Here is a 57671-nt window from a genome sequence, read left to right on the forward strand (position 1 = left end):
TTAAATTATTTTAATAATAAAGCAATCTAAATTGATTATTAGCATATTTAATATGTTTATATATTATATTAGTATTGAAAACTATAATTTTCAAATTAGTATTTTAAAACCATAACACCACTCTGCGATTTTAATAAAACTAAAATTTTTTAACTCTTTACTTGCTAATTTTGTTTTTATATCAAGTTTGTTTAGCTTAGCAATACTTGCATTTAATTTATTCATATCATCAACACTTAGCTTTGCTACACGACCAAGCACCTTTAAAGAAGTTTGCTTGTCTTTTAATTCCGTTAAATCCATCAAAAGCTAATTTTATACCTATTTCCAAATCTAAGCCCATTTTAAGCTCTTATTAATACATGATTGTATAATACAAATGCGTGATATAAGTAGCTCTTATTGAGCGACAAGGGCTTTAAATGTATATTGTAGGCTAATATACAAGGCTTTAATGCTTCGCTAGCAAGGTGACTTAGTCTAGTCCGCCTGTCAATCAATATCATAAAATGACTCAATATAATATTTGCTATTGATATCGTTTGAAGTCAAATATATATAATGTTTAAGCACTTTGTAAATACTCATTTTAACTAAATATCAAATATGCTTTAAGTTAAGGCAAATGCAAGTGCCGTTGTTTTAAGTGTAGTGTTTTTTTTATATTTTGAATTTGATTTGTATAAAAGGTTTTAGTTTGTAAAACAAGAAAATTATTATTCTTGTTTTTTACTCTGGTATTTTGCTAATTCACTTTTTTGCATTTTTAATATATGTTCATCTGTTACTAGAACATAAAAAATACCTTCAAATACGCATACTTCTCTTATATATGCTTTTACTAAAACTTCTCTTTTTTTACTATTATCAAATTTAGCAGTTGCTTCAAAAGATATAATATCCCCTATTTTGGCCGGCGCAAAAAAACTAGTTCTTGAGCCTATAACACAGGTATTTTTTTTGTTAATTGCTACTTGTGCAACATAAGCTCCTGCAGAATATATAAAACCATTATGCGCTAAACCTTCAGAATCTGAAATTAATTCAGATGTTATTTTTAATTGCAGATTTGCTTTGTTTTCATCTGTTTCGGTAATGTTGCCACAAATTTCTGTATTTATTGTAGGGCAAGCTTCAACATTGATTTTAATCTCTGTAGAATTTTCTTCTATATCATTTTTTTCTTCAGCCATTTTATACCTTTAATTTTATATATATTCTTTTTGGTGCAGGATAACCTTCTTTTGTAAAATCATTATCTTCTAAAAAATCTTCCAAGCTATATCCATCAATCCAATCTGTTTTCCTTTGCTCTTCTATTGTTGTTTTAGAAGTTGCTAGTATTTCAAATTCTTTAAAATTAGCTTTTTTACACCAATTTTGCAATGCTTTAATACTTGGTATAAAATATACATTAGACATTTTTGCATAACTTGTATCTGGAACTAAAGCAAAAGGTTGTTCACTATCAAAATAAATAGTATCTAAGAATACAATCCCATTAGTGTTTAGACTTTGTTTTAATTGTTTTAGCATTTGCACTGGGTCGCTTCTGTGATAAATCACCCCTAAGCAAAAAATTACATCAAATTTATGATTGTAGCTTGGCAAATCAGCTACCCCTAATCTCTCAAATACAATATTCGTTTTAAATAAGGAATTTAAAAAAGTAAATTGCTCATAGCATCTTTGAGAAGGGTCAAATCCGACAATCTTAGTCGGTCTAAATTCTTGCATTCTAAACATATAATAACCATTGTTGCACCCAACATCAGCCACTATTTTATTCTCAATACAACCAATATGCTTTTTTAAAATATTATATTTTATATTGCTTTTCCACTCACTATCTATAAAAATATTATTTATTTTAAAAGGCCCTTTTCTCCAAGGTTTAAGGCTTTTTGCTTTAATTAATAAATCTTCTTCATTTAATGTATCATCATAAATTTCAACAATATCATCAAAAATAACTTTCATTATCCCTCATGCCCTAAAATTTTTGCTGTTAAATCTATAAAAACATCATTTAGCATTTCATTTAGCAAAGCATCATTATTAAATATAAATTCTTCAACTTGTGTATAGTCTATATTTTGCTTTTCTAATAATAATTTTAATGCTAAAAATTCTTTACTATGCGTTACTATAGTATTTTGAACTGCACCTCTTGGTGCGTTTTGTAATACATCTATTAGTTTTTCTTCTGGTGTGGTCTCAAATAATTTATCAAAATCATCCATTTTAATTCTCCAATAACTTATTTAAATAAAAATATATTTTAACTAAATAAATTATCATACAATTGATTTTTATGTTTTGTTTTTTTGTATTGATTTTGCTTTTTTATTTTCTCTAGAGTATTAAATTTGCTAATTAATTCAAATCTGTCTAATTGAGAAAAACAGCATAAATTTACAAAATTTTCTAATTCTTTTGAATATGTAGAATCAAGATAAACTGGCTCACATTTATTTAGTAATTTTAAATTCTGCTCTATACTAGACGCGAAAATACCATCTGAAAAATCTTCTTTTTTTAAGGCTAAAGCAAAGCGATTAGCAGCTTTTTCTAAAGCTCTTAAGTATTTTACACGCTTTGCTTTATCGTTCATAATTATTTATTAGCTCTTTCTATATACTCGCCTCTTTGAGTATCTACTCTAATAACTTCCCCTTCTAATACATGGAAAGGTATTTGAACAACTGCACCGCTTTCTAAAGTAGCTGGCTTTTTATTAGAGCCTTGTGTGTCACCCTTGAAATTCGGTTGAGTTTCAACTATTTTTAACTCAACAACTTGCGGAACTTCAACGCCTATTGCTTTTCCGTTATGGAATAATACACTTACATTCATACCATCAATCATCCATTTTCTACTTTCGCCAACATCTTCTTCTGTTATAGCTACTTGCTCATAAGTCTCATTATCCATAAATTGGCAAAATTCTCCATCATCATATAAATATTGCATTTCTTTTTCTACTAAATTAGGAGATTCACATTTATCACCTGCGTGGAAAGTTTTTTCTAAAACCTTACCATTTATGAAAGATTTTATTTTTATTCTTACGAAAGCAGGACCTTTACCTGGCTTTACATGTTGATATTCCACTATTTTATAAGGAACACCTTCTATTTCTATTTTTAAACCCTTTTTTAAATCACCCATTGAATAAGATGCCATTTTGTTAATCCTTTAAAATTAAATTAAATCCAAATTTCTTCAAAATCAGAATTGATATTATAGTTTTTTAAACTATCTATAAGGTAATGCAATAAAGAAATATTGTTAGTATCTATGACTATCTGAGAATATTTTTTATTATTAATTAAAAAATATTTCAAATTTAAATTAGATATAGTTTGTTTTACGCAAAATAAAGAATAATTATCGTTTTTATCTATATTTAATTTAAAAAATTTCTTTTTACTTAAATTACCTGTATCTTGTAATTCAAAATGAACATAAAGTTCATTTGATATTGGGTAAGAATCTCCCAATTCATCTTTAGCTAATTTAGCATACCACTCATTATTTGATATTTTATTTTTAATAATTTCAATATTTTCATCAATAATTTTAGAAATCTGCAAATCTTTATAATTTGCAGATTTTATTAATAGCATTAAAACCAATACTAAAATAAAAAAAATTATTCCAAATATAAAATATAACGAGTGTTGTTTCATTACTATTGTAATTGATCTTTAATTATATCACCTATTGTAATTTTATCATCAGAATTAAATTTTTCTAAATCTTCACGAGTTTTAATTAAATTTAATTTTTTTATACTTAAGCGAATTTTACCATTTCTAGTGAAAATTAAAGCTCCTTCAATTTCATCTCCAATATTAGGCTTAACTTCTCCTAAATCTTCATTTTTAATTAAAGCTTCAACTTTATCATTTACTTTAACGAACACTCCAAAGTCTTTAATATCGCTTACAATACCTTTAATAACATCACCTAATCTATGTTCTTTAGCAAATAATGAACTAGGACTTTCTTCTAAATGTTTAACACTTAAAGAAATTTTTTGGTTTTCACTATCAATTTTTCTAATTTTAACTTTTACTTTATCCCCTACTTTATAAACTTTTTTGCAAGTTTCATTTTCAGTCCAAGATATATCATCATTTAATAATAAACCTTCAATATTGTCAATTTTAACAAAAGCTCCAAAATTTGTAATAGTGCTAATCTCGCCTTCAACAATATCTCCTGCTTTAAATTTCTCATTAAAGCCATCAAAAGGTTTTGGAAGTAAATTTTTAAGAGATACTCTTAAACGGCGTTTTTCATAATCTATTTCAATTACTTCAACATCAATTTCTTGACCTTCTTTTAAATAATCTCTTGGATTTTTAACATTTTTATCCCAAGAAATTTCACTTATATGTAAAAATCCTTCAATATCATTTCCTAAATCTACAAAAGCTCCATAATTTTCAATATTAGAAACTACTACTTTTAAAATATCTCCAATTTCTAAGCTATCTTTAATTTCATCCCAAGGGTCACTTAAAGCTGCTTTAATTGATAAAGAAATATGTTTCTTCTCTTCATCATATCCTACAATTTTTACTAAAACTTTATCCCCTTCTTTGTATAAAGTACTAGGATTTACAGGACCTTTATAAGATATTTCGCTATAATGAACTAAGCCATCAACTCCACCAATATCAACAAACATTCCATAGCTTGTAAGTTTTCTAACAACACCTTCTTTAAGTTCTGAATCGTTGATTATATTATTAATTAATTCTTTTTTCTTTTTGCGGTCTTCTTCGTTTGCTTTTCTTTTTGACACAACTATACTTTGTGTTTCTTCATCAATTTTTAATATTTTAACTTTAATTTTTTTATTCATTAAAGTATTAATTTCTTTATGAGAGCATTGTGATTTTGGTAAGAAAAATTCTACTTCATTATTATCTACTGCAACAAAACCACCACGATTTTTTCCTATGATTTTTACTTCAAAAGTATCGTTATTGTCTTCATTATAGTTTTTAATAAATTCAACTACTTTTTCTTTACGAAGTGCTTTTTTGTATGATAATAAACGGCGTCCATTATAACTACCTACAACTGTTACTTTAATAACATCATCAACATTAAATAATAGCTTATCATCTTTTGTGATTTCACTAATGTTTAAAACACCTTCTGATTTATCTTGTATATCAACAAATACTTCGTCGCCTTCAATTTTAATAATTTTTCCATCAATTACTGAAATATTTTCAGGATTTTTTTCGCTTTCAAACTCATCTAACATTGCCGCGAAATCAATGTTTTCTAAATCTTCTAAATTGTTATGAGCTCCATTTAACTTAGCCATTTTGGTCCTTTTGTAATAAAATTAATCAAATTAAGAAATGATTGTGCCCTATTCTATCACTATTTCACTTATGACTATTTAATATTAAGTAAAATTTTCTATTTTTTTAACAACTTTATCAATAATCCATTCAGGTGTGCTAGCTCCTGCACTAATTCCGCATAGATTTTTATCCTTAAACCAATTAAAATCTAATTCATTTTCATTTTCAATTAAATAACTATCTTTGCAATGCTCTTTTGCTATTAAAAATAATTGCTTTGTATTTGAGCTATTTTTACCGCCAACAATTATCATAACATCACTTTTCATTGCAAGAATTTTAATAGCTTCTTGGTTTTTAAATGTTGCATCGCAAATTGTATTAAAAACTCTTACTTCTTTTACTTTTAACATTAAAAAATTAGCTATTTGCATAAATTTTTCTACTTTTTTTGTAGTTTGACTTACTAAAGCTACTTTATTTTTAAACTTAATATCTATCAGTTCTTTTTCATCTAAAACTACATAATTATTAGTAGTAGCATAACTTCTTACGCTTTTTACTTCTGGATGATTGCTATCACCAAAAATAACAATTTCATACCCTTCGTTGCTCATTTTTTCCACAATTTCTTGTGGCTTTTTAACGAAAGGGCAAGTTGCGTCTATAATTTCTCTACCACTTTCTTTTAATATGTCTAAGTCTTGTTTTGTTATTCCATGCGTTCTTATAATAGCCTTTTTCTCATCATTTAATTCTGTTATATCATTAATAGTCTTTACATTAAAATCGTTCTTTAATCTTGATATTTCATCATTATTGTGAATTAATGGCCCAATGGTGGCTGCATCTTTAGTCTTTTCTGCTTGTTTGATAGCTCTTTTAACTCCAAAACAAAATCCGTAACTTTTAGCTAATTCTATTTTCATATTTTATTGTCTTTCAAATAAAGATAAAATTTCATAAAAATTTGTAAAAGAAGCATCTACACATTCAACATTGTCAATTTCTATTTCATAATCTTTAGCTAGCAAAGAAAAACTCATAGCTATTCTGTGGTCTGCAAAACTTTTTAGCATTACATTATTATTTTTTATACTTTTTCCAACAACCATAAATCCATCTTCAAATTCTTCATATTCAACACCTAAAATTGAATAATTTTCAAGGACAGCCTTTATTCTATCGCTTTCTTTTACTCTTAATTCTTTTGCATTTTTGACAATAGAATTTCCTTCAGCATATAAAAATGCTATTGATAATGCTGGTATTTCATCAATTAGCCAAGAAATATTTTCACTAACTTCAACAGCTTTTAGCTTAGAACTTTTTATAGTAATGGTTCCTATATTTTCATAATCATTTTTCTCTATTTGATATGTAATATTTGCCCCCATTTTTTCAAGAATTTTAAATGCTTCAATTCTAGTTTTATTTAAAAGCATATTTTTTAAAACTAGAGTGGAATTATCACTGATAGCACATAAAACAGCAAAGAAAAATGCAGAAGAAGGGTCATTTGGAACTTCTATTTCATACGATTGTAATTTATCTTGTAATGGTTTTACTTCTATTTTAGAACCATCTGTTTTTATTGGTGCTTTTATCATTTTTAATAAATTTTCTGAATGGTCTCTGCTTAATTCGCTTTCGTATATTTCGCAACCATTACTCAATAATCCAGCTAATATTAATGCGGTTTTTACTTGTGCTGATTTTAGAGTATTTTCAAAAGTAAAATAATCTATTTTTTCTCCCCTAATTGCTAAAGGAGCATAATTTGCCCCTTCTCTACCATCAATTTTAGCCCCTAGTTTATTAAGTATATCGCTTACTCTTTTCATAGGTCTTTTGTTTAAATATTCATCTCCGCTTAAAACAAACAAACCATCTTGACTAGCTAAAAAACCAATTAAAAGTCTCATTAGTGTCCCAGAATTTCCACAATCTAAAACTACATTAGGAGATTTGATAGCATTAGGCGGTGTTATAACTAATTCATTTTTATCTTCATATATTTTTATTGTCGCACCTAAATTTCTTACAACTTCTAAAGTATGTAGGCAATCTTGTGCGTAAAGATAGTTTTTAACCTTACACTCCCCATTAGTTAATAAAGAAAATAAAGCAGCTCTATGAGAGATAGATTTATCTGCAGCTATATTTTCCAAAACTAAATCAAATTGTTTATTTAATGCTTTTATTCTCATCTTAATTTTAATCCTATTTTATCTAATTCACTAATAATTTCATTCATTTCATTATTTATATCATCATTTTTTAATACTTTTTCATCATCAACAAATGAAAAACTTATACTTAAACTTTCATAATCTTTTAAGCTTTCATCTTGATATAAATCTACGATTTTAAAATCTTTTAAATTCTTAATGTTTAATTTATTTATAGTTGATTTTATAACTGAATAATCATAATTTTTAGGCACTAAAATACTTAAATCTCTAGTTGTTCCTTGGAATTTTGAATAAGCTTTTGCTTGTATAAAATCATACTCTAAAGCATTAAAATCAATTTCGCATAAATAAGTAACCGGTAATTCTAATTCATTTTCTAAATGTAAATCTAATCTTCCAACTACCCCTATTTTTTGATTGTTTTTATAAATATCAGCTCTTTCAAATTCGCTAAATAAATGATAATCACTAGATTTTAATTGGAAATCCTTTAATATTGTTTTTAATTCATTTAAGAATGTGAAAAAATCAACATTTTTAGGTTTTGCATGATTTTTTAAATTTGCATTTTCACTTAAGCCAGAGCTAATTAAAGCAAATTTTTTATTTTCTTGTCCGTTTTCATCAAAGACACTACCAATTTCAAATAATTTTACTGATTTTCTTGAATTATTAAAATTAAAACTAGCTTGTTTTAAAAGTGTGCTAATAATAGAACTTCTTAGCGTATTCATTTCATTTGTGATTGGGTTTATAATTTCATTTTTGATATATTTTAAATTTAATTTTTCTAAAAATTCTTTGCTATCAAAAATATAGCCAATACTTTCAAAATATCCACACATTAAAGCCCTATTTCTTAATTCAAGAGATTTTTTATATTTTAAATAAGTGTTGTTTGTTCTGTTCAATTCATAAAAATCAAGTGGTTTAGGCTTAATATTATCAATGCCAATCATTCTTACTATTTCTTCACAAATATCAGCAGAATTATTAATATCGTGTCTATAAAATGGAACTTTTAAATATAGATTATCTTCAGCAATACTTAATTCAAACCCTAGTCTTTTTAAAATTTTCACAACATCATTTTTTTCGCAAGACTGACCTATCATATTTTCAAGCTCGCTAATATTACAATTAATTGATATTTTTTCTTTGCTTGGGGTATTTTGACAAGAACTACCATAAATTTTAATGTTTTTATTAAGTTGTAACAAATTAAATAAATAATCAATTCCTATATTAAGCTCTGGTTCGCTGCCCCTAAAACTTCTATAAATATCTGTATTTTTATAATTTTTATGAGTATTTGCGATTATTTTAGGATTTACATAATTTGCAATTATGATTATTTTTTTACTATCTTTATCTATTTTAAATTCTTCATTTTGTGTAATTCCAGCAATTGCTAATTCTTTATCTTTATACTTAATAACAAATTCTTTGTTTTCTTTGGTTTTTACATCTAAACTTATTTGCTCGCATTCATTACATAATTTGCTTAAATCAACTGCATTAAATAATACCCCGCTTGCATGTGTTGTATAAGATAATAAGTTTTCTATAGCATTATCTTTTAATTCTTCAATACTAGCTAATCTTAATTTAACCTTTAAAGTATTTTCAATATTATTTAATAATTCTATTGCTTTTATATTTAAATTACCATCAATTCCATCACTAAAATGAACATTCAAAATTCTTCTAATGCCTTCTGCATTATCAACATCTTTAAAAGGTTTCTTTTCTTTTAAATTAATATCTAATGCTGCACTTAAATCTCTTGCTATACCATTAATACTTAAGCAATCCCCACGATTAGGAGTTAGCTCAATTTCAATTAATTCATCATTAAATAAAGGATATTCGCATAATTCTTTACCTAAAGTAAGTTCGCCTATACTATTATCTAAAACCATAATGCCATCATTTATTTTGGCAAATCCAAGTTCAGTTGATGAGCATATCATTCCATTGCTCTCAACCCCACGCAATTTAGCTTTTTTAATAGTAATATCACCAATTTGTGCACCTTCTAAACTAACTGCTACAAATTGCCCTGCTTCAACATTTTTAGCTCCACATACGATTTGCAAAACTTCATTACCAACATCTACTTGGCAAATACTTAATTTTTCAGCATCAGGGTGCTTTTCTTTACTCATTACTTTTGCAACTACAACTTTTTTAGGAGCTATAATTGTAGTTACTCCATCAACTTCTAAACCTATGCTATTTAAAGTTTTTACTAATTCATCTGTGCTAATATTTTTTAAGTCTATAAATTCATTTAACCAATTCTTACTAATTATCATTTAAATTGCTCCAATAATCTTAAATCTCCTTCAAATAATGACCTTAAATCAGGTATTTTATGAAGTAGCATTGCAAATCGCTCAACTCCTAAACCAAAAGCATATCCGCTAACATTTTTATAGCCAACATTTTTAAATACATTTGGATGAACCATACCACAACCCATAACTTCAATAAAGCCAGTTTGCTTACAAATTCTACAACCACAACCGCCGCAGAATACACAAGATATATCAACTTCTGCACTAGGCTCTGTAAATGGGAAAAAGCTTGGACGAAATCTAACTTTTACATCTCCGAACATATATCTTAAAAATTCTTCTAAAACATATTTTAAATTAGCAAAAGATATTTTATCCCCATCTTCAACCACAAGCATTTCTATTTGATGAAACATAGGAGTGTGTGTAATATCAAAATCTCTTCTAAATACGGCACCAGGTGCAATCATTCTAATAGGTGGATTTTGTTGTTTCATAGTTCTTATTTGCACCGGACTTGTTTGAGTTCTAAGTAGTAATTTATCTATAAAATAAAAAGTATCTTGCATATCTCTAGCAGGATGTGATTTAGGTAAATTTAAAGCTTCAAAATTATGAAAGTCATCTTCAATCAACGGACCTTCTTCAAGACTAAAATTTTGTCTTAAAAAATAATCAATTATCTTATCCATTGTGCTCATTACAGGATGAAGAGCACCAGAATTTGAACGCTCATCAAAATAAGCAAAATTGAAAGCATCTTTTTTAGCTTTTGCTTTTATAAATTCATCTTTTAAATATTTTTGCTTTTGAGTAAATTTATCGTTAAATTCATCTCTTAATTTATTTAAAATTTCTGCTCTTTGTTTTTTTTCATCACCTTCTAAGTCTTTTAACTTAGCAAATTCACTTGTTAAATAACCTTTTTTACCAAGAATTTGCACCTTTATTTGCTCTAATTCTTCAAGCGAAGAACAATTATCTAAACTAATTAAAATATCTTCCAAGAGTTAGCCTTTTTATTGATTTTTTACAATTTTAGTGTAAATTACATAAATAAACGATTAAGACTATTAAAAAAAGGAAAGAAAATGAGCGATTTAAATGTTTTTGAAAGAATTGTAATAGGCGAACTCCCATCTAGTAAAGTTTTAGAAAATGATGAATTTTTAGCATTTCACGATATAGACCCAAAAGCTCCTGTTCATATATTAATAATTCCTAAAAAAAGATTTGTAAGTTTTCAAGATGTTGATGGTGCTACAATGGCGAAAATGACAGATTTTATTCACGAAGTTGCAAAATTATTAGGACTTGATAAAAGCGGATATAAATTACTTACTAATGTAGGTGCTGATGCAGGACAAGAAGTGTTTCATTTACATTTTCATATGCTAGGTGGATTAAAACTATTTATCCCAAAAGTTGAAGAAAATAAAGAAGCATTATTTTAATTTAAATTCCTAGCATTTAGCTAGGAATGTTTTAATATTCTAAATCAGGTTTGATTGTTTTAGAAGTTGAAGCAGGTAAGCTAGGATATGCAATATCAGGCATTTTACCTGTTAGTGATTTTAAGAATGTAATTATTAATTGTGATTCTTCATCATTTATTTCTATTCCTAATTGGATTTTTCCCATTAATTTAACAGCTTCATCTAATTCCCAAATAGCACCATTATGATAATAAGGTGCGGTTAATTCAATGTTTCTTAATGTAGGAGCTTTAATTAAACCATCGCTATCTCCTTTAAAATCACCTATATTTGCATATTTATATTTATTAGCTACTTCAAATGCTTGTAGTGTCCCACCAAGATTAATACCTGTATGACAAGCAGTGCAACCTTTATCTATAAATAGTTTTAATCCTTGTTTTTCTTCTTTACTTAAAGCTTTCTCATTACCATTTAAAAATTCATCAAATCTTGATGGAGTTATTAAGGTCCTTTCAAAAATACCAATACTTGTAGCAATTAAATCAAAATCAATTTTTTTATCTCCATAAGCTTTTTTAAAATCATTAACATATTCAGGAATTGAAGTAATTTTGCTCACAACTTCACTTGGTATAGCTGCCATTTCTACTGATGATTGAATAGGCCCTTTTGCTTGGTCTTGTAAATGACCTGAACGACCATCCCAAAATTGCGAAGAATTAAATACAGAATTATAAACCGTTGGAGAGTTTAGATGATGTGGATTAGGAGACCATTTATGCCCTGTACTTGCTGGAACTCCATCAGTTCCACCTAAACCTAAATTATGACAGGTATTGCAAGATATAATTCCACTTTTTGAAATTCTTGGGTCAAAATATAGTTTTTTACCAAGCTCAACTCTTTCTTTAGTGGTAGGATATTCTACATAATCAGGTGCATATTGTTTAATTAATTCTTCTAATTTGGCTTTATTGCTAGGTATAGCAACCAAACCTGCTTCTTTTGCTTCATCAATTAAACTAGCAGCATTTAAACCTACTAATAAACTTAAAGATAACATAATTTTTTTCATTATTTTCTCCTTTTAATTAAAGTAAAAAGATTATAAAGTTTTTTAGATAATAAAAAATATTATTTATATAAAATTTTATAATTTTATAATTTATTTTTTGATAAAAAATATTATTTAATTCATCACTATACTTTGTGTAAAAATTAAAATAAATATCGTAATAATAGTGTTTTGAATAGCTAGAAAATAGAATTAGATTGTAAATAAAGTAAATATAGAAATAGAATAATTTTAGGTCTTAATGAAAAGACCTAAAATATTAAATTAAGATTTTTTTAGTGCTCTAATTTTTGCACTTAAGCTAAATAGTCTTATAAATCCTGCTGCATCAAATTGATTATAAACTTCATCTTCACTAAAAGTTGCAAAATCTTTATCAAAAAGACTATTAGGAGAGCTTTTACTCATTGCATTGCAATTGCCTTTATATAATTCTATAATTATTTCTCCATTTAAATCTTTGCTAAATTCATTAATCGCAGCACTAATAGCAGCTCTTGTAGGGCAAAACCACTTACCATCATACACTAAATAGCTCATTTCAAGTCCTAACATAGCTCTTAATTTTAAGCTATCTCTATCAAGAACGATTTGTTCTAACGCTCTTAAAGCAGTATTTATAATTGTTCCGCCAGGTGTTTCATAACATCCCCTTGATTTCATTCCTACAAGCCTATTTTCTACAATATCAATCCTACCAACTCCGTGTTTTGCCCCTATTTCATTAAGCTTATTTAAAGCTTCATAAGGACTTAGACTAATATCATTTACCTTTGTAACCACACCTTTTTCAATGCTTAATTTTACTAATTCAGCTTCATTAGGAGCGATTTTTGGATTTACACTTAGACAAAAACAATCTTCATTATTAAAAGTTGTAGTATCTTCTAAAACTCCACCTTCAGTTGAAATATGCCAAGCGTTTGCATCTTTGCTATAGATTTTTTCTTTACTCGCAGTTGTTTTAATATTTTTTAACGCTAAAAAATCAAGCAAATCTTCTCTTGATTTCATATTCCAAATTCTCCAAGGAGCTATAACTTCTAACTTAGGTGCTAGTGCGTTTATAGTATATTCAAATCTTACTTGATCATTTCCTTTTCCTGTAGCTCCATGTGCGATAGCATCAGCATTAATGCTTATTGCATAATCAACTAAAGCCTTAGCAATTACCGGTCTTGCCATTGAAGTGCCTAGTAAATATGTGCCTTCATATAATGCCCCGCTTAAAATTGTAGGATATATATAGTTTTTAACAAAATCTTCTTTTAAATCAACTACCACACAATCTTTTGCTCCTGAATTAAACGCCTTTTGTTTAACATCTACTAATTCATTTTTATCTTGACCCACATCAGCTACTAAAGCATACACTTCACAATCATAATTTTCTTTAAGCCAAGGAATAATTGCTGAAGTATCAAGACCCCCACTATAAGCTAAAACAATTTTTTTCATACTTTCTCCTTAATTATCTAAATCGTATTTTTGTAATAATTTTACATAAGTTCCGTTGTCTTTTAGAATTTTTAATGCATTATTAAAATCATCTTTTAATTTTGTATTACCTTTAGCAAATGCAAAACTCACTCCATCACCTAAAATTGGTGTTTTAGCAAATACGCTAAGTTCAGGATAGGTATTAATATAGCCTTTAGCCACAGCAGCGTCTAATACAAAACCATCTATTTTTTTATTAACGGTTGCTAAAACAAAAACTATTAATTCAGAATTTAAATATGGTTTTACGCCTTTAATTTTACTAACTTCATCAGCTTGTAAAGTGCCCAATTGAGCTCCTAATTTAGCCCCTTTTGATAAATCTTCTAAAGAATTTATATTAGTATTTTCTTTTAATTTAACATAATAATTTACCCCGTTATAATATGAATTAGAAAAATCAACACTTTTTGCTCTTTGTGGGGTTTCATTCATTCCAGAAGCTATAACATCAATTTTTCCCGCTTTTAAAGCATTGATTAAACCATCAAATTCAATAGCAACAAATTCAACTTTAATATCTAGTATTTTTGCTATTTCTTCCACTAAATCCATATCAAATCCAACAATTTTACCATCTTTCATATATTCAAATGGTGCATAACCTGGAGATGTTCCTACTTTTAAAATATCTTGAGCAAAAATTTGTGCAACTAGTGCAAAACCTAAAAATAACTTTTTCATAATTAATCCTTTTAATAAAAATAAATAACTAAATTGCTTAAAGCAAAAAACTAAAATAACCTAAATAACAATGATAAAACTAACAATAATAAAAATTAACAATGATAAAATCTGGGAAATTAAAAAATAGTAGTAAGCATCAACGAAGTCTTAAAAATAATTTAGCAACACTCTTTTGCATTTTTTCTCCTTTAAAATAATTTAAATAATAATATCAATATTTTTTGTTAATGATGATAAAAAATTATTTTTTTTGTTAATTTCGTTACGATTTGTAACAAAATTAACAAAATTTATATTAAAAAATATCACATTTCATATTTTTCTAATAATTTTTCATAAATTCCTTGACTTTTTACAATTTCTAAAGCCTTATTAAAATCATCTCTTAATTTAATATTGCCTTTAGCAAATGCAAAGCTAGTGCCACCTTTTTCTTTTATATCTTTAAATATTTCAATTTCTTTATAGGTATTTAAATATCCTCTAGCTACTAATTTATCAACTATAACAGCATCTATTTTGCCATTTACTAATGCTAGGATTAGATTTGAAATTTCAGAATTTAAAAATGGTTTTGCCGAAGGAATTTCATTAAGCATTGCAGCTTGAATTGAACCTAATTGCACTCCTACTACTAAATTATTTAAATCTTTAATATCAGTTCTTGATTTTAATCTTAAAAAACAATTTGAACCAGTGTAATAAATATCACTAAACTCAACATTTTTTGCCCTTGCAGGAGTATTGCTAAGTCCTGAAGCTATCACATCAATTTTGCCTAATTTAACAGCGCCCATTAAAGCATCAAAATCCATAGGAACAAATTCTACTTTAATATCCAACACTTTAGCTATTTCATTTACTAAATCTATATCAAAGCCAACGATTTTTTCATCTTTTATATATCCAAACGGAGCAAAACCAGGCGACATACCAACTTTAATCAAATCTTGTGCGAAAATTTGCATTACAAATGCTAATAAAATAATTAATTTTTTCATAATTTTTCCTTATTCCATATCATATTTTTTTATTAAATTATCATAAATTCCACTATCTTTTATAATTTTAAGTGCCCTATTAAATTCATCTCTTAACTTTGTATTTCCTTTAGCAAAAGCAAAACTTAGACCATCAGTTTTTTCTTCAGTTTTCTTAAATACAACTAAATTTTTATAATTTCTTAAATATCCTTTGGCTACAGTTTTATCTACTAAAACAGAATCAATTTTGCCACCAACTAATGCTAAGATTAAATTTGAAGTATCAGCATTTAAAAATATTTTTACATCTTTAAATCTAGCTAATATATCAGCTTGAATTGAGCCTAATTGTGCTCCTATAGTAAGTCCATTAATTTCATTAATATCAGTTCTTGAAGATTGTTTTAAAAAATAATTACTACTTATGTAGTAAAAATCACTGAACTCAACGCTTTTAGCTCTTTCTGGTGTATTTCTAAGCCCTGAAGCTATCATATCAATTTTTTTAAGTTTTAAACCACTTATTAAACCATCAAAATCCATAGGAACAAATTCCACTTTAATATCCAATATTTTAGCCATTTCATTTACTAAATCTATATCAAATCCATATGCTTTACCATCTTTCATATATCCAAATGGTGCATATGCTGGGTCAATTCCAACTTTAATCAAATCTTGTGCGAAAATTTGCATTACAAATGCTAATAAAATAATAAATTTTTTCATAATTTTTCCTTTAAAAACAATAAAACAAATTTATTTTCAAGCAAATAAAATAAAGCTATAAAGCTTAAAATGCTAAAAATAAAAAACTAAAAAAAATAAACAATAATAAAAATTGGGAAATTAAAAAATAAGAGTAAGGGTCAATGGGCTTTAGTTAATAATACAAAAGAATTTAGATTGTTACAATTTAACATTTTATCTCCTTTAAAATTTTTTGCAAAATATATCATAAAATAGCAAATAATATTAATTATTTATAAAAAATATTATTTGCTTTAAATTTTATACTTTTTTGAAGAGTTTTAAGAGTTTTAACGTTAATTTTTTTAATATACTAGATTTTTGCGAAGCTAAATATTCAGCAATTTCAGTTCTTCCAAACATTAAAGCAAATGTGTAAGGAGTCATTCCTAAACCATTGTTTTCATCAATATTCGCTCCATTTTCTACTAGCAGTTTTACGATATTTAAATAACCTTTAAAGCAAACTCCAGCTAGTGGAGTTTGACCTTTATCATTTTTCATATCAACATTTGCACCATTGCTAATAAGCATTTGAGCGCATTCGTAAGAGCCGTTATAACAAGCCAACATTAAAAGTGTGTTTCCACGATGGTCTTTAAAATCAACATTAAATCCTGCCTTTATCATGTTAAGGAGAGTGTTGTAATCGTTATTTCTTGCAAAATCCAACGCCATTTTACATAATTCATCGTATCTTGCTAATTCGGCACTACTTAATTGCATTTTATTTTCCTAAAGCTTTTCTTACGCCATTTGCATATTCAGGGCTAATTTTTTCAAAATGTGCTAGAGCTTTTGCAATGATTTCATCTTTTACACCATCAAAACTTGCTGCTAGATTTTTATATAGTCTTTCTTTTTCATCAGCAGGTAAGATATTAAATAGATTTCTTGGTTGTGTATAAAAATCATTATCAAGCGGAGCATATCTAGCTGCACTACTACCTATTGCCAAATCAGGCTCAAGATATTTAGCATTTTCACTTGCACCACCTAAAGTATTTGGCTCATAATAAGCACCATTAGATAAATTATCACCTATACCAAAATTCATAGCACCTGCAACATTATATGTGCTAACTTCATTTCTAGCTCTATTTACAGGTAATTGATGATAGTTTGCACCAATTCTGTATCTTTGTGCGTCAGGATAGCTAAAAATTCTAGCTTGAAGCATTTTATCAGGGCTAAAGCTTATACCTGGAACAATATTGCTTGGGCTAAATGCAGCTTGCTCTACTTCATTAAAGTAATTTTGTGGATTGCGATTTAATATCATTTCTCCAACTTCAATTAACGGAACAATGCTATGAGGCCATACTTTTGTTAAATCAAATGGATTAAATCCAAGTTTTTCAACTTCGTTTTCTGCAAGGATTTGAACTTTTACGCTCCAAACAGGGAAATTTCCTTTTTCAATATTCTCGTATAAATCTCTTTGATGAGATTCTCTATCTTTTGCTATGATTTTTTCTGCTTCTTCATTTGTTAAGCACTTAATTCCTTGTTTGGTTTTAAAGTGAAATTTAACCCAAAATCTTTCATTTTTATCATTAATAAATGAATAAGTATGAGAACCATATCCATTCATATGGCGATATGATGCAGGAATTCCTCTATCACTCATAAGAATTGTTACTTGATGTAGTGCTTCAGGAGTTAAAGTCCAAAAATCCCACGCAGCATTATTGCTTCTTAAATGAGTTCTTGGGTCTCTTTTTTGAGTATGAATAAAATCAGGGAATTTGTAAGCATCTCTTAAGAAAAATGTAGGAGTATTATTACCTACTAAATCCCAAATACCTTCTTTTGTGTAAAACTTAATTGCAAAGCCACGAACATCCCTTTCAGCATCAGCTGCACCTGCTTCACCTGCAACTGTTGAAAAGCGTAAGAAAAGTGGAGTAACTTCACCCTTAGCAAAAACTTTTGCTTTTGTATATTTGCTAATATCTTGTGTTATTCTTAATTCTCCATAAGCTCCACTTCCTTTTGCATGAACTGCACGCTCTGGAATTCTTTCTCTATTTTGATGAGCAAGTTTTTCAATCAATTGATAATCTTGCATTAAAAGCGGTCCCATTGCACCTGCACTAAGTGAGTTTTGATTTGAACCTATTGGGTTACCAAAATCCGTTGTTAATTGTTTCATTATATCTCCTTTTAAAAATGTGAAGTAATAATAAATAACATAGGATAATAATTGGTAAATAATAAAAATTATTATCTAAAAAATTTTTTAGCTAATAATTTTATTCTATTTTATATGAAATTAGGAGCGTCATTTGAGAATATTATTAAATCCTTTTCTTTAGTTTCATTAGCTAAAGTTTCAATTAATTTTGCTTTATCTTTTAGAATGATTTTTTTAATTTTTAATTTCTCATCATATATTCTAGCATTAGTCTCGCTTGTAATAATTGCTAAATCAAAACATTCATTAATTACTTCGCATAGTTTTTTGTTTAACTCTTCACTTGCTTCAATTATGCCTGGACTAACTAAGACTTTTTTACCTAAGTTATAATCTTTAATTATTCTATAGCTATCACTCATACCATCATAATTACCATTAAATCCATCATCAATTATAAATTTTGGCTCACGAGAGATGATTTGTAATCTATGTTCTGTAGCTTTTAAATTAGCTATTTCTTTGCTAATTTGCTCGTAATTTAAACCTAAAGCCTTAGCTAGGTAAATACAAGCACATAAATTACTAGCATTAAAACTACCTAATAAATTAGCAAAATACTTTTCATCATTGCATTTAAAACTAAGCCCATCTAAACTAGCTTTTATCTCACTTAAAGCACTATCATAGCTAAAGCTCTCCCCTACACTACTATGAGTAATTGCTAATTCTAATCTAGTGCTTTTTAGGGCTTCTTTTTTAACTTCTTTAGTATTTTCTATATTTTTAAAATATTCTAAATGAGCTGTGCCAATTTGTCCTATTATTACATAATGAGGGCGGACTAATTTTGTGATTTCTTCTATATCGCCCTTTTTTCTAGCACCTGCTTCTATTATTAATAAATTTGTATTTGGGTCTAGGTTTTCATTAATATCTTTAATAAGTCCTAAAAGAGTGTTGATACTACCTTTAGCATAATGAATTTTAAAATAGTTTTTAGTAATACTAGCTAGGTAATGTTTGATACTTGTTTTGCCATAACTTGCAGTGATTAATACTACTTTACAATCTTTTAAATTGCTTATTTTATTATAAGCTTTATTGTAAAAACTCTTATTTACAAAATACTCACAAATATACGAAAGTAAAAATGCAAAAATTATAATATCTAAGGTATGTGGGTCAAGTTTGTAATAAAAATGAATTGGGGTAAATACAAAAGCACCTAATAAATTAAATAAAAATAATCTCTTAATCCTAGCTGTAAATACTAAAGGTTTATCAATATTTTTTGCTAAAAAAATTAAAGCTAAAAGATAAATTATAGCTACTCCTAAGGCTAAAAAATGATTAATATCACAAGTAATTACATAGAGTAAAAAAGGTGCTATTAGATAATAAAAATGCCAACGCTTTTTAGAAAAATTAAATAAAACTCTTTTAAATTTATAATTATTTAACTGCAATACTAAAGCTAAATAATAAAGCATCAAAAAAGAAAACGCAAAAGAAACTATATAAATCATAAAAATAACCCTTCGTTAAATACATTTAATTCATTAATAAATTTATTTTTATCGCCTTTATATAACATATAAGTATGATTTTTTATTTCAGTGATTTCAAATAAATTTAAATGTTTTTTGATTTCGCTAATGATTAATTCGTTATTTTCAAAAAACACAACTTTAGAGCCTTCGCTCATTTTGACTATTTCATTATTGTCATTTAAAAATATAAAATCTAATAATTTAAGATTTGAATAATTGATATTTAGTTCTTTAAATACATTGATTTTTGCAAATTGTTCTGTAAATATTATAGGTATAAAAACATTGTAATAATACTCATCATTTAATATTAAATCTTGATAAAAAAAACTAGAGCGTTTAATAATTTCATAAGAATACTTTACATTTTCATAGCTTAAGCTTAATTTATCTAAATATTCCTTGCTTGAGCAAAAGATTAAATTATTTTTTAAAATATTTTCAAAATCATAAAATAAGTCATTTTTTAAAGTAGTAATATTTAGCCTATTTAAACATTCTATGCTTAATTCATCTAATAAAACCACCCTTTTATCAATTGAATAAAACGCAAGCAATCTTGTTAAAGCAAATTCAAAATCATTTATTTTTAAAAATGCTACTTCTTTATCACTAATTGATAAATCCTTAGTGCTAATTATTGCATAAGCACCTTTTTTAATAGCTTCATTTGCCAATACTTGTTCATCAGTAAAAAACGCACTAGCATTAGTAACGCTATTTAAATTAAGGCAAAAATCTTTAAGCCTAGAAACACTAGGCTTATTAATAATTTTTGCATTAATTAATTCTGAAAAATTAGTTATTTCCAATTTTTATCCAATCACTGCACCATTTTCACATTTAGTAAGTGGTGTTAATAAAACTAAGCTTTCATCTGAATTTTTAGCACTTAAAATCATACCTTCACTTAAATGCTTAAATACTTTTCTACTCTCTAAATTAGCAAGTAAAATAATTTGTTTGCCAACTAAATCTTTAGCATTATAATATTTCGCAATTCCACTTAAAACTTGTCTTTTTTCAGTTCCTAAATCAAGTTGGAATTTTAATAATTTCTCACTACCTTCTATATTTTCACATTCTAAGACGGTTGCTACTTGCATTTTGATTTTTGCAAAATCATCAATTTTGATTTTTGGCTCTTTTAATTCTTTTTTTACTTCTTCTTTGCTTTCAATTTTAAGTTCAACTCTTGAGAATAAATGTTCGCATTCGTTTAAATTAAATTCTTTTTGTAAATTAAACATATCGTTATATGTTTTAGTATCAATATTTACTCCTAAAGCATTAGCTATTTTTGCACTAGCTTTTGGCATAACAGGACTTAATAAAATACTAGCATTTTTTAAAATGTTAAAAATTACCGCTAATAAGCTTTGAGTTTGTTTGCTTTCGTTGTTTTTCATCATAGTCCAAGGCTCATATTTTGAAACCATTGCATTTGCTATACTTAAAGCTTTCATAATTTCGCTTATATATTCATTCATTCTAAGCTCATTTATAGCATTTATACTTGCTTTAAAATATTCATTTGCCTTATTTAATTCTTCACTAAATCCTGATTCAAATTCCACTTTTAAATCAAAATATTTTTTAGCCATTGATATGCTTCTGCTTAATAAATTACCTAATTCATTTACTAATTCAGCATTTATTTTATTAACCATTGCAAGTTTGCTAAAATCTCCATCATTTCCAAAAGGCATTTGAGATAATAAAAAATATCTTAAAGGCTCATTGCCAAATTCATTTTTAACATCAATAGGATTTATTACATTTCCTACACTTTTACTCATTTTTTCGCCTTCAACCGTCCACCAGCCGTGCGCTCCTATCATTTTAGGCAACTCTAAATCAAGGCTCATTAAAAAACAAGGCCAATAAATTGCGTGGAATTTTAAAATATCTTTACCAACTAATTGAATATTTGCAGGCCAAAAAGACATTTTTTCATTATTATCTAAATACCCTAAAGCACTCAAATAATTACTCAAGGCATCAAGCCATACATAAACTATATGCTTACTATCATTTAATTCATCAGGTATTTTTATACCCCAAGAAAAGCTAGTTCTAGTTACAGATAAATCCCTTAAGCCTTGTTTTACGAATGCTATTACTTCGTTTTTTTTGCTAGCTGGCATAATGCAAGTAGGATTATCTTCATACCATTTTAATAATCTATCTTGGTATTTGCTTAATCTAAAAAAATAGCTTTCTTCTTTTAAAATTCTAGTAGGCTTTTTACAATCAGGACATTTATCATTATCAAGTAATTGAGTTTTTGTATGAAAAGTCTCGCAAGATACACAATAATGACCTTCGTATTCATCTTTATAAATATCGCCTTTTTCATACATTTTTAAAAAAATCTTACGAACGCAATTTTTATGATTTTCATCAGTTGTTCTAATAAAATAATCATTACTAATTTCAAGTTCAGCCCACAAATCTTTAAAACTTTTACTAACTTTATCAGCATAAGCTTTTGGACTTTCATTGTTTTTGATAGCGCTTTCTTCTATTTTTTGACCATGCTCATCAGTGCCTGTTAAAAAGAAAGTCTCATCTCCTTTAAGTCTAGCAAATCTAGCAAGCGTATCAGCAATTATAGTGGTATATGCGTGACCTATATGAGCTTTGTCATTTACATAATAAATTGGAGTTGTAATATATGTTTTCATCTAAATCCTTAAAAATTAAAATCTTGTGAAGCACCTTGCGACATATTTTCATAAGTAGCCTTTACAAAAGCATTTCTTATATCGCACTCACAGAGCTTTTCACAATCTATACAAGATAATTTATTTTGTGTTTTTTGTTGGCAATCTTGCAAATTTTTTTTAGCAATTTGCAAATTACTCTCATAAATATTCATCTAAATATGCCTTTTCACTGATTGAACCAAGATAACAAGGTGTGCTTGCGTGAATTGTGCTAAATTTTAAATTAAGTAAACTCTCATATCCTTTAGAGCCTTTTATCCCATCACTTGAAAATCCACCAGCTTTTTCGTAAATATAAGCGAAAGGAAATACTTCAAATAAAGCCCTAAGTTTTCCTAATTTACCATCATTTAATGTAGCTTCGCTTGTATTTGGATATGAAAATAATCCACCACCCTTTATTAAAATCTGATGTAAATCACTAACCATAGCACCGCTATATCTTAAGCGGTATCCATCACTAAATATTTTATCAATCATTGCTTTATGAGCCTTGCTCCAATCTTTTTGAGTTCCGCCTGTTGCGTTTAATTTACCTTTTTCATTTAGTTTTAAATCTTTTAAGAATTTAAATTCTTTTCCATCGTATTCATATAATTTTGGCTCATTTATACAAACTACTAATTGGGTTCTAGGACCATAAATTGAATAAATAGCTGCTTTTAAACTATTAGGCTCTGCAGTATTTTCATAGATAGCAAATATACTCCCTACTGCAAAATTAACATCAAATAAAGAAGAGCCATCAAGTGGGTCATATGCAACTATATATTTTGCATCATCGTATAAAAATTGCGGATTTTCTTTTTCTTCACTGATAATTGCTTTAATTGAGCCAATTTTACTAAGCTCGTTTGTAATTATCATATCGCTTAATACATCTTGTTTTAATTGTAAATCCCCGCTAGCATTGCTTAATTCTGTATAGCCATATTCAGGGTTATCAAAGCTTTGCTTAATCTTTAAAACGCTTTGTTTTATAGCTTCTATTATTTCTTGCATTAAATCTCCTTAGCATTATTCAAAACAAATTCACTAATACTAGCAATATCATCTAAATTAAATTGCTTTAAACCATAATCTTTATTAGAATAACTAGCTAATGCTAAAGAATATTCTAAATAACTCTCATCAACTTCTTTGCAAAACACACATAATCTTGGTAAAGGCAAACTTTTAAGTCCTTCAACTAAAACAATATCAGCACTAAATTGCTTTATTATCTGCTCTATTTCTAAGCTTTCGTGATAAAAAATAGTGGTTTTTACAGGGCTTAAAACTGCAACTTCAGCACCCGTTTGATAGAATTTAAAACTATCTTTACCATTCGTATCAAATACTGCTTTATCTTTTGGGTCGTGCTTAATTATTGCTACCTTTAAGCCAAGCTTTTGTAAATGCTCTGAAATTTTACAAATTAGTGTAGTTTTGCCCGAATTTGATGGGCCAGTAAATGCGAATGCTTTTTTCATTGATTAACCTTTTTTATTAAAAATTATAAATTTATAAATTAAACGAAAGAGAAGTAATGAAAAAAGCTTTATTTTTAGTAATTTTGATATGTTTTACAGCTTGTGTTAAGCAAAATGATGAATTTTATAATTCAAAAGAAGAAATAATGTTAAGGTCTTATTATGTAAATGATTGCATTATTAGCTATTTAGGAGTTAAGGATAATAACGATTATTTTGTGATTGCTAGTAAAAATGAAATTGAACATATAATAATTGAAGGGTATTTGGTTCAATTTTTAAAACTGCCAAAAAATGAATTTAATTTGCCTTATAAAAATAATTTTTTATATTTTTACAAAATAATAAATACTGCTAGTAAAAAGACAAATATTGATATGGAAATTACCTTAAATAATGAAGAAACAAGAAGCGCTAAAATACAAAGAATTTCAAAATCTCTTGAATATCAATTTTAAGGGCTAAAAAACCCTTAAAATTACGCTAATAATGATGCTATTTGAGTTTGGTTAAAATTAACTTGTTGAGCGTTTTTAAAACTTTCTTCATTTTGCTTTAAAAAATTAGCGTTTAATTTAGAAAAATCTTCATTTTTAAATCTATCGTTATTGTTATTTGCTGTTTTTAAACTATTTTCTATTTTTTCTAAATCATTTTTCAAATCAACTTTATTTGTATTATTATTTTGAATTTTTGAAATCATTTCATCTTGTTGAGTGCTGATTTCTTGATATTTTTTCTCGCTTAATTTTTCTTCACTTACTTTTTTCTCATTTAATTGTTCTACCGAAGTATCTTCAACTTTTTGAGTAGCTTTATTTTGAGCCATTAAGACATTGCTTTGTATGTTATTGTTAATTTGCATACTAAACTCCTTTTAAATTTTGCCGATTATAGCCTATTTTTCTTTTTTCTTAGTAAAAAATAATATTAATTGCAAAATAACTATAACTTTAAAAATCATTTCACTTTGCTTATGATTATCATTAAAATCTTTACTATCAGTAACGCCTAAAACCTGCATATCAAGCACATTAGCTGTATAATAAAATACAAATACTAAGGCTAAAATCAAAATTATTAGGCTTAAAATTGGCTTTAAACTAAATAATTTATTTGAAATACTTTCATAAATAATATTAAAAAAGCTTACGAAAAGTAACAAATAATTAAATTTTACAAACACTTGTGTCATCAAAAGTCCGCTTTGAAAGTGACTTAAAATCCCATCTCCAATAATTGCACTAGGATAAAAAATAATAGGAGCAACAACAATTCCTATGAATAATTCTACAAAAATTATTCCAGCTAATAAAAAATCATTAATTTTTTTCATAATCTAACCTTTCTGCTATAAAAACTCTATCAAAACCATTTAAATCTTTATAAAAACTAGCCTTAAAATTCTTTTCTTTTAGATAATCATTTAGGATTTCTTTTTGATCATATCCAAATTCGCACATTAAAAATCTCACATTTTCTAAATAACATTTATCAATTATTTTAAATAATATCTCATATCCTTTTTTACCACCAAAAAGCGCTGTTTTAGGCTCTTTTAATACTGATTTATCTAAATTATATTCGGTGCTAATATATGGAGGATTTGAGATAATTAGTTCATAGTCTTTAAAATTAACTTTCATAAAATCGCTAATAAAAAAATCACAATTTACATTATGCAATTTAGCATTTTCATTGGCTAGTTTTAAGGCTAATTTGTTTATATCACAGGCTTTAATATTTGCTTTTGTAAATAATTTTAAAAATATACTAACAATCCCACTTCCAAAACCTATTTCAAAAATATTTTTTATGTTATTTTGATTTATTAGATTTATTGCTAAATCTATTAGTATTTCAGTATCATTTCTAGGAATTAACACTCCTTTAGCACATTTAAATTCTAAATCTTTTATGTAAGTTTTTGAGAATATGTATTGCAATGGAGTGCCGTTTTTGTATTCGTTTGCAATCTTTAAGAGTTTAATTTTATCGCTTGGATTTATCACATTTGCCCTTGCAACTGAATACTCAAGCATTGAATATGAAAAATACTCCATTATAATCTGTCTTGCAATTACTTCATTGCTTAGGGCTTTTAATTCGTTAAATGTGGCTATCATTTAATGCACTTATTCTTCTACTTAAACTCGGATGAGTTTTACAAATCATTTCATAAATAGCGTTATGGTCTAGCAAGGCTTTATTATGAATAGCTAATACCTTTAAAGCACTTATCATATCGTTTTTGCTAGTTTTTATTGCCCCATGTTTATCTGCACTAAATTCATTTTTTCTTGAAATAGAATTTAAAATAGGACTTAAAATAAACGAAATTGCCGAGCCTACCATAATAAAAGCAAACAACGGGCTAGATACAAAGCCTTCTAAATTAAATTGATTTTCAAAAAAACTTGAAAAATATCCAAAAAATGCAAAGGTAATTAATAGATTTAAACCACTTATAAAAAGCATTTTTAAAATATCTTTATGTTTAAAATGCCCTAATTCGTGAGCTAATACGGCAATTAATTCATCTTTACTCATAGCATTGATTAAAGTATCATAAAGAACTACTTTTTTTGCTCCAAACATACCCGCAAAATAAGCATTAAGTCTAGTATCATTTTTACTAGCGTCCATACTAAATACCCCATTACTTTTAAAGCCACATTCATCTAATAATTTTGCAATATCATCTCTTAATTCACCTTCTACAGGGCTTAACTTATTAAACAATGGAACTATAAAATTAGGATAAATAACCATAGCTAAAAGACTAAAAATAAATAAAATAACAAAGCCACCTATCCACCAAAACTCGCCTAATTTAGCAATAGCAAAAAGCAAAATATAAACTAAAGCTCCACCTATAATTACTAATAAGATTAATGATTTTAAAAGGTCTTTAAAATACATTTTAGGAGTTTTTTTATTAAAGCCGTGCTTGGTATCAACAACCATAGTTTTATAATAATCTAAGCAAGTTAGAATGCAAGAATTTATAATAAAATACAATAAAACTAAAATAGTATTATCAAGCAGTGAATTGGGCTCAAAATGAACCTTTAATACATTAAATAACACCAATATAAATACGCAATTTAAAATAAGTGCTAAAAAATTATTTAGTATTGAAAATTTATGCTCAACTATGGCTATATTTTTAAATTCTATAAATTGCTCATCACTTAAAAAACCTTTATTTGTTTTTGTTTTAATATGATTTATTTCAAGTAATTTAAGTATTGTTTCAATCACAAAAATTACACTAATTATACTAATTATCAACATTTTCTAACCTTTCTGTAAGTTCTAAAACTTCGTAATACTCATTTTCTAAAAGCTCTAATTCTTGATTTAAATTCTCAAGTCTTTCATTAAGAGCTAATATCCCATATTTTTCATATTTTGCAGGGTCGCTTAAGTATTCATTTAATAATCTAATTTCTTTTTCAGTCTCTTCAATCTTAACTGGGTGTTCTTCTAGGATTTTATTTTGTTTATAGCTTAATTTTACGCTTTTTTTACGCTCAACTTTTACTGGTTTTTCTTTATCATTTTCTATTTCACTATTTAACTCGCTTAATTCATCGTTTAATTCTAAAAGTTCACTAAATTTCATAGTTTCAATTTCAATTGATTGATTTGAAAAGGCAAAAAGCTTAGTAGCAAGTCTATCTGTAAAATATCTATCATGACTTACAAATATCAAAGCACCTTTAAAATCCATTAAATACTGCTCTAAAATATTAATTGTAGCAATATCTAAATCATTAGTAGGCTCATCTAAAATTAATACTTCATAATCTTTTGTAAAAAGTTTTGCTAAAGCCACCCTACTTTTTTCGCCACCACTAAGTGAGCCAATTTTATAAGTAAGTTGTTCTTTAGGAAATAAAAAATGCTTTAAATATCCATATACATGCATATTAGAGCCTTTCACATTGATAGTATCACCGCCATTTGGACAAAAATACTCAATCAAAGTTTCATCATCTTTTAAATCACTTTTTTTCTGGTCAAAATATCCTATATTTATCTCACCTTTTTTAATAAAACCACTGCTAGGGCGAAGTTTTTCAAGTAGAATTTGTAAAAAGCTAGATTTTCCACAGCCGTTTTTGCCTACAATTGCTATTTTTTCACCTTGCAAAATCCTTGCATTAAATGGCTTAAATAATAATTTTTCGCCTAGCGTTAGGCTAATATCGTGTAATTCAAAAAGCATTTTTTTCTTATTTGCTATTAGTGGATTTGATTTTATATCACTTGCACGGGCAAGCTCAACTCTTAGCCTATTCAAAATACTAGGATTTTTTTTAGCCTCTTCACGCATTTTAAAAATACGCTCTTTTCTGCCTTCATTTCGCTTAAGCCTTGCTTTTACCCCACGACGCAGCCATTCTTCTTCGCTTTTTAATTGTTTTACTAAAGTTTCATAGCTTTTATTAAGGCTTTCTAGTAATCTTGCCTTAGCTTGTAAATAATTTGAATACCCACCTTCAAATTCTCTTAATTTTGCATCTTCTATTTCTACGCATTTACTTGCAATATTGTCTATAAAATATCTATCGTGACTTATAAAAATAACACATTTTTTACTAGCTTTTAACATATCTTCAAGGTATTTACACATAGTTACATCTAAGTGGTTCGTAGGCTCATCTAAAATCAAAACATCAGGAGATTTAAGCAGCATACAAGCAAGGCTTAATCTTCTTAATTCCCCACCACTAAGACTTGCTAGATTTCTATTTATAAAACTACTTAATTCAAATTCTTTTAAAGCTCTATTTATTTTACTATCAATACTCCAAGCGTCCTTGCTCTCTATTAAATCAAATAAAATTTGTTGTTTTTGTAATAATTCTTTATCATTTGGATTAGTTGATAGTTTAGAATTAATCTCATTATATTCGCTTAAAGCATTAAAAATATCGCCTAATTCTAATTTAATATATTCATCTACGCTAAGATTATAATCTATATTAATGCTTTGAGAAAGCATAGAAAAATTTATACTTGAATTAATCAAAACCCTACCATTATCAGGCTCTATTTCTTTAGTAATTATTTTTAAAAATGTAGATTTGCCCTGCCCGTTTTTACCTATTATTGCGATTTTTTCGCCATCGTTTATACTAAAATTTACATTTTTTAAAATAACTTTTTCGCCGTAAGCTTTATCAATATCAATACAATCTATTAAAATCAATTTAAATAATCCTTAAGTTTTTTAAAGGCTAGTATTCTAGCCTTTAAAGATTATTTAACATCTACATCAAAATAAATTTCAACTTCTTCGTGAGTTTTCTTTCCGTGAAGTGCTGAGATTTGTTTATCAGTTGAAAGTGCTGTGAATGCTTCAGTTGTATTAAAATCAGTATTCATATTAATTACTCCTTTTACAACTAATTTACCATCAGCTACGCTATAAGTCATTGGAATTTCTTTTGTAATATCATTAAATGTGATTACACCTGTAGCACTACCACTTGTTTCATCACCTTTTACATCTTTTAAACTAGCTTCAATTTTACTATTTTTTAAATTTGCAATATAAGTTCTATGGATATTGTTTTCACGAATTTTATCTTTTGTATTTTCGTTAGCAAAATCCATACTTGCTTTAGTTCCATTTAAAATATCTACAACAGAGCCACTTGTTTTGCTAAATTCAAATTTAGCATCATCAATAACACCAGGAACACCTAATTTTTTTTCCATTTTAAAACCAGTAAAATGAGCTTTTACACTAGCTTCATCAATAGTAATTGCATAAGCACTTGAGCCTAAAATCGCAGTAGCGATGATTGAAGAAAATATCTTTTTCATTTTTTTATCCTTTTTTTTAAATTGAACCATTATTATACGATATTTTGTTAATCATTATCATTTCTAATAGAAAATTTTTATTAATTAAAATTTTATATATTTATGCAATTTTTTTAAGGAGAAAAAATGTTAAAACAAATTAAAAAGTTAGCTTTAGTGTTGCTTGTTAGTTCAAACTTATTTGCCTTAAGTGAAGGTGTAGAATACAATGTGCTTGAAAATCCAATCCCAAATTCTGATAATTCTTTAACAGAAATATGGTCTTATCAATGCTCGCATTGTTATTTACACCACAATCACAATACTTTAGGACTAATAAAAGAGCAATTAAAAGATTTAGATATTAGATTAATGATGGTAAAAACTTGGGGAAAATTTGGTCAAGAAATGGCTAATTTACTTGCATACGCACATTATCAAGATGAAAAAAATAAAATTAGCTTGATTGATAAAAATAGCCTATATGATAAAATTAGTAGCGTTTATTTTGTTGAAATGTTTAAAAATAAATCAACTTGGAATAATAATCCTGATGAATTTTATAAATCTGGTCTAAGTATTCTTGGAATTTCAAAGAAAAAATTAGAAAGCTTCTTACAAAGCCCTGAAGGAAAATATTTATTAAGCTCAACTGATATTGCAAATGAAATTGCTAATACTTACGGAACTCCAACTTTTATTGTAAATGGAAAATATGTAATCAATTTAGCTTATGCAAAATCTCCACAAATGCTTATAGATATGATAAACGAACTATCTAAAAAATAAGGATTTACTTAGGTAAATCCTAAATATTTATAATACTTGCATTATGAAGTAGTGAAATGTTGCATAAAATTATAAAACTCTTACAATATTTATCTTATTATTTATCTTGGTTATGCGTAGTTGTTGGTTTGATTGAGCTTTTTATGGGCTTTAATTTTGCTTATTATTTTATATCTGCAATTTTGCTTTCTGCTATTTATGGAAGTATTAAAAAGAGATTAGATGAGATTAAATTTAATAAATACTTTTTAATAATTTTAGCTTTAGTATCTGCTTATAAATACTATGAATTTTTTATAAAAGAGCCAAATGATTTAATAACAAAAATCATAAATGCTAATAAAACTTGCCTAGAAAATCAAAGATATTGCATAATAAATGAAGTTACTACAAAAGAACTCAACGCTGTATTACTAGATAAAAACAATGATGAAATTCTTAAATATCTAAAAGAGTATGGATTTAGAAAAAATGAGAAAAATAATATGCTGTATTTTCAAGATACTATTTATAAAAACCCAATTGATATAGCAATAAAATTGCAAGATAATCAAATAAATAAAATATATTATAAAGCAGATAGAAAATAAATCTACTTTACACAAAATAAGCAAATCCTACTTATATACCTTATAATGAATTTCTTGGATTACTTTATCTTTATAAATTAAAGCTATGAAAATAGTCTTGCCAAACACTATATTTTTATAACAAATATTAGCGTTTTTATAACACCTTAGCATTTTAAATTCTTTAAAATATTCATAAACTTCATAAGGGCTTTTATCCTTTATGTTTTTATTAAGTGCATTGATTAAATTAATATCATCTAATAAAAAATAATCATCAAAATTAATCGTTTTAGCCTTTATAATCTGCATTACAAGTTCATTTGGCAGTTTTAAAAAACAATCATAATATTTATAGGCGCAAAATACTAGCAAGATAGCTAAAACAAGTGCTTGGTATTTAATTGTATTTTTACCAACTAATTTATAAATTATGAAAAATAAAATCGCATAAATAATGTCTAAAATAAAATCATTTTTTACATAAAGATTAAATAAAGCATTAGCTAAGGCAATAAACATTATATAAAATGAAAAATATTTTAAAATACTAAAAAATCTATCTTTTAAATATATTTCAAAGTTTTTTAGCCTTTTAGAAATTATGTAATAAAGCATAAAAGATAGGCTTGAAATTATCAAATAAATTATAAAATCTAAGTGATTATTAAAACTCAATGGATTTATATAGATTAAATAAAACAAAGCTAAAGCTACGAAAAAGAAAAACCAAGCTAGATAAAAAAGTATATTTTTTATAAATACAATAAAATCATTTTTAAAAGCCATATTTTCTCGCATTATATTATTTTAGTTTTGAAATAAATTTATTGTAAATATAATTTATTGCAAGAGCTAAATACATATAAAATAAATTAATATTTAAAATATCTTCTTCTAAAAATATTTTATAAAATTGTTGATAGTAAGTAATAAAAATAGCAATAGTTAAAAAGAATAAATAAATTGTCTTAACTCTAAAAAAATAACACACAATATGTATTATTAAAGATATAACTAATAAGCTAAAACTAGGAAAAATATTATAAAAAAGATACAATAATGCAACAATAAAAATCAAACTTATATACGCATATTCAATATTGATTTTATGTGAAATTTTATTTTTAAAACTAGCAAAAAACCACATATAAGGCAGTAATAAAAAATGAATAATTGTAAAAATTATGTTGAAAAATATATAGCTATCATTTGAGTTATGTGAAAATGCTTTAGTTAAAAGCCCTAAATCAACAGAATAATAAAGTGATAAATAAAACAAGAATAATAAAAATCTATAAATACTAATCTTCAAATAAGAAAATGGAAAAAACATAGCTTTAAAATAATCAAAATCTATTAAAGCTTTATCCTTGCTATTTAAATTAATAATAACTCAAGATATTAGCATATTAATATAGTTTTTCATTACTTTCCTTTTTTATTAAAATAAATCTTGTATATATTCTATTCCAAGAAATGGCTCGTATTATATTACAATATCTTTCATCACAATACCATTGTCTGTTTCATTACTAACGAATGTTATATCATAATATTGACCTTTTATAATCTTCTTGCAAGAATAAACATTATTTTTAAATTTAATTTGTTTAAATCCACTATCCTCAAAATATTTTTTAGTATTATCTCTTATTTTTGTATTAACATAATCAAATAAATCTAAATCATTTTTTATCACATAGATATATCCGCCTTTCTTTCCATCTGTAAAATACCCTTTATTAGAACTTATAATCATTTTTATTAATTCATTTGGTTCTTTTATATGTGTTATATAAAATTGTGAAATTATTAGCAAAGTTGATAAAGTAATAAAAATATATAAAACTTTTTTAGAAGGTTTATAATCTCTTATAATCATTGACATTAACAAATAAAGAAAAGCAAAAACTATCGTGCAAAGCAATAATATATCATTACAAACATTGATATAAATTAAAGATACAAGATGTATAAAAAAAATTATAAATAAAGCAAGAAAAATATTTTTCAAAATACCTATGATAAGTTTTAAAATATTAAAAATTTTACCAATACATTTCATAGTTTTACCTTTTTTGCTTGAATAGTATTTAAAATACATAAAAGACAATTAAAATTCTAATTTTTATTAATATAATTTATTTTATATTAAAATCTTCTCATTAAAAAGCTTGATATTTTTATAAAAGGATTTAAATGTTTTTAAAAGAGTTGTATTAACCCTAGCTTAGGTATTAATTAAGCTAGGGTTATTTGGAATTTTATTCCCATTCTATAGTTGCAGGTGGCTTACTAGAAATATCATAAACTACTCTATTAATTCCATTAACTTCGTTTATAATTCTTCTACTTACATTCTCTAATAATTCATAAGGTAAATGAGAAAATGTAGCTGTCATACCATCACTTGCATCAACTGCTCTTAAAGCTATCGCGTTATCATAGGTTCTATTATCACCCATTACTCCAACGCTTCTTACATTTAACAATACGCAAAATGCTTGCCAAGTTTTATCATAATAACCATTTGCTTTAAGCTCTTGAATGAAAATATCATCAGCTTCTTTTAAGATATTTAGGCTTTCTTCATTTACTTCACCCATAATTCTAATTGCAAGTCCTGGACCTGGGAAAGGATGGCGATATACTAAGTCTTTAGTAAGACCTAATTCAAGTCCAAGTAATCTTACTTCGTCTTTAAATATTTCTTTTAAAGGTTCAACTAATTTTAAATTCATCTTTTCAGGTAAGCCACCTACATTGTGATGGCTCTTAATTGTTTTTGAGCTACCTACAACGCTACTTTCAATAATATCAGTATATAAAGTGCCTTGAGCTAAAAATTCAACACCTTCTTGTTTTTTTGCAAAATCTTCAAATATTTCAATGAAGGTATTTCCGATAATTTTACGCTTAGTTTCTGGGTCTGTTACACCTTTTAATTTCTTTAAGAAAATTTCTCTTGCATCAATTGTATTTAATTCTATTCCGAATTTTAATTTAAGCATACTTTCTACTTGCTCTTTTTCATTTTTTCTAAGTAATCCAGTATCAACAAAAACTAAAATAGTTTGTTCTTTAATAGCACTAGCAAGCAATGCAGCCACAACGCTACTATCTACACCACCACTAATTGCACAAAGAACCTTTTTATCTCCAACTTGCTCTTTAATTTTCTCAATTTGTGTCTTAGCGAATGAACCCATATTCCAAACGCTTTCGCAATTGCAAACATATTTTGCAAAGTTTTTAAGAATATTTTTACCAAATTCACTATGTTGAACTTCAGGATGAAATTGTAAGGCATACATTTTTTTCTCATCATTACCATATACGCAAAATGGACTATTATCACTAACAGCAATAGTTTTAAATCCTGCTGGTAAATTCTCAACCTTATCAGAATGGCTCATCCAAACCACTTGAGATTTAGGTAAGTTTTTAAATAAACAACTATCTTCTTGAATGCTAATTTTAGCTTTACCATATTCTTTATGCCCTGCAGGTGCAACAACTGCTCCAAAATGATGAGCCATTAACTGCATTCCATAACAAATCCCTAAAATCGGCAAACCTAAATCAAAAATTTCTTTATCGCAAAAATAAGCATCATTTGCATAAACACTAGCAGGACCACCACTTAAAATAATACCTTTAGGCTCATAATTTTTAATATCATTCGCACTAATATTAAATGGTAAAATAAGTGTATAAACTCCTTGCTCTCTAAGTCTTCTAGCAATAAGTTGGGTATATTGCGACCCAAAGTCAAGCACTAAAATATCTGCTTTTTCCATTAATTTCCTTTCCTAATATAAATCAAAATATTCAAATTGTAACCACCAAACAATAACACTTAGAACATAACCTAATAAAACAGTCCAAGCATATTTCATATGAGAGCCAAAGGTATAAATTCCACGCATTTTTCCCATTACTCCAACCCCAGCAGCAGAACCAAAACTAATTAATGAGCCACCTATTCCAGCTGTTAAGGTTACTAAAAGCCAATCATCTATATTCATATTTGGATTTGCTTTTAAAACCGCACTCATTACAGGCACATTATCAACTACCGCACTTAAAAATCCAACTCCAATATTTGTGCTCATAACTCCAGCAAAATCATATAATCTTGAAGCATAAGCTAGCCAACCTGCAAAATGAAGCGCTCCAACAGCGGCTAAAATACCGAAGAAAAATAGCAATGTATCCATTTCAATTTTAGTCATATATGAAAATATATTTATATCTTTTTTACCACGAGCGACATTAAATCTATAAGTATAAAGACTTAAAAGTGATAAGCCAAACATCATTCCCCACATAGCAGGTAAGCCAAATAATGAGTGCATTAAAACTGCACTAAAAATCGTTAAAGCACCTAAGAAAATAATGATTTTTCCACCATCTTTTATACGCTCAACTTTTAAAGATTTTTCATCAAAATTAGGTTTTACATTTGGAACAAATTTACTTAATAAAAACGCAGTAAGCCACCAACCAAGGAAACTAGCAGGAAATAATGCGAAAAAGTCTATAAAAGGACTTTTACCAGCAGTCCAAACCATAAGAGTTGTAATATCTCCAAAAGGACTCCAAGCTCCACCTGCATTTGCAGCTACAACTATATTTATAGCACCAGGAACTAAAAATTCCTTTTTTTGATTGTCAATTGTAAGTAAAACGGTTGAAAGAATTAAAGCTGTAGTTAAATTATCAGCAACAGGAGATATGAAAAATGCTAAAAGCCCAGTTAGCCAAAATAATTTTCTATAAGTATATCCCTTTGTTACAAGCTTATATTTTAAGGTATTAAACACATTACGCTCAATTAAAGCTTCAATATAAGTCATAGCAACCATTAAGAAAAACACTATTTCAGCAATCTCTTCTATTAAATCCTTTACTTCATGTTCTAATGGCTCTGTGCTTTTTCCATTTAGACACAAATAAAGCCCTAAAATAATAAACATTAAAGTTCCGATAAATATTGCAGGTTTTGTTTTGTTTATATGATATTTATCTTCAGCTGCGATAAAATAGTAACCGATGATAAATATCACTAAACATAAAATTCCCGCCCATGAAAATGTAATTTCCATAAAAGCTCCTTTTTAAAAAAATGATAGATATTATTTACTCTAATTCAACAAAGGGTAATTTTTGCGTTTGCGTTGACTTGTTATTATAATAACTTGGGTCGCTTTTATACCCACAAGCAGAAAACAACAAGGCAGCAAGTAAAACAATATGGTGGAATTTAAAAACATTGAAAATATTCATAATATTCTTTCTTCTCATAATAAAAACCTTTTATTTTTAAAGATTAATAAGCAATTAAAATTATTTATTTTAAGTATGCCACCTGACCTTAAATATAAATTAACTCAAAAAGGTGTAGTTTGTGATGTATTTAAAAAATATAATAAAAATTGCTTTAGAATTAGAGTTTATCATCCGACTTTAGCACAAGACTTAAGAAATGATTCAACTATAAAAACATTAAAAGAACATATTAAAATATATAAAAGAATTAATCCAAAAGACGCTGCTATTTTAAATCTATTTGAAGAAGAAATTATAATTAATTCTAATGCTATTTTAAAAGCATATATTGATTATGAAAAATCAAAACAACCAAAAATATTTTTAAAAGACTTAATGTGTGAGAATTTTCAAAATCTAGCGATATATGAAGAACAAAAAATATTAATAAATAATCTAAAAGAAAGTATCAAAAAAACAAATGCAAAAATCAAATCTCTTAGACAAAATTAAATCATTACCAAATTCTTCTGGAGTTTATAGATATTATCATAATAATACCTTGCTTTATGTAGGTAAAGCAAAAGATTTAAAAAAAAGAGTTAAAAGCTATTTTGCCTTTACTCCAAGCCTTAGAGCAAATCCTAAAAACTCTCCTAGAATTATAAAATTAATTGAAGAAGCAAATAATTTAGAATATACCGCTACAAATAGTGAATTAGACGCACTGATTTTAGAAAATTCATTAATTAAACAAATGCGACCAAAATATAATATTTTATTAAGAGATGATAAGACTTATCCATATATTTGCTGTGATTTAAAAGAAGCTTATCCAAGATTTGAGATAACTAGAAAGGTTAAAAAAGACCCACTGACTAAATATTATGGGCCTTATGCTAGTGGGGCTAAGGATTTGTTAGAAGCATTGTATTTGTGTTATCCATTAAGACAAATGAAAAGCTGTAAAAAAAGATGTATATTTTATGATATGTCAAGATGTTTAGCTCCTTGTGAGTTTAGTGTTAAAGATGAATATGAAAATATCTTAAAACAAGCCTTGCAAGCTCTTAAAAATCCAAAACAAATGCTACAAACTTTAAATGAAAAAATGTTTAGATATGCTGATAATGAAAACTACGAAGAAGCGGCAAAAATAAGAGATATGATAAATCATATAAAGAATTTAAATCAAGAAATTGAAGTGGATTTGGCAAAAGATGTTAGTTTTGATGTATTTGCAATAACCAATAATAATGAATTCTTATCAAGCACTAGATTAGTGATAAATCACGGAAAAGTAATAAGCGTAATAAATGAAAAAATATCTAATAAAGAAGGTGATTTTTTAACCCAATTAATACTAGCAAACTATAAAGAAGGAATAATTCCAAATAATATTTATATAGAAAATTACAATGAAAATATAAAACTTTTAGAAGAATACTTAAGCAATCTTGCAAATCATAAAGTAAATATAAAAATCGCAAAAACTTTAGAGATAAAAAAACTAATTCAATTAGCTAAAAACAATGCTTTAATAAATCTTGAAAAGACTGAAAATAATATAGCAAATAAACTAAAAAGCTTTTTTAATCTTGGCAATACTCCTTATAACATTGAAGTATTTGATAATTCACATTTTCAAGGTCAAGCAATAATCGGAGCTTTAGTTAGTTATGATGTGTTTTCTAATAGTTTTAATAAAAATAATTATAAAAGATTTAATCTTACTAGCAATAACGATTATGAACAAATGAGAGAAATGCTTACTAGAAGGATAAATTCTTTTGATAAATCAGCCTGTCCTGATTTGTGGATTATAGATGGTGGAAAGGCTTTATTAGATTTAGCAAACGAGCTTTTAGCTCAAAATGAAATCAATTTAGATGTAATTGCAATTTCTAAAGAAAAATTAAATCATTTAGCACATAGAGCAAAAGGTGCTGCTAGGGATAAAATACATTTTAAGGATAAGGAATTTAATCTTAAAACAAGTGATGAAATATTGCAATTTATTCAAAAACTAAGAGATGAAGCTCATAGATTTGCAATTACTTGCCATCAAAACGCAAAAAGAAAGCAAGATATAAAATCATCAAAATTAGAGCAAATTGGAATTTCAAAAGCTAGTATCGTAAAATTATTAAAATACTTTGAAAATTATGAAAATATATACAATGCAAGTTATGATGAAATAGCAAAAGTAACAAATAAAAATGTAGCAACGAAAATTAGCCAAATTATTAAGTAATCATTTAATTTAATAGACATAATTATGCTCTAAATTATATAAAGGATTGTTGTGTTCCCAAGCTTGTTTAATATATTATTATGTGCTATTTTAATAGCAAGTTTATTTATAGAAAACCTATTAAATCAAACAATTTTTACAATTATTCTAGCAATAATTTTGATATTTAATGCTGTTAGTTTTATGGCTGCATTAATTAGAAAAAAAAGTGCTAACCAAAAAATAAATATTTTAAAAGAAATTTTAAAAAGTTTAGGTGCTAATAGCGATAACTTAGATTTGAATAAGAATTTAAGATTAATCGTTGATGAGGTTGGTAAAATCAAACAAAAAATGATGGCTTTGCAAAATCACAACGAATTTTTACATAAGCATTTAATTGATAATGCTAAACAATTAAAGAATATAAATGCCGTGTTATCTTATACAAATGATAAGAATTTAAATCAAATTAAAGAATTAATAGAAAAGCATAATGAAGATAATATTCAAAATATATACTCTTTAACAAAAACTACAATTACATACGAAACTAATTACGATAATTTTGATAATGAGTTAAATCCTAATTTTGCAAGTGCAAAAATAGCTATTTTAAATAATGATTTATTAGAAAACTTTTTACTAGAAACATTACTAAATCAATACGGAATTAGTGTTGATTTTTATACAAAAATTAATGATTTTTCAAATTATGCCTGCGTTATAGCTGATGAAAATTTTAATTATAAAGAAAAAAATACAATTATCTTAAGTGAAAATTGCAATAAAGATAGTTTTTTAAAAAGACCTTTTAATAAAAATAAATTAAAAAATATTTTAGTAACAATACTAAATGATTATAAGAGTGATATGAATACAACAAATTATCAAAACGATGTATTAATATTGCTTAGTTCTGATATGCAAAGTGATTATTTATATCATATCGCAAATAAACACGCAAAATTGAATAAAAAAGTAGATAGTATAAGTTCATTTAAAGATGAACTAAAAAATAATTATAAAATCATTGCCATTGGATATGAGGCTATTTTATTTGATTATGAAAGTTTAGTTAGCAATATTAATCAAGTAAAAAGCGAAAATCCAAATACTTTTATAATGTTATTTTTAGGCAATAAACACGCTAAAAAGAATTTAGATTTTGCAGATTTGATTATTAAAGATGCTACAGAAACACAAATTGCAGAAGTAATGAAGAAATATTTATGATTAGATACTTGCTTTTTAAATACCTAAGATTTGATAAATCAATGCCATTTATTATGATTACTAAGCTACTTGCTTTTATCGGAGTAGCTTTAGGAGTTTGTGTTTTAATAATAACTATGGCAGTAATGAATGGAATGAATAAAAGCTTTATTGATAAATTACTTACTATGAATTATCCAATTACTTTATATCCTAAAACCACATTAATTGATGAAGAATTAATAAATGAATTAAGTAAAAATTATAAAATCAGTCCTTTTATTCAAACACAAGCCGCTATTAAATATGGTAATGAAATGAGAGGTGCTATAATTTTTGGGATTGATTTTGAAAAAGAAAAAGAAGTAAATAAAATTTTTAAAGATTATTATTTAAATTCTAATTTGAAATTCCCCGCAATTTTAGGCAATTTACTAGCTTCAAGATTAGAAGTTAATAAAGAAGATAAAATACATATAATTTTTACAAATCTTAATGCAAATGCTTTTAGTATTACACCTAATATAAAAAGTTTTTATGTAAATAATACTTTTCATTCAGGTCTAAATGCTTATGATTCATCATATGTGTATGTAGATATTAAAGATTTACAAAAGGTATTAAAAAATAATGAGATTACAGGCATTCACATAGATACTGCAAATCCTAAAGAAGAAATTAAAAAATTAAATGAAAAATACAAAAATAATTATTTTTTAGTTGGCTGGTGGGAGCAAAACGGCAATATTTTAAGTGCAATTGACTTAGAAAAAAAAGCATTATTTTTTATTTTAATGATGATAGTAATTATTGCTAGTTTAAATATAATTACTTCTTTATTTATGATAGTTTTAAATAGAAGAAATGAAATAGCCCTACTTTTAGCGTTAGGAACAAGCAAAAGCGAAATACAAAAATCATTTTTTACCATTGGTTGTTTTATAGGATTTATCGGAATTATTTTTGGTTGTTTATTAGGATTTTTTGGACTTTGGTTTTTAGATACTTTTGATATTATTTCTTTACCAGCTGATGTTTATGGTAGTTCAAAATTACCTATTAATTTAAGCTTGAGTGATTTTTGCTTTATTATTTTAGGTGCTAGTTTAATAGTAGTGTTATCATCACTTTATCCAGCATATAAAGCAAGTAAAATTGATGTATTAAAAACTTTAAGAAATGAATAAAAAGGAGTTGTGTTATGCAAATGTTTAAAAAAGAAGATATGAGAAAAGTTGTAGAATTTTTTACTGCTAATATTTATAGGTATTTTTATGATATAGATTTTGAATTTTGTCTTACTTATATCAAAAGCCCTGATGAAGAGCATAGAAAAGTAATTGCTAGTATTTTAAGAAAAACTGATTGTGTATTTGAACTAGATAGTGGAATAATAATATTATTTTCTGGAACAAGTAAAGAAAAAACACAAATAATAAGTAATGAAATATATGATTTTTTAAATACTAAAGCAAGAGATTGTGTAGCTTTTTATCCTTATGATGGAGATAATTTTGATGATTTAATGTTAAGATTAAATAATCTTACTACTAAAAACTATAAAGTAAATATCTTAGATGAATCAAATTAAACATATCATTGATTTATTAAAGCAAGGAAGAAATGTATTTTTAACAGGTGGTGCAGGAGTTGGAAAATCCTACACCATAGAAAAAATAATAAAAAGTGAAGCTTTTAAAACCATAGTCTTAGCAAGCACTGCACTTGCTGCTATTAATATTGGCGGAGACACTGTTCATAGATTTTTTAAACTAAGACTTGCAAAAAACATTAATGAGCTAAAAACAAGTAAAGATGATTTAATGGCTTTAAATAAGTCTTTATCAAATATAGATTTAATAATAATTGATGAAATTTCAATGATTAGTAGTGATGTTTTTGATATGATTTATTCAAGGCTTTTTGGTTATAGCAATATAAAATTACTAATAGTTGGAGATTTTTATCAACTCGAACCTGTAAAATCCGATGGAAATTATGCTTTTTGCTCTAAATACTGGAATGAATGTAATTTTAAGGTGATTGAGTTAATTACCCAGCACAGAATGGAAGATAAGGAATTTTATGAAAATCTAAGAAGTATTAGGATTGGCAATATAACTAATACTTGCATAGAGTATTTTAAAAAGTATAAAATTCAAGATGATATAAATAATTATGATGATTATACAATTATTTGTGGCACCAATGAAGAAGCAAAGAATATAAATAATGCTAAACTTAAAAAAATTGATGATGAAGAATATGTTTTTAACTCAAGTATTAAAAAAAATACAGAATTAAACGAAGAACAAGAAAAAGAATTTAAACAATGGCTAAAAGCTCAACCAATTGAAGAAGAATTTATTTTTAAAATTGGAGCTAAAGTTATTTTTACTTATAATTCTGATAATTATTATAATGGAATGCAAGGAGAAATAATTGCGTGGGATAAAAGTGAGCAGGAATTAAAGATTAAATCTAATAGAATGATTTATTCAGTTTACCCTAAAGAATTTTTATACTTTAATGACCCTGAAATAGCAGCTAGCTATAGGGTTAATCCTAATTTAGTTGATACCAAGCCTGATGCTATATTAAAAGCATTCCCACTAAAATTATCATATGCTATTACTATACATAAAAGTCAAGGAATGAGTATTGATAAGTTAATTTGCAAATGCGATAGGATTTTTGCACAAGGTCAGCTATATGTTGCATTATCAAGAAGTTCAAATCCTAATAATTTTAAAATTATTTTTAATGGAAGTGATAAATCGTATGAGAATTTGTTTAGACTAAAGGCAAAGACAAATCAAGTGGTAAAGACATTTTATCAATTTTGCGATAAGGAACAATTATGAAAAAAATAATGCTAATATTTTTTAGTATTTTTGCATTTGCAAATAGTATAGAAATTAATAATTTTGAGACCGATTTGTATTCAAAATCAAACGGGCTTAAAAAAATTACTTTAAGTTTAAAAATCATAGGTGATAATGTTAATAACGAAAATGATTATATACAAGATAGTATTAATATGGTGATTTCTAGCTACTATTACGAAGATTTATTTACAGAACTTGGCAAGGAAAATCTCAAAAAAACCATAATAAAATATGCAGGTAAAAAATACTCTGTAAATATTGATGATATATTAATCATAAATCTAAAAAGCAAAGATAGTGCAGAAGCGATAAAAGAGATATTAAAAGACGCAAATTTAATATAAAAATTAATAAATAAGTTCATAAATTTTAGAACTTATTTAAGATTATTATTATAAATTATTAGCTAAATCTTTATCTTGAGAGTATTTAATATAACCTAAAACAAAAGCTAAAATAATTATTAAAATTACAAAAAATAAAATATTTAAAAAAGAATTTAAAAAAACAATAGGAAATTTAATAAACAAAAAGCTCATATAATTAGTAAAAAAAGCTTCGTAAAAATCCACACATAAAAAATATAATAAAATAGCTGGCAATAAGCCTATTTTAAACATAGAAAAAATCTGATTTTTATTTTGTATATTTTTATATTCTATTTTTAAAAATTGTTGATAGGCTAGTTTGATTAAATACATAAACACAAATGATAAAAGAATTTGAATTGAAACATTTGAAGCAATATAATCAGACAAATATTTAAAAAACATCAAAAAAGACATATAAGAAATGATATATCCATCAATCTTAGAAATAACCTTTAGCATAACTTTTCCTTTTAATAGAATTTAAAATAAGAATTTTAAATTCTTATTTTAAATCTTATCTTACTGATATTTTATCAAATCCTTAAATCCAGCTTCGCTAAAGCCTTTTAGTCTTAATTGGCAAGATTCACATTTACCACAAGCTAAATCATTACTATCATAACAACTATAACTAAGCTCTAAAGGTGCTTTTAGGCTCATTCCAAGTTTTACTATTTCTGATTTTTTTAGCTTGATTAAAGGAGTAATTATTTTAATATCTTCTCCACTACCTTCTTTTATAAACGAAGCGGTTTTTTCAACGAAATCTAAAGTAGTATCAGGATAATTGCTAGAATCCTCACTAACTAAACCCGTATAAATTGCACTAGCATTAAATCTTTGTGCAACAGCAGCAGCAATACTATAAAAAATCCCATTTCTAAAAGGCACATAAGTATTTGGTAATTTACCATTTTTACCTAATTCATCTTTTGGAATTTCTAAACTCATATCAGTTAAACTAGAGCCACCAATTTGTTTGAAAAAATCCATATCCACAACTAATTTTTCTATATTATAAAACTTGCAAATTTCATTAAAAGCTTGCAATTCTCTTTGCTCTGTTCTTTGACTATAATTAAAATGAAGGGCTATTACTTTATAGCCTTCATTTATAGCACAAGCAGTGCTAACGCAGCTATCTAGCCCTCCACTTAAAATACTTATAGCGATTTTACTCACTTATATTCCTTTACAAATTCTGCGATTTTTTCTATACCTTCTATGATATTTTCCATTGAAGTTGCATAAGAAATTCTAAAATACCCACTCATTCCAAATCCACTTCCTGGCACGCAAGCTACTTTTTTATCATCTAAAAGCTTAGCACAAAACTCAACATCATCAGGATTAATACTAGAGCAATCAATAAATAAATAAAACGCCCCGCTAGGTTTTACGCTTAATTTAAGCCCATTAATGCTATTAATCATTTCACAAGCTTTATCTCTTCTTTTTTTGAATTCTTTTTTCATCATCTCAATATCTTTATCAATCTCTCCAACTAAAGCAGGAACTGCAGCAGCTTGAGTTATGCTACAAATATTACTTGTGCATTGACCTTGAAGATTTTTCATTAATTTATTTAATTCTTTATTTTTACTAGCACTATAACCAAATCTATATCCTGGCATTGCAGCGCATTTGCTAAGTCCATTTATTGTAACCGTGCGTTTTAGTGCATCTTCGCTTAAACTTGCAAACGCTACAAATTCTCCATCATAAACTAATTTTTCATACATTTCATCAGCTAATACAACAATACTAGTGCCTTCTAAAACTTTAGCTAATGCCATTAATTCATCTTTTGAATATAAAGCTCCACTAGGATTACTAGGATTATTCAATATTAATATTTTCGTCTTAGGTGTAATTGCAGCTTTTAATTCATCAGCACTGATTTTAAAATCTTTTTTAGGAGTTACAATCACAGGAACTCCACCTGAATACTTAACTTGCTCTGGATAAGTTACCCAATAAGGAGCTGGGATTATTACTTCATCACCATCACAAACAAGTGCTTGAATTGCATTAAATAAACTATGTTTAGCTCCAACATTTGCTATTACTTCACTTATCTCATAATCTAAATTATGGTCTTTTTTAAGCTTAGTGCAAATTGCTTTTAAAACTTCAGTAGTTCCAGATACTGGAGTGTATTTTCCGCATCCATCATTTATCGCTTTAATAGCTGCATTTTTTACAACTTGCGGAGTATCAAAGTCAGGCTCTCCTGCACTAAAACTAATAACTCTTACACCTTGTTCTTTTAGTAATTTTGCCTTAGCTGTAATTGCTAAAGTTATTGATTCTTCTAAACCTTTAATTTTTTCTGAAAATTGCATATTCTCTCCTTTTAAATTTTCTTTAAATATCCATTATCGTGCATAAATATGAAAAGCTCACCTAAAATATGTTTTTTAGTTTTTTCATTTATTAATTCCGAAGAATTTATTTTATCTTGAATTTTTTCATCAATTTCACGAATATCGTAGTCTAAATCTTCTAAAATATCCCTAATTGATTGACTTTCAATAATACTTTCAATCTCATAACCTTTATCATCAATATCAATACTAACTTGAGTTGGATGGGTAAATAAATTATGCTTCATCCCTAATACTTCTTGATAAGCACCAACTAAGAAAAATCCTAAGAAATAATCTTCTTGCTCTACATCAACATCGTGTAAAAATAAAGGACGCTTAGCAGCATCAAAAGATATTTCTCCATCACTATCACAAGTTATATCCCAAATACTAGCTGATCTTGTTGGTTGAGTATCTAATCTATCAAGTGGCATTATAGGAAATTCTTGCCCTAAGCCCCAAAAATCTGGCAAACTTTGAAACATTGAAAAATTGACCAAATATCTTTCTTGAACTTCTTTTTGAGTTCTTAATAAATGTTTTGGACTTAGCATAGAAACTGCTTTTTTACCTATTAAATGAACCAATATTTCAGCATTTGAGCGGTCTTGTAAATCTACATATCCTAAGTCAAATAAAGTTAAAATACTATCTAAATGGTCATAACTATCGTGCATATATTCTACTGCATTGCTTGGCTTTATATTTTTGTATAAGTCACATAATTCATCTATTAATTGCGGGTTTTTTTCTTTTAACTGCATTTTGCTTTCTGAATATTCTTGAGAAAATAGTTCAAGAACAGGTGCTACTAATACTGCGTGAGAACCGCTTACAAAACGACCACTTTCTATATAAATATTTGGCTCTATTTCTTGTTTTTGTGCTGCTAGAGTTTTTAGAATAAATACAATATCATTTGCATATTCACTTAAAGTATAGTTTCTTTGAGAAGTCTTTTGAAATTGTGAATACTCAATCGCTAAACCACCACCAATATCAATATTTTCAAGGTTAGTTGCACCCATTTTGCGTAATTCAAAATAAATATTTCCTGCTTCGCTTAAAGCTTTTTTTAAAGGATGTATTTCATTAATTTGTGAGCCTATATGAAAATGTATCATAGTAAAACAATCTAATAAATCATTTTCTTTTAAAAGTCCTACTGCTTCTATTAATTCAGTTGATGTTAGACCAAATTTTGAATTAATCCCACCACTTTTAGCCCAAGTGCCACTACCTAAAGAATGCAGCCTTACTCTAAGACCGATTTTTGGTTTTATCCCAAAACGCTCTTTTGCTGTTTTGATAATTACTTCAAGCTCATTAATACCTTCAATAGTTAAAGTTATATTATGCCCCATTTCAGCAGCAATAAAGCCCATTGTTATTAGTTCTTTATCTTTAAAGCCATTAACAGTTATTGGAGCATTTTCGTTGTTATAAGCCATAGCTAATAATAATTCTCCTTTACTACCAGCTTCAAGACCATAATTTAGATTTTTACCAAGCTTAACAAGACTTTTTACAAAACCAGGAAATTGATTGACTTTTAGTGGATAAACAGCATTAAAACTACCACGATAATCAAATTCTTTAATGGCATTATTAAAATTTATATAGATTTGTTCTATTTGTTTTTTAATTAAATGATTAAATCTTAAAATTATAGGACCTTTATATCCATCATCTAAAAGAGTATTTACTATATCAATAATGGCAGGTTCGCTTCCGTATTTTAAACATACCTTGCCATTTTTAATGATAAAATTATCATCTCCCCAAATATCTATGCCATAATCATTCATAAAATTTCCTTTAATTCATCGTATTTTATACTTTTTTGTTCGCCACTTTCTAAATCTTTAAAAAATACTTCATTTTTACTAGCTTCATCACTACCAATTGCAATAAAGTATTTATAGTTTTGTTTATTCGCTATATTTAAATGTTTTGCTAATTTTTTTGCTTCGTAATTTAGATTAATTATTTTTCCGTTTTCTCTTAAATTATCAACTAATTTATAAGCAATTGGCAATAATTCTTCATCTAATATACAAAAATAAGTATTTTGTAATTTTTGCTCTATATTTTTACTTCTTAAAATATCCATAACACGCTCAACACCCATAGCAAATCCAACGCCATAGCTTTTAGCTCCGCCTAAATACTCAACCAAATAATCATATCTTCCACCACCAGCTATTGCAGCCTTTGCACCTATTTCGCTACTTTCAAACTCAAATGCTGTTTTTGAATAATAATCAAGCCCGCGAACCAATCTTTCATCAATTACAAAACTAATCTCATTATCTTTTAAAATCTCTTGTAGTTTAATAAAATCAGCCCTACTCTCATCATCTAAAAACTCACTTAATTTAGGAGCGTTTGTTAAGTGTTTAGCACATTCATCGTTTTTACAATCTAATACTCTAATAACATTAGTTTGTGTTCTTTTAGCACAATCAGCACAGAATTTAAAACCAGAACTATTTTCAATGTTTGCAATATATTCTCTTAATGCTTTTCTATAGTTTTGAAGGCATTCAGGCGAGCCTAAAGAATTGATTTTTAAAGTATAAGTAATATCAAGTTTTTTAAAAATTTTAGCAAGTATCATAATCACACTAGCGTCTTCATAAACATTAGCTATATTAAAACACTCTAAGCCAAATTGATGAAATTCTCTATAACGACCCCTTTGTGGTTTTTCATAGCGAAACATTGAGCCGTGATAAAACCATCTTTTAACAACTCCAGCTTTATCCATCTTATGCTCAATAAAAGCTCTTACAACCCCGGCAGTTCCTTCAGGTCTAAGACATACACTATCCCCGCTTTTGTCTAAAAATTCATACATTTCTTTACCAACTATATCACTACTTTCTCCTACGCTTCTTTTAAAAAGCGGAGTAACTTCTAAATGTGGCACTTCAATATAGCTATAACCATAAGTTTTTGCTACTTCTTCACAAGTTTTTATAATCTTTTCGTAAATTAACGCATCATCATCTAATAAATCATTCATTCCTTTAATTGCATGTATCATTTATATACTCCTTAATCATTGTATTTATTTTATCTATACTAAGACTTGCATCTATTGTAAAAACTTTTAAATTTAAAGCCTTAAAAATCGCTTCATAATTTTCTTGAACTTTTAAAAAATATTCTACGCCTTTTTGCTCTATTTTATCAAGGCTTTTATTATTTAATCTACTTTCTAATAATTCCTTACTACCTTTAAAAAATATTATATGATTAGGTAAAACATTATTAGTTGCAAACAAATTAAAATCCAATAATTGTTTGTAATCACTATCAACTTCATAAGCTAAATGAGAAAACAAACTCCTATCAGCTATAATAAATTCTTTAGTAAAATCAATTTTTGAAAATAATTCAGCCCTATCAGCTAAAAACAAAAACATTCTAGCCTTTTTACTCATTTCTTCATTTAAAATCAATTCTCTTAATTTTATTCCTAAAGTAGTTTCGCCTGGTTCTTTTACAAAAATCGGCTGGAATTTAAAATAAGAATTTGGTAATTCTTGTAAAAGCTTAATTTGAGTGCTTTTGCCTAGAGTATCAATTCCTTCAAAAGCGTAATAATTCATTTTAAATCCTTTAAAATACTAGATGGGACTAATTTTGAAATATCTCCACCATGAGCTTTAATGCTTCTTACAATTGAGCTTGAAATAAAGGCATTTTTAAGGCTTGGCATTAAATAAATAGTGTCTATTTCTTCGTTTAATTCAGCATTTGCATAGTGCATTTGTAACTCATATTCAAAATCACTCACAGCCCTTAAACCCCTTACAATAGTATATATTTTTTGCTCTTTTGCAAAATCTACTAATAAATTGTCAAACCCTATTACTTCTACATTTAATCCATTTGTTGCATTTTTTACTAAATTAATCCTAGTTTCTAAATCATAATCAGGCTTTTTTTTATCATTTTTAGCAACTGCTATTATTAATTTATCAAAAATTTTTAAAGCCCTTTTTATTACATCTAAATGCCCATTTGTTATCGGATCAAATGTGCCTGGATAAATTGCTTTTTTCATTCGCTTTTCCATCTTTTAAATTTTTTATATTCAACTCCAAGCAAATCACACCATTTACCTATTACAAATTCTTTAAAAGAACTCTTAGAATATTTAGCGTAAATTGCAGGGGCTATTATACAGCCTAATTTATTTAATTTTAAAATATTTTTAAGCATTAATTCATTTAATGGCATTTCTCTTGGAGCTATTATGATTTTTCTATTTTCTTTAAGATTTACAGCAAAACTTCTTAGAATTAAAGTATCACTAAAACCATAACTAGCCTTTGCTAAAAAATCACTACTAGCATAATAAAACGCCGCATCAAGCTTAAAGCTTCCACTTGATACAGGTGCAGCTAAATCATCATTTTTTAAAAGAGTAATATTTGTATTTTTAATGTATTTTTTTAATTTTTTATTATTTTCTTCTTTTAAAACCTTTAAAGCACCTTTGCTAAGGATTAAATACACTTCATTTTCTTTGCTTAATACCTTAGCTAATTTTAAAGCCAAATTAACTCCACTAGCTCCATTAATCGCTACTAAAAATCTCATTTTATTAAGACCTGTTTTTCATTAATTATTTCGCCAGTTAGATTGTGTCCTTGAGTGTTTTTAAGGCGAATTCTTTGACCTTTTACACCACTTTGCAAGGCTATTAAATCAACAAACACACTCAAATCTCCATCATCTAAAATACCAACTACACTATCATCTTTATTAATTAAATAATTTGGCATTAGCATAGAGGTTTTTATAATACTACCTGCTCTTACTTTGCTTTTAAACTTAATACTATTATCAAGTGTTCTTAAAGCATTATAAGGTAATTTTGAAAAATCAATTTTTTCACTTTTTAAATCAAATAGCCCTATTTCTTCATCTTTTAAGACATCTTTTTTTAAAATATAAACCTTAGTAAGAGCTTGTAATTTAAAAGATATTTGCATATCTTTATCATTGCAATTTGCTTTAAAAAATCCTTGTTTGCTAAGATTTGGATATGTAATAATTTTGCAATTATTAATATTAGGATTAAAACTAAGACTTTTTATTTCTAAAAATTCATCTTGTTTTTTCCAATGTTTTAATAATTCATCGCTTAAATTATTGGCAAACAAAACCCCACTTAATACAAATAAACTAAATACTTTGTTCATAAACTCTTACTTTATCGTTTTGCTTAATATCACAATCAATAGGACAAATTATGTAATGAGTGCATTTATTTAATGGAGTAATTTGTCCGCTACTAAGTTTTGCATTATTAAACGGAACAAAAGTATCATTTATAATATTTCCAATAACTACATTTTCTTTATTATTTTTAATTTTTAAATCCATTGATATAGGATATAAAAAGCTTGGCTTTTCATATACAATTCCTTGCATTTTATAAATTAAAACTCTTGCATAAATTAAAGCCCCAATATAAGCGCTCATAGGATTACCCGGTAAAACCAAAATATATTTATTATCTTTAAAATATAAGCTAACAGGACCTGCAGGTTTCATTTTTACCTTAGTAAAAATAGGCTTAAAACCTAGCTCATCTAAAGCTTTTTTGATAAAGTCAGCATCACCTACACTTGCAGCTCCGATACTTACAACTAAATCAAAATTATCTAAAGCACCTTTTAAAGAATTTAAAACAAACTCATATTCATCTTTTAAAACCCCTAAATAATAAGGTTTAGAAAAACTCTTAAAAGCAGAATAAATTCCATAAGCATTAGAATTATAAACACCAAATCCATTTGAATAAGGCTCAATAATCTCAAGACCACTTGCAAAAATACCAACTTTTATTTCTTTAATAACTTCAATATTAAAAACTCCATTACTAGCTAAAATCATAATAATTTCATCAGTAATTACGCCTTTTTTGATAATTAATTCGCCTTTTTTGTATTCTTCGCCTTCATATCTTATAGCTTCACCTACTTTTAAATTATCACTTGTAGCATACATTAAATCATCTTTAATAATAGAGTTTTCAACCATTAAAACACTATCAGCACCCTTTGGCACTCTTGCACCTGTCATAATCTTTACACATTCGCCACTTTTAATCTCGCATTCACTCATATCTCCTGCAAAAATAGTCTTTAAAACTTTAAGACCATTTTTAAACTCACTAGCCTTTAAAGCATAGCCATCCATTGCAGAATTTGTAAATAAAGGAGCATTGCATTTAGCATAAAAATCATTCGCTAAAACTCTTCCTTTTGCATCAAATAAATTAACAATTTCGGTGCTTTGAATGTGATTAAGTGATTTTATATTTTCTAATGCTTCATTAATTGTCATTCTTCTTCCTTTAATTCAACTAATTTCGCACCTAATTTACTTAATTTCTCACACAAATTCTCATATCCACGCTCTAAATGATAAATTCTATGAATATTAGTAGTCCCATTTGCAGCAAGTGCAGCTAAAATTAATGCAGAACTAGCCCTTAAATCAGTTGCCATCACTTCAGCACCTTGTAAATTAGAAGTCTTAACATTGGCAATATGTCCATTTAGCTTGATATTTGCACCCATACGATTTAGCTCACTTACATGCATAAAACGATTTTCAAATAATCTTTCATCAATAATACTTTCTCCATTTGCCTTAAGACATAAAGCCATAAATTGAGCTTGCATATCAGTAGGAAAGCCTGGATATTCGCTAGTTTTGATATTTGCTGCTTTATAATCGCTTGAATATACTTTAATACTATTTTTTAAAGTTTCGTATTTAATCCCCATTTCATCAAATTTTGATAATAATGCACCCAAATGCTCTGGAATTATATTTTTAACTTCTATATTTGATTTTGTAATAGCACCTGCACAAAGATATGTTCCTGCTTCAATTCTATCAGGAATAATTTCGCAAGTAAAATCAGTATTTAATTTGGTTACTCCTGTGATTTCAATAGTATTTGTCCCAATACCTTTTATATTAACACCTGCTTTTACTAAAAACTCGCATAAATTAACGATTTCAGGCTCACAAGCTGCATTTATTATAGTAGTTACACCTTTAGCATAAACTGCTGCTAAAATTGTATTTTCAGTAGCACCAACAGAAATTTTATCAAAATGTATTTTAGCTCCAACCAACTCTCCACTAGCTTTTACATAGCCATCAACTAATTCAATATTAGCACCCATTTTCTCTAAAGCACTTAAGTGCATATCAATTGGGCGTTGTCCTATAGCACAGCCACCTGGTAAAGATACTTCGCAAATTTTAAATCTGCTAAGCAAAGGTCCTAAAACCAATATGCTAGCACGCATTTTGCGAACAATATCATAAAGTGCTTTTGTATTAAATACATTGCTTGAATCAATTGTAACGCTATGATTGTTTAGTTCATATGTAGCTCCTAAATTCTCAAGCAATCTTAACATAGTCTTAATATCTGATACTAAAGGAAGATTTGTTAAAGTGCATTTTCCTTTAATAAGTAAAGCAGCAGCAAGTAATGGTAAAGCTGCATTTTTAGCTCCACTAATTTCTACGCTACCACTTAATTTTGCATTACCTTCTATTTTTAAATATTTCATTCATTATCCTTTTGTATGTGAAAACCTGCCCAAGTTTGAGTAACAGGCATTAGTTCTATTCTATTTATATTTACATGGTCTTTTAAATTAATAATACTAATAACTGCATCAGCAATATCTTCTGCATCAAGGTATTTTGTATTTTCATAAACTTTATCAGCTGCAATTTTATCGCCTTTAAAACGCACTTCGCTAAATTCTGTCTTACATAATCCTGGTGCAATATCAGTAATTTTTATATTATTTTTTCTTACATCATTTCTTAATGCGTGACTAAATTGACCTACAAAAGCTTTAGTTCCTGCATATACATTACCACCAAAATAAGGATTATTAGCAGCAACTGAACCAAAATTAAATATGTGTCCGCCGTTTTCAAGCATTCTTGGTAAAATCAAATGAGTTACATATAAAAGCCCTTTTATATTAGTATCAACCATAGTTTCAATATCTGCTAAATCTAATTTATAAAACTCTCCTAAACCTAATGCTAATCCTGCTGAATTAACTAAAACATCAATTTTATTAAAATCATTAGGCAAATTATTTACAACATTTTTTAAAGCATTTATATCTCTTACATCAGCTTCTGCTATATATACATTATTTTTAAATTCATTTTCAAATTCTAATAATTTTTCCTTGCGTCTTGCAAGAACTACTACTTTATAATTATTCTTTAAAAGTCTTTTAGCAATCGCTTTTCCAAAACCACTACTAGCACCTGTTACAAACGCTGTTTTCATTGTTCTTTCTCCTTTAATCCTAATTTTTTTAAATACTCAATATTTTCTTTATTGTTATAAATCATCGCATAATCTAGTGCATTTAATCCAAAATTATCGCTTATCGTATAATCAGCCTTATTTTCTATAAGCAATTTTAAGGTATTTAAATTCGCTAAAGATGCTGCGTGTATTACTAAAGTCTTTGCAGGATGAATGTAAGAGCAAAAAGAAATATAATAAGGAAGATTTGTTTTTAGCTCTTCTTCACTATCAATTTGTTGTAAATTAAGATTAGCCCCATATTTCATAAGTAATTTTATAGTTTTAATATCACTGATTTCAACTGCATAAAAAATCGCACTTTTACCAAGAGCATTTACATAATTAACATTGGCTTTGTTTTCTAATAAATATTCTAATGCTTCATAATAATCAAGTGCATAAAAAATCGCACTCTCATAACCTGAATTAATATTTGTATTATTTTTAGCTAAAAACTCTATTATTTTCATATCTTTTTTAGCTAATAAAGCTATTTTTAATAAAAAATCTAACTGATAATAATTTGGGCTAATTTCGTTAAGATACGCAATGCTATCTTCTGGATTTTCTATCTTTAAAAATTCAATATAAATATCATCAAGCTTAATAAATTTATTAATAGAGCCAAAAGCTCTCATTCCTAGCCTTTGAATGAAATTCTCACAAGATTTTTGATAATTTTTAGAAGAAAGCTTTATAAAATGCTCCTTGTTATTGCTACAAAAATTATTTATTTCATTATTAAACTCATCAAATAATCTTTTATTGCCAATGCTTTGATAAGCCCAATATTGAAAATAATCATAATATTTATCATAATCTTTTATAGGATTTTGATAAATATTTTTATCATTATAAGCTTTATTTAGCTCATCTATATAATTATTTAAATTTACAAAATAATCATGTCCGTTACACTCAACATTTCTTCCGCTAATTGTCTCGGCTAATTTAAATAACTTTTCATCACTTAATTCCTTTGAAAAAACAAAAGCACTAATTAATAAAAATACAATCTTTTTCAATACAAATCCTGATAATTTAATAGCCCTAACTTTAACATTTTTAAATAATTATTTGGTATTTTTTCGCACTAGTTTTAAATAAAAAATATAATTAAGTTTGTGCTAAATCAATATATATTTTTAATACTAAAATATAAAAATTACGCTTTTTTAAAGAAATTAATATTGAATTGTTATTAGTTTTTGATAGCAAAATTAGGAATTTAAATTCCTAATCTTTAACTAAGCCTTTTTTTAAATCTCTTATTAAAAATCTAGCAGGATGAAGTGCGTGTTCGTATCTTTTAAACATTCCGCTAGGTGTGTTGTTAAAATAACTAGCAATTAATCTTGCAGATGTTATCGCACTAGATAAACCCCTTGAACCATGAGCTGTATTTATAAAAATCCTACTTCTTGGAGAATTTACTTGCGGTTTATGTTTATCAAATTGTAAAGATTTATAAAGATTTTTATATTTTTCTTCATTGAAATAAGCTCCAACAATAGGAAATCTATCTGAAGAATAACTTCTATAACCAACCCTATTACCTATTACCAAATCACTAAAATCAGCTTTAAAAATTTCTTTAAAATTATTTATATTAATATCATCATACTCTCTACTTGCTTCAGCAATTAAGTTTCTATCATAAGTAGCACCTAATAAAATAATCCCATCTTTTGCTCCAGTTATATAAGCTTTTGAGCTAATTGGGTGCTTATATTTAATTTTATTTTTTAGCCAAGTTGCCTGACCTCTTACTACTGATAATGGTAAATTACTAAAGATTTCTTTAGAATATGCACCACTAGCAAATATTACAGCATCAAAAATCATAGTCTTATTATCAAAATCAAGCTCAACTCTATCATAAAATTCTCTAAAACTATTTAGTTTATAATTTAAAAATATCCTAGTATTGGATTTTGCAAAAATTTTAGGAACTAATTTACAGGGTTCTAATGTCCCACCATCTTTTAAATATGCAAAATCAAAATGTAATTTAATTAATGGATTATCCTTTTGTAGTTTAAATCTTTCTCTTAATTCATCAGTATATGCGTGCTCTAATATCCCTTCTAGGTTATAGCCTAATTTTTTATAAAATTTTGAGCTATGCCAAAACGAAAACTGACTAAATTCTCCTAACAAACTTGATGGATTTTGAATTAATGCTGTTAATAACCCTATTTTATTTCCGCTTCCTTCGTTTGCTAAAGTATGGCTTTGCTCAAATACACTAATAGTTTTACCTAACTTTGATAGTTCATAAGCTATTGTAGCGCCTGCAATACCACCACCAATAATTGCTATATTATTAACTTCTAAATAGTTTTTATGAAAATATCCTTCTATATCATCTTGCAAATCTTTATGTTTTAATATAGCAAGAGTGCTTTCTCTTTTTATTCCCAAATTAATATCGTGTATTTCAAATCCTAATTCAATTAAAGATTTTTTAAAATCAGAATTTGAACTATAACTAACCAATTTACCAGTTAATTTTAATAGCTTTTTGACATATTTTAAAGTCTCTTTAGAAAACATTTCTTTATTTTTATTAGGAGAAAAACCATCAGCATATACAACATCAGCTAAAAAATCTAAATCTTTTAAAGCAATATTTACATCTTGAAATACCAAGTCAAGAACAACCCCATCAAATTCTATTCTATAAATTCCATCTTTGCAAGGTGGATAATCATTAATAAAATTATTATTTAACTCTATACCAAATTTATTACAAAAATATCTTATGTCATCAATACTTTGGTAATAATTTTCAATCGCTACATAATGGAGTTTTATGCCTAAATCAATAGCTCTTTTTGCACTTAAAAAGAAATTTAAACCCAATCCAAAACCAAGTTCTAAAATGGTTAATTTATTAAATGCGTTACTAAAAGCATTATCTATATAAATTCCATTTCTTTCTTTTAAAGGTTCTTTTATGTTGTAATAAAAATCATCAAAATCTAAAGAAAAAATCTCATCATTTTTTAAAATCCAATTCGCCTTTTTCATAAAACTTCCTTATTTATTTTTAACAAAATAACTCTCAATTCCATTTACAATACCATTTACCAAATAATCCTGATAAGCACTATCTGCGATATTTTTACCTTCAATAGGATGTGATATATAGCCAACCTCAATCAAAACAGCAGGCATTAAAGCACCAACTAAAACCCAAAAAGGAGCTTCTTTTACGCCACCATCTCGCTTTAAATATCCCTTAGGTATATTATTTAAAATACCACCTTGTATATCAATAGCTAACTTATTAGATGAAATAATTTTTTCTCTATTTAAAAAATTCAAAAAAGTTTGTTTAGAAAAATAATTCATCTCTTCAATATCACTTTTATTTTCTATTGCAGCTGCGTTTTTACTTCTTTCGCTTCTAGCTGGAGAGAGAAAATATGTCTCAATTCCATATATTTTATCAAATTTTGTCTTATCCCCGATAGAATTTGCGTGAATACTTATAAATAAATCACTTTTTTTATCATTTGCCATTTTAGTTCTATCTCTTAGATTTATATAAACATCTTTTTTTCTTGTTAAAAATACTTTATACCCTTTGTTTTTT

Annotated in this window: 62 protein-coding genes (1 of these 62 running past the window's edge); 11 read left to right on the forward strand and 51 right to left on the reverse strand. The window is 26.7% G+C overall.

The genetic code is table 11. From position 1 onward, the window contains the following. Positions 1–90: 90 nt before the first annotated feature. From AVBRAN12642_RS03970 to pheS, 12 genes are all read right to left on the reverse strand, one after another. Entirely contained in the window at positions 91–303 is a 213-nt protein-coding gene (locus AVBRAN12642_RS03970) for a hypothetical protein (protein WP_336607972.1), read from the reverse strand. A gap of 413 nt (positions 304–716) precedes the next feature. Then, positions 717–1193 (reverse strand): PaaI family thioesterase, encoded by a 477-nt coding sequence (locus AVBRAN12642_RS03975; RefSeq protein ID WP_214117512.1) that lies wholly within the window; start codon positions 1191–1193, stop codon positions 717–719. 1 nt (position 1194) lies between these two features. After that, positions 1195–1980 carry a tRNA 5-methoxyuridine(34)/uridine 5-oxyacetic acid(34) synthase CmoB gene (gene cmoB, locus AVBRAN12642_RS03980; protein ID WP_336607121.1) on the reverse strand — a complete coding sequence of 262 codons (786 nt, stop codon included), beginning with the start codon at positions 1978–1980 and terminating at the stop codon, positions 1195–1197. Beyond that, positions 1980–2243, reverse strand: a complete 264-nt coding sequence (locus AVBRAN12642_RS03985) for a DUF2018 family protein (RefSeq protein WP_214117514.1) — start codon at positions 2241–2243, stop codon at positions 1980–1982. Before AVBRAN12642_RS03985 ends, cmoB begins: the two co-directional genes overlap by 1 nt. Before the next feature lie 38 nt (positions 2244–2281). Next, the gene (locus tag AVBRAN12642_RS03990; RefSeq protein WP_214117515.1) at positions 2282–2614 is read right to left on the reverse strand and encodes a hypothetical protein; all 333 of its coding nucleotides are present in this window, start codon (positions 2612–2614) and stop codon (positions 2282–2284) included. A 2-nt stretch (positions 2615–2616) separates the two neighbouring features. Then, positions 2617–3186 (reverse strand): elongation factor P, encoded by a 570-nt coding sequence (gene efp, locus AVBRAN12642_RS03995; protein WP_214117516.1) that lies wholly within the window; start codon positions 3184–3186, stop codon positions 2617–2619. Positions 3187–3209: 23 nt separating this feature from the next. Continuing rightward, the gene (locus AVBRAN12642_RS04000) at positions 3210–3692 is read right to left on the reverse strand and encodes a hypothetical protein (protein ID WP_214117517.1); all 483 of its coding nucleotides are present in this window, start codon (positions 3690–3692) and stop codon (positions 3210–3212) included. Positions 3693–3694: 2 nt separating this feature from the next. After that, positions 3695–5350, reverse strand: a complete 1656-nt coding sequence (locus AVBRAN12642_RS04005; RefSeq protein ID WP_214117518.1) for a 30S ribosomal protein S1 — start codon at positions 5348–5350, stop codon at positions 3695–3697. Positions 5351–5434: 84 nt separating this feature from the next. Beyond that, positions 5435–6262 (reverse strand): 4-hydroxy-3-methylbut-2-enyl diphosphate reductase, encoded by an 828-nt coding sequence (locus AVBRAN12642_RS04010; protein ID WP_214117519.1) that lies wholly within the window; start codon positions 6260–6262, stop codon positions 5435–5437. A gap of 3 nt (positions 6263–6265) precedes the next feature. Continuing rightward, positions 6266–7543, reverse strand: a complete 1278-nt coding sequence (gene aroA / locus AVBRAN12642_RS04015) for a 3-phosphoshikimate 1-carboxyvinyltransferase (protein WP_336607122.1) — start codon at positions 7541–7543, stop codon at positions 6266–6268. Continuing rightward, on the reverse strand, positions 7540–9846 hold the full coding sequence (pheT, locus tag AVBRAN12642_RS04020; RefSeq protein ID WP_336607123.1) for a phenylalanine--tRNA ligase subunit beta: 2307 nt from the start codon (positions 9844–9846) through the stop codon (positions 7540–7542). The genes aroA and pheT overlap by 4 nt, the downstream gene beginning before the upstream one ends. Beyond that, on the reverse strand, positions 9843–10835 hold the full coding sequence (pheS, locus tag AVBRAN12642_RS04025) for a phenylalanine--tRNA ligase subunit alpha (protein ID WP_336607973.1): 993 nt from the start codon (positions 10833–10835) through the stop codon (positions 9843–9845). Before pheS ends, pheT begins: the two co-directional genes overlap by 4 nt. Positions 10836–10919: 84 nt before the next feature. Between pheS and AVBRAN12642_RS04030 the strand changes: the two genes are divergently transcribed. Continuing rightward, a complete protein-coding gene (locus AVBRAN12642_RS04030) occupies positions 10920–11282 on the forward strand; it encodes a histidine triad nucleotide-binding protein (RefSeq protein ID WP_214120332.1) in 363 nt (120 codons plus the stop codon). 31 nt (positions 11283–11313) lie between these two features. Here the strand turns inward: AVBRAN12642_RS04030 and AVBRAN12642_RS04035 are convergent, their stop codons facing one another. From AVBRAN12642_RS04035 to mobB, 13 genes are all read right to left on the reverse strand, one after another. Then, a complete protein-coding gene (locus AVBRAN12642_RS04035; protein ID WP_336607974.1) occupies positions 11314–12342 on the reverse strand; it encodes a cytochrome-c peroxidase in 1029 nt (342 codons plus the stop codon). Between the two features lie 264 nt (positions 12343–12606). After that, on the reverse strand, positions 12607–13800 hold the full coding sequence (locus AVBRAN12642_RS04040; protein ID WP_336607975.1) for an argininosuccinate synthase: 1194 nt from the start codon (positions 13798–13800) through the stop codon (positions 12607–12609). A 9-nt stretch (positions 13801–13809) separates the two neighbouring features. Continuing rightward, positions 13810–14526, reverse strand: coding sequence for a transporter substrate-binding domain-containing protein (locus AVBRAN12642_RS04045; protein ID WP_214117526.1), 717 nt, complete (start codon positions 14524–14526; stop codon positions 13810–13812). A 308-nt stretch (positions 14527–14834) separates the two neighbouring features. After that, complete coding sequence (locus AVBRAN12642_RS04050; protein ID WP_336607976.1) at positions 14835–15530, reverse strand: transporter substrate-binding domain-containing protein; 696 nt, start codon at positions 15528–15530, stop codon at positions 14835–14837. 9 nt (positions 15531–15539) lie between these two features. Further along, positions 15540–16241 (reverse strand): substrate-binding periplasmic protein, encoded by a 702-nt coding sequence (locus AVBRAN12642_RS04055; RefSeq protein ID WP_336607977.1) that lies wholly within the window; start codon positions 16239–16241, stop codon positions 15540–15542. Between the two features lie 282 nt (positions 16242–16523). Next, positions 16524–16988 carry an ankyrin repeat domain-containing protein gene (locus AVBRAN12642_RS04060; RefSeq protein ID WP_214117529.1) on the reverse strand — a complete coding sequence of 155 codons (465 nt, stop codon included), beginning with the start codon at positions 16986–16988 and terminating at the stop codon, positions 16524–16526. A gap of 1 nt (position 16989) precedes the next feature. After that, the gene (locus AVBRAN12642_RS04065) at positions 16990–18417 is read right to left on the reverse strand and encodes a catalase (RefSeq protein ID WP_336607978.1); all 1428 of its coding nucleotides are present in this window, start codon (positions 18415–18417) and stop codon (positions 16990–16992) included. A 110-nt stretch (positions 18418–18527) separates the two neighbouring features. Then, entirely contained in the window at positions 18528–19928 is a 1401-nt protein-coding gene (locus AVBRAN12642_RS04070; protein ID WP_336607979.1) for a UDP-N-acetylmuramoyl-tripeptide--D-alanyl-D-alanine ligase, read from the reverse strand. After that, positions 19925–20764, reverse strand: a complete 840-nt coding sequence (locus AVBRAN12642_RS04075) for a hypothetical protein (RefSeq protein WP_336607980.1) — start codon at positions 20762–20764, stop codon at positions 19925–19927. Before AVBRAN12642_RS04075 ends, AVBRAN12642_RS04070 begins: the two co-directional genes overlap by 4 nt. Before the next feature lie 3 nt (positions 20765–20767). Further along, the gene (metG, locus tag AVBRAN12642_RS04080) at positions 20768–22639 is read right to left on the reverse strand and encodes a methionine--tRNA ligase (protein WP_336607981.1); all 1872 of its coding nucleotides are present in this window, start codon (positions 22637–22639) and stop codon (positions 20768–20770) included. Between the two features lie 8 nt (positions 22640–22647). Beyond that, complete coding sequence (locus tag AVBRAN12642_RS04085) at positions 22648–22833, reverse strand: hypothetical protein (RefSeq protein WP_214117534.1); 186 nt, start codon at positions 22831–22833, stop codon at positions 22648–22650. After that, positions 22820–23683 carry a class 1 fructose-bisphosphatase gene (locus AVBRAN12642_RS04090; protein WP_214117535.1) on the reverse strand — a complete coding sequence of 288 codons (864 nt, stop codon included), beginning with the start codon at positions 23681–23683 and terminating at the stop codon, positions 22820–22822. Before AVBRAN12642_RS04090 ends, AVBRAN12642_RS04085 begins: the two co-directional genes overlap by 14 nt. Further along, positions 23683–24153 (reverse strand): molybdopterin-guanine dinucleotide biosynthesis protein B, encoded by a 471-nt coding sequence (gene mobB, locus AVBRAN12642_RS04095; protein WP_214117536.1) that lies wholly within the window; start codon positions 24151–24153, stop codon positions 23683–23685. The genes AVBRAN12642_RS04090 and mobB overlap by 1 nt, the downstream gene beginning before the upstream one ends. A 56-nt stretch (positions 24154–24209) precedes the next feature. On the opposite strand from mobB, the gene AVBRAN12642_RS04100 reads away from it, so the two are divergent. Beyond that, positions 24210–24611 (forward strand): hypothetical protein, encoded by a 402-nt coding sequence (locus AVBRAN12642_RS04100; protein WP_336607982.1) that lies wholly within the window; start codon positions 24210–24212, stop codon positions 24609–24611. 20 nt (positions 24612–24631) lie between these two features. Here the strand turns inward: AVBRAN12642_RS04100 and AVBRAN12642_RS04105 are convergent, their stop codons facing one another. Genes AVBRAN12642_RS04105 through AVBRAN12642_RS04130 form a run of 6 tightly spaced genes read right to left on the reverse strand, consistent with a single transcriptional unit; the run spans position 24632 to position 29994 of the window. Next, positions 24632–25018 (reverse strand): hypothetical protein, encoded by a 387-nt coding sequence (locus tag AVBRAN12642_RS04105; RefSeq protein ID WP_336607131.1) that lies wholly within the window; start codon positions 25016–25018, stop codon positions 24632–24634. Between the two features lie 33 nt (positions 25019–25051). Then, positions 25052–25489: a DUF4149 domain-containing protein gene (locus AVBRAN12642_RS04110; RefSeq protein ID WP_336607983.1), complete on the reverse strand. Its 438-nt coding sequence runs from the start codon at positions 25487–25489 to the stop codon at positions 25052–25054. Further along, complete coding sequence (locus AVBRAN12642_RS04115; RefSeq protein ID WP_336607984.1) at positions 25476–26279, reverse strand: HemK/PrmC family methyltransferase; 804 nt, start codon at positions 26277–26279, stop codon at positions 25476–25478. The genes AVBRAN12642_RS04110 and AVBRAN12642_RS04115 overlap by 14 nt, the downstream gene beginning before the upstream one ends. Then, on the reverse strand, positions 26263–27450 hold the full coding sequence (locus AVBRAN12642_RS04120) for a M48 family metallopeptidase (protein ID WP_336607985.1): 1188 nt from the start codon (positions 27448–27450) through the stop codon (positions 26263–26265). The genes AVBRAN12642_RS04115 and AVBRAN12642_RS04120 overlap by 17 nt, the downstream gene beginning before the upstream one ends. Next, the gene (gene abc-f / locus AVBRAN12642_RS04125; RefSeq protein ID WP_336607986.1) at positions 27437–29374 is read right to left on the reverse strand and encodes a ribosomal protection-like ABC-F family protein; all 1938 of its coding nucleotides are present in this window, start codon (positions 29372–29374) and stop codon (positions 27437–27439) included. The genes AVBRAN12642_RS04120 and abc-f overlap by 14 nt, the downstream gene beginning before the upstream one ends. A gap of 50 nt (positions 29375–29424) precedes the next feature. After that, complete coding sequence (locus tag AVBRAN12642_RS04130) at positions 29425–29994, reverse strand: hypothetical protein (protein WP_214150635.1); 570 nt, start codon at positions 29992–29994, stop codon at positions 29425–29427. Positions 29995–30120: 126 nt separating this feature from the next. On the opposite strand from AVBRAN12642_RS04130, the gene AVBRAN12642_RS04135 reads away from it, so the two are divergent. Together AVBRAN12642_RS04135 and AVBRAN12642_RS04140 are read left to right on the forward strand one after the other, a co-directional pair. Continuing rightward, on the forward strand, positions 30121–30762 hold the full coding sequence (locus AVBRAN12642_RS04135; RefSeq protein ID WP_214117544.1) for a thioredoxin domain-containing protein: 642 nt from the start codon (positions 30121–30123) through the stop codon (positions 30760–30762). Positions 30763–30818: 56 nt separating this feature from the next. Then, positions 30819–31352, forward strand: a complete 534-nt coding sequence (locus AVBRAN12642_RS04140; protein ID WP_336607987.1) for a hypothetical protein — start codon at positions 30819–30821, stop codon at positions 31350–31352. A gap of 27 nt (positions 31353–31379) precedes the next feature. Here AVBRAN12642_RS04140 and AVBRAN12642_RS04145 read toward each other — a convergent pair whose 3' ends face one another. The 5 genes from AVBRAN12642_RS04145 to nhaD form a co-directional block, all read right to left on the reverse strand. Beyond that, positions 31380–32120, reverse strand: a complete 741-nt coding sequence (locus tag AVBRAN12642_RS04145) for a hypothetical protein (protein WP_336607988.1) — start codon at positions 32118–32120, stop codon at positions 31380–31382. Positions 32121–32136: 16 nt separating this feature from the next. Then, a complete protein-coding gene (locus AVBRAN12642_RS04150; protein ID WP_336607989.1) occupies positions 32137–32667 on the reverse strand; it encodes a hypothetical protein in 531 nt (176 codons plus the stop codon). A 153-nt stretch (positions 32668–32820) separates the two neighbouring features. Further along, positions 32821–33399 (reverse strand): hypothetical protein, encoded by a 579-nt coding sequence (locus AVBRAN12642_RS04155; RefSeq protein ID WP_336607990.1) that lies wholly within the window; start codon positions 33397–33399, stop codon positions 32821–32823. A 199-nt stretch (positions 33400–33598) separates the two neighbouring features. Next, complete coding sequence (gene guaA, locus AVBRAN12642_RS04160; protein WP_214117549.1) at positions 33599–35134, reverse strand: glutamine-hydrolyzing GMP synthase; 1536 nt, start codon at positions 35132–35134, stop codon at positions 33599–33601. Between the two features lie 12 nt (positions 35135–35146). Beyond that, entirely contained in the window at positions 35147–36442 is a 1296-nt protein-coding gene (gene nhaD / locus AVBRAN12642_RS04165; RefSeq protein WP_214117550.1) for a sodium:proton antiporter NhaD, read from the reverse strand. 148 nt (positions 36443–36590) lie between these two features. Here nhaD and AVBRAN12642_RS04170 point away from each other — a divergent pair, with 148 nt between their 5' ends. Genes AVBRAN12642_RS04170 through AVBRAN12642_RS04200 form a run of 7 tightly spaced genes read left to right on the forward strand, consistent with a single transcriptional unit; the run spans position 36591 to position 43285 of the window. Next, on the forward strand, positions 36591–37118 hold the full coding sequence (locus tag AVBRAN12642_RS04170) for a hypothetical protein (protein WP_214117551.1): 528 nt from the start codon (positions 36591–36593) through the stop codon (positions 37116–37118). After that, complete coding sequence (gene uvrC, locus AVBRAN12642_RS04175) at positions 37087–38859, forward strand: excinuclease ABC subunit UvrC (protein ID WP_336607991.1); 1773 nt, start codon at positions 37087–37089, stop codon at positions 38857–38859. The genes AVBRAN12642_RS04170 and uvrC overlap by 32 nt, the downstream gene beginning before the upstream one ends. Positions 38860–38910: 51 nt before the next feature. Then, positions 38911–40074 carry a hypothetical protein gene (locus tag AVBRAN12642_RS04180; RefSeq protein WP_214149969.1) on the forward strand — a complete coding sequence of 388 codons (1164 nt, stop codon included), beginning with the start codon at positions 38911–38913 and terminating at the stop codon, positions 40072–40074. Beyond that, positions 40071–41240 (forward strand): ABC transporter permease, encoded by a 1170-nt coding sequence (locus tag AVBRAN12642_RS04185; RefSeq protein WP_336607141.1) that lies wholly within the window; start codon positions 40071–40073, stop codon positions 41238–41240. Before AVBRAN12642_RS04180 ends, AVBRAN12642_RS04185 begins: the two co-directional genes overlap by 4 nt. A gap of 14 nt (positions 41241–41254) precedes the next feature. After that, a complete protein-coding gene (locus tag AVBRAN12642_RS04190; protein WP_214117555.1) occupies positions 41255–41644 on the forward strand; it encodes a hypothetical protein in 390 nt (129 codons plus the stop codon). Next, entirely contained in the window at positions 41631–42917 is a 1287-nt protein-coding gene (locus tag AVBRAN12642_RS04195) for an ATP-dependent DNA helicase (RefSeq protein ID WP_214117556.1), read from the forward strand. Before AVBRAN12642_RS04190 ends, AVBRAN12642_RS04195 begins: the two co-directional genes overlap by 14 nt. Further along, complete coding sequence (locus AVBRAN12642_RS04200; protein ID WP_214117557.1) at positions 42914–43285, forward strand: flagellar basal body-associated FliL family protein; 372 nt, start codon at positions 42914–42916, stop codon at positions 43283–43285. Before AVBRAN12642_RS04195 ends, AVBRAN12642_RS04200 begins: the two co-directional genes overlap by 4 nt. 48 nt (positions 43286–43333) lie before the next feature. Here the strand turns inward: AVBRAN12642_RS04200 and AVBRAN12642_RS04205 are convergent, their stop codons facing one another. From AVBRAN12642_RS04205 to AVBRAN12642_RS04275, 15 genes are all read right to left on the reverse strand, one after another. Further along, positions 43334–43771: a hypothetical protein gene (locus AVBRAN12642_RS04205; protein WP_214117558.1), complete on the reverse strand. Its 438-nt coding sequence runs from the start codon at positions 43769–43771 to the stop codon at positions 43334–43336. Positions 43772–43831: 60 nt separating this feature from the next. Next, positions 43832–44494: a 7-cyano-7-deazaguanine synthase QueC gene (gene queC, locus AVBRAN12642_RS04210; RefSeq protein ID WP_336607142.1), complete on the reverse strand. Its 663-nt coding sequence runs from the start codon at positions 44492–44494 to the stop codon at positions 43832–43834. Beyond that, entirely contained in the window at positions 44491–45657 is a 1167-nt protein-coding gene (locus tag AVBRAN12642_RS04215) for a pyridoxal phosphate-dependent aminotransferase (protein WP_336607143.1), read from the reverse strand. The genes queC and AVBRAN12642_RS04215 overlap by 4 nt, the downstream gene beginning before the upstream one ends. Positions 45658–45668: 11 nt before the next feature. Further along, on the reverse strand, positions 45669–47489 hold the full coding sequence (gene speA, locus AVBRAN12642_RS04220; RefSeq protein WP_336607144.1) for a biosynthetic arginine decarboxylase: 1821 nt from the start codon (positions 47487–47489) through the stop codon (positions 45669–45671). Beyond that, a complete protein-coding gene (gene hisS / locus AVBRAN12642_RS04225) occupies positions 47486–48730 on the reverse strand; it encodes a histidine--tRNA ligase (protein WP_336607145.1) in 1245 nt (414 codons plus the stop codon). The genes speA and hisS overlap by 4 nt, the downstream gene beginning before the upstream one ends. After that, positions 48714–49298: a dTMP kinase gene (gene tmk, locus AVBRAN12642_RS04230; protein WP_214117563.1), complete on the reverse strand. Its 585-nt coding sequence runs from the start codon at positions 49296–49298 to the stop codon at positions 48714–48716. Before tmk ends, hisS begins: the two co-directional genes overlap by 17 nt. Continuing rightward, on the reverse strand, positions 49295–49756 hold the full coding sequence (gene coaD, locus AVBRAN12642_RS04235) for a pantetheine-phosphate adenylyltransferase (RefSeq protein ID WP_239803706.1): 462 nt from the start codon (positions 49754–49756) through the stop codon (positions 49295–49297). The genes tmk and coaD overlap by 4 nt, the downstream gene beginning before the upstream one ends. Continuing rightward, entirely contained in the window at positions 49753–50295 is a 543-nt protein-coding gene (locus AVBRAN12642_RS04240) for a UbiX family flavin prenyltransferase (RefSeq protein WP_214117565.1), read from the reverse strand. The genes coaD and AVBRAN12642_RS04240 overlap by 4 nt, the downstream gene beginning before the upstream one ends. Next, the gene (gene flgA / locus AVBRAN12642_RS04245) at positions 50292–50900 is read right to left on the reverse strand and encodes a flagellar basal body P-ring formation chaperone FlgA (RefSeq protein ID WP_336607146.1); all 609 of its coding nucleotides are present in this window, start codon (positions 50898–50900) and stop codon (positions 50292–50294) included. Before flgA ends, AVBRAN12642_RS04240 begins: the two co-directional genes overlap by 4 nt. Continuing rightward, complete coding sequence (locus AVBRAN12642_RS04250; RefSeq protein ID WP_336607147.1) at positions 50884–52050, reverse strand: molybdopterin molybdotransferase MoeA; 1167 nt, start codon at positions 52048–52050, stop codon at positions 50884–50886. Before AVBRAN12642_RS04250 ends, flgA begins: the two co-directional genes overlap by 17 nt. Beyond that, positions 52047–53300 (reverse strand): UDP-N-acetylglucosamine 1-carboxyvinyltransferase, encoded by a 1254-nt coding sequence (murA, locus tag AVBRAN12642_RS04255; protein WP_214117568.1) that lies wholly within the window; start codon positions 53298–53300, stop codon positions 52047–52049. The genes AVBRAN12642_RS04250 and murA overlap by 4 nt, the downstream gene beginning before the upstream one ends. Beyond that, a complete protein-coding gene (locus tag AVBRAN12642_RS04260) occupies positions 53297–54046 on the reverse strand; it encodes an SDR family NAD(P)-dependent oxidoreductase (RefSeq protein WP_214117569.1) in 750 nt (249 codons plus the stop codon). Before AVBRAN12642_RS04260 ends, murA begins: the two co-directional genes overlap by 4 nt. Beyond that, a complete protein-coding gene (locus AVBRAN12642_RS04265) occupies positions 54043–55095 on the reverse strand; it encodes an ankyrin repeat domain-containing protein (protein ID WP_336607992.1) in 1053 nt (350 codons plus the stop codon). Before AVBRAN12642_RS04265 ends, AVBRAN12642_RS04260 begins: the two co-directional genes overlap by 4 nt. Before the next feature lie 211 nt (positions 55096–55306). Continuing rightward, positions 55307–57103 (reverse strand): bifunctional tRNA (5-methylaminomethyl-2-thiouridine)(34)-methyltransferase MnmD/FAD-dependent 5-carboxymethylaminomethyl-2-thiouridine(34) oxidoreductase MnmC, encoded by a 1797-nt coding sequence (mnmC, locus tag AVBRAN12642_RS04270; protein WP_214117571.1) that lies wholly within the window; start codon positions 57101–57103, stop codon positions 55307–55309. 9 nt (positions 57104–57112) lie between these two features. Next, positions 57113–57671: the end of an N-acetylmuramoyl-L-alanine amidase family protein gene (locus AVBRAN12642_RS04275; protein ID WP_336607993.1), read on the reverse strand. The gene runs 1406 nt beyond the window's last position; 559 of the gene's 1965 nt are visible here — the last part of the coding sequence; the start codon falls outside the window, past its right edge; its stop codon occupies positions 57113–57115.

This window comes from Campylobacter sp. RM12642, from assembly GCF_020137635.1.
GTDB lineage: Bacteria > Campylobacterota > Campylobacteria > Campylobacterales > Campylobacteraceae > Campylobacter_E.

What these genes read in the sequence shown, in the direction of transcription:
- AVBRAN12642_RS04190 (WP_214117555.1), top strand. Translation starts at nt 41,255, where the DNA reads ATGCAAATGTTTAAAAAAGAAGATATGAGAAAAGTTGTAGAATTTTTT.
- AVBRAN12642_RS04090 (WP_214117535.1), bottom strand. Translation starts at nt 23,683, where the DNA reads ATGCAAGAAATAATAGAAGCTATAAAACAAAGCGTTTTAAAGATTAAG.
- AVBRAN12642_RS04240 (WP_214117565.1), bottom strand. Translation starts at nt 50,295, where the DNA reads ATGAGATTTTTAGTAGCGATTAATGGAGCTAGTGGAGTTAATTTGGCT.
- AVBRAN12642_RS04130 (WP_214150635.1), bottom strand. Translation starts at nt 29,994, where the DNA reads ATGAAAAAGATATTTTCTTCAATCATCGCTACTGCGATTTTAGGCTCA.
- metG (WP_336607981.1), bottom strand. Translation starts at nt 22,639, where the DNA reads ATGAAAACATATATTACAACTCCAATTTATTATGTAAATGACAAAGCT.
- AVBRAN12642_RS04185 (WP_336607141.1), top strand. Translation starts at nt 40,071, where the DNA reads ATGATTAGATACTTGCTTTTTAAATACCTAAGATTTGATAAATCAATG.
- AVBRAN12642_RS04115 (WP_336607984.1), bottom strand. Translation starts at nt 26,279, where the DNA reads ATGATAGCCACATTTAACGAATTAAAAGCCCTAAGCAATGAAGTAATT.
- AVBRAN12642_RS03985 (WP_214117514.1), bottom strand. Translation starts at nt 2,243, where the DNA reads ATGGATGATTTTGATAAATTATTTGAGACCACACCAGAAGAAAAACTA.
- guaA (WP_214117549.1), bottom strand. Translation starts at nt 35,134, where the DNA reads ATGGAAAAAGCAGATATTTTAGTGCTTGACTTTGGGTCGCAATATACC.
- AVBRAN12642_RS03975 (WP_214117512.1), bottom strand. Translation starts at nt 1,193, where the DNA reads ATGGCTGAAGAAAAAAATGATATAGAAGAAAATTCTACAGAGATTAAA.
- AVBRAN12642_RS03990 (WP_214117515.1), bottom strand. Translation starts at nt 2,614, where the DNA reads ATGAACGATAAAGCAAAGCGTGTAAAATACTTAAGAGCTTTAGAAAAA.
- AVBRAN12642_RS04035 (WP_336607974.1), bottom strand. Translation starts at nt 12,342, where the DNA reads ATGAAAAAAATTATGTTATCTTTAAGTTTATTAGTAGGTTTAAATGCT.
- AVBRAN12642_RS04070 (WP_336607979.1), bottom strand. Translation starts at nt 19,928, where the DNA reads ATGATTTATATAGTTTCTTTTGCGTTTTCTTTTTTGATGCTTTATTAT.
- AVBRAN12642_RS04030 (WP_214120332.1), top strand. Translation starts at nt 10,920, where the DNA reads ATGAGCGATTTAAATGTTTTTGAAAGAATTGTAATAGGCGAACTCCCA.
- AVBRAN12642_RS04060 (WP_214117529.1), bottom strand. Translation starts at nt 16,988, where the DNA reads ATGCAATTAAGTAGTGCCGAATTAGCAAGATACGATGAATTATGTAAA.
- AVBRAN12642_RS04065 (WP_336607978.1), bottom strand. Translation starts at nt 18,417, where the DNA reads ATGAAACAATTAACAACGGATTTTGGTAACCCAATAGGTTCAAATCAA.
- AVBRAN12642_RS04140 (WP_336607987.1), top strand. Translation starts at nt 30,819, where the DNA reads ATGTTGCATAAAATTATAAAACTCTTACAATATTTATCTTATTATTTA.
- nhaD (WP_214117550.1), bottom strand. Translation starts at nt 36,442, where the DNA reads ATGGAAATTACATTTTCATGGGCGGGAATTTTATGTTTAGTGATATTT.
- murA (WP_214117568.1), bottom strand. Translation starts at nt 53,300, where the DNA reads ATGAAATATTTAAAAATAGAAGGTAATGCAAAATTAAGTGGTAGCGTA.
- AVBRAN12642_RS04100 (WP_336607982.1), top strand. Translation starts at nt 24,210, where the DNA reads ATGAAAAAAGCTTTATTTTTAGTAATTTTGATATGTTTTACAGCTTGT.
- uvrC (WP_336607991.1), top strand. Translation starts at nt 37,087, where the DNA reads ATGCAAAAATCAAATCTCTTAGACAAAATTAAATCATTACCAAATTCT.
- AVBRAN12642_RS04155 (WP_336607990.1), bottom strand. Translation starts at nt 33,399, where the DNA reads ATGAAATGTATTGGTAAAATTTTTAATATTTTAAAACTTATCATAGGT.
- mobB (WP_214117536.1), bottom strand. Translation starts at nt 24,153, where the DNA reads ATGAAAAAAGCATTCGCATTTACTGGCCCATCAAATTCGGGCAAAACT.
- AVBRAN12642_RS04215 (WP_336607143.1), bottom strand. Translation starts at nt 45,657, where the DNA reads ATGCAATTTTCAGAAAAAATTAAAGGTTTAGAAGAATCAATAACTTTA.
- flgA (WP_336607146.1), bottom strand. Translation starts at nt 50,900, where the DNA reads ATGAACAAAGTATTTAGTTTATTTGTATTAAGTGGGGTTTTGTTTGCC.
- tmk (WP_214117563.1), bottom strand. Translation starts at nt 49,298, where the DNA reads ATGAATTATTACGCTTTTGAAGGAATTGATACTCTAGGCAAAAGCACT.
- AVBRAN12642_RS04105 (WP_336607131.1), bottom strand. Translation starts at nt 25,018, where the DNA reads ATGCAAATTAACAATAACATACAAAGCAATGTCTTAATGGCTCAAAAT.
- AVBRAN12642_RS04120 (WP_336607985.1), bottom strand. Translation starts at nt 27,450, where the DNA reads ATGTTGATAATTAGTATAATTAGTGTAATTTTTGTGATTGAAACAATA.
- AVBRAN12642_RS03970 (WP_336607972.1), bottom strand. Translation starts at nt 303, where the DNA reads ATGGATTTAACGGAATTAAAAGACAAGCAAACTTCTTTAAAGGTGCTT.
- AVBRAN12642_RS04010 (WP_214117519.1), bottom strand. Translation starts at nt 6,262, where the DNA reads ATGAAAATAGAATTAGCTAAAAGTTACGGATTTTGTTTTGGAGTTAAA.
- AVBRAN12642_RS04250 (WP_336607147.1), bottom strand. Translation starts at nt 52,050, where the DNA reads ATGACAATTAATGAAGCATTAGAAAATATAAAATCACTTAATCACATT.
- AVBRAN12642_RS04045 (WP_214117526.1), bottom strand. Translation starts at nt 14,526, where the DNA reads ATGAAAAAGTTATTTTTAGGTTTTGCACTAGTTGCACAAATTTTTGCT.
- AVBRAN12642_RS04040 (WP_336607975.1), bottom strand. Translation starts at nt 13,800, where the DNA reads ATGAAAAAAATTGTTTTAGCTTATAGTGGGGGTCTTGATACTTCAGCA.
- AVBRAN12642_RS04135 (WP_214117544.1), top strand. Translation starts at nt 30,121, where the DNA reads ATGTTAAAACAAATTAAAAAGTTAGCTTTAGTGTTGCTTGTTAGTTCA.
- AVBRAN12642_RS04000 (WP_214117517.1), bottom strand. Translation starts at nt 3,692, where the DNA reads ATGAAACAACACTCGTTATATTTTATATTTGGAATAATTTTTTTTATT.
- speA (WP_336607144.1), bottom strand. Translation starts at nt 47,489, where the DNA reads ATGAATGATTATGGCATAGATATTTGGGGAGATGATAATTTTATCATT.
- AVBRAN12642_RS04005 (WP_214117518.1), bottom strand. Translation starts at nt 5,350, where the DNA reads ATGGCTAAGTTAAATGGAGCTCATAACAATTTAGAAGATTTAGAAAAC.
- coaD (WP_239803706.1), bottom strand. Translation starts at nt 49,756, where the DNA reads ATGAAAAAAGCAATTTATCCAGGCACATTTGATCCGATAACAAATGGG.
- mnmC (WP_214117571.1), bottom strand. Translation starts at nt 57,103, where the DNA reads ATGAAAAAGGCGAATTGGATTTTAAAAAATGATGAGATTTTTTCTTTA.
- AVBRAN12642_RS04195 (WP_214117556.1), top strand. Translation starts at nt 41,631, where the DNA reads ATGAATCAAATTAAACATATCATTGATTTATTAAAGCAAGGAAGAAAT.
- pheT (WP_336607123.1), bottom strand. Translation starts at nt 9,846, where the DNA reads ATGATAATTAGTAAGAATTGGTTAAATGAATTTATAGACTTAAAAAAT.
- hisS (WP_336607145.1), bottom strand. Translation starts at nt 48,730, where the DNA reads ATGATACATGCAATTAAAGGAATGAATGATTTATTAGATGATGATGCG.
- AVBRAN12642_RS04055 (WP_336607977.1), bottom strand. Translation starts at nt 16,241, where the DNA reads ATGAAAAAATTTATTATTTTATTAGCATTTGTAATGCAAATTTTCGCA.
- AVBRAN12642_RS04205 (WP_214117558.1), bottom strand. Translation starts at nt 43,771, where the DNA reads ATGCTAAAGGTTATTTCTAAGATTGATGGATATATCATTTCTTATATG.
- cmoB (WP_336607121.1), bottom strand. Translation starts at nt 1,980, where the DNA reads ATGAAAGTTATTTTTGATGATATTGTTGAAATTTATGATGATACATTA.
- AVBRAN12642_RS04050 (WP_336607976.1), bottom strand. Translation starts at nt 15,530, where the DNA reads ATGAAAAAATTAATTATTTTATTAGCATTTGTAATGCAAATTTTCGCA.
- AVBRAN12642_RS04150 (WP_336607989.1), bottom strand. Translation starts at nt 32,667, where the DNA reads ATGTTTTTTCCATTTTCTTATTTGAAGATTAGTATTTATAGATTTTTA.
- AVBRAN12642_RS04085 (WP_214117534.1), bottom strand. Translation starts at nt 22,833, where the DNA reads ATGAATATTTATGAGAGTAATTTGCAAATTGCTAAAAAAAATTTGCAA.
- AVBRAN12642_RS04145 (WP_336607988.1), bottom strand. Translation starts at nt 32,120, where the DNA reads ATGGCTTTTAAAAATGATTTTATTGTATTTATAAAAAATATACTTTTT.
- AVBRAN12642_RS04200 (WP_214117557.1), top strand. Translation starts at nt 42,914, where the DNA reads ATGAAAAAAATAATGCTAATATTTTTTAGTATTTTTGCATTTGCAAAT.
- AVBRAN12642_RS04260 (WP_214117569.1), bottom strand. Translation starts at nt 54,046, where the DNA reads ATGAAAACAGCGTTTGTAACAGGTGCTAGTAGTGGTTTTGGAAAAGCG.
- AVBRAN12642_RS04170 (WP_214117551.1), top strand. Translation starts at nt 36,591, where the DNA reads ATGGTGGAATTTAAAAACATTGAAAATATTCATAATATTCTTTCTTCT.
- efp (WP_214117516.1), bottom strand. Translation starts at nt 3,186, where the DNA reads ATGGCATCTTATTCAATGGGTGATTTAAAAAAGGGTTTAAAAATAGAA.
- aroA (WP_336607122.1), bottom strand. Translation starts at nt 7,543, where the DNA reads ATGAGAATAAAAGCATTAAATAAACAATTTGATTTAGTTTTGGAAAAT.
- AVBRAN12642_RS04110 (WP_336607983.1), bottom strand. Translation starts at nt 25,489, where the DNA reads ATGAAAAAAATTAATGATTTTTTATTAGCTGGAATAATTTTTGTAGAA.